The organism is Bacillus sp. EB106-04-04-XG123, assembly GCF_058791855.1.
In genome coordinates this window covers 858581-915792 of the sequence record NZ_JBYTDZ010000001.1, presented here as the reverse complement: position 1 = coordinate 915792, position 57212 = coordinate 858581, and the positions used below count along the sequence as shown (strand labels likewise).

Here is a 57212-nt window from a genome sequence, read left to right as displayed (position 1 = left end):
AAGAGATCACACAAGAAGAAGTGGAGCAAGCTCAAAAAACAGTTGCGCTTGTTCAGCAGCACGACAAAATCTCTCAGTTGATGGAAGCAGAACAACGTGTGAGTGTTCTTATCGGTGAATTAAATAAAATTATCATGAAGCCACTTGAAGAGCTTTATGGGAATCCAGAAGAAAACTAATGGAAAGGGCGATGTCATTCGCCCTTTTTTGTTTTATCTTTTCTCCTCAATATCTTTTAAAAAAAGGTTGTCGAAGCACATAAATTCTGCGATAATACTTATATTGAAAGTGCTTTCAAAAAGGCGCTCTCAAGGGACAATTGGGTGCGTTTCACTTGGGATTTAAGGCAGTGAGCCAAACGAGAGAGAAGCGCTTCTGGGAGAAACGCAAAGCATAAGGGGATCTGATATAAGCAATGCTTTGGTGTGTGAAAGATAAGGGGATCATGGGGAGCTTCATCACTCCATTGTAACGCATCCAAACCATACATAAAAAAAAGCCTAGGGGTAGGCTTTTTTTATTTATCCATCTATTCATAACCTGGGGCTCTTTCAACTGCATGTTCTAAAGCGCCAAGCTAGGGCATATCCTCATCGTAAGTACAGTCATCAAGAAGGGGGATGCCTCAGTGTCAAAAAAACTACTTGCACTCAATATAGATGGGACGTTACTTCGTTCCAATGGTAAAATCCATTCCGCTACAAAAGAAGCTGTGGAATATGTAAAGAAAAAAGGGGTTTACGTGACGATTGTCACCAACCGGCATTTTCGTTCCGCTCAAAAAATTGCCAAGGCGTTGAAGATTCCAACATCAACCCTTGTGACGCATAGTGGTGCATTTATCGCGGATAAACTCGATGAGCCGCTTCATGTGAAAAAATTAACGGAAGAAAAGACATTTAATCTTGTGCAAATCCTTGAAAGCTTCGATTGTAATGTCCGCTTGCTGCATGAAAAATTCTCGATCGGCAACCGGAAAAAAACGCAGTCTCAGCTGATGGGAAAGACGCTCATTCATCCGTCTGATCCAATTTTCTATCCCGTTCAGTTTGTTGAATCGTTAAGTGATATGCTGATGGATGAACCGGTCAGTACACCAGTGATTGAAGTATATTCGACAGCGGAGCTTCAGCCTGAGATTCACAGGACCATTCAACAAGCATTCCCATCTGTTGATCTTATTAGGATCAGTGATGAGAAAATGAATATTGTCTGCAAAGGGGTTTCGAAAGAAGCGGGACTTTCTCTCTTAACCTCTGCACTCGGTTTTACTTTAGAAGATACGGTCGTTATTGGACATGGAACAGATGACATTCCAATGCTTGAATTGGCTGGTTTAGGGGTTGCTATGGGGAATGCCTCCAATGATGTCAAGCGCAAAGCAGATTGGGTGACGCGCTCGCACGATGAACAGGGTGTGGCTTACATGATCAAGGAATACTTTAGAATGCAGCAAAGAGAAGGATTTTTACATCAATTTGATATTAAAAGATAATACAGTGAAGGCCCTGTCAATCAAGAAATGACAGGGCCTTCGTCTGTTCCCTTCATTGCTTTTCCTACATGAATTTTGTAAAATGAAACAAGTTTGAAGATAAAGGTGATATGATGCGAATTTTAATTAAAGGGCTGTCAGATGAACGATTTCATCGCCCGCTTGTCAATATAGCCAATTTATTTGAAGAAGATAGTGAAGTGATTTTTGAACCAAGTGAATTTGATGATGGTTTGGTCATGGAATTTAGTTGGAAGGAAGAAAATGGCATGGTGAAAGCGTCTGGCTATATCGATGGATCAGATATCACCAGTCGTTTTTCACGGGATCTCCCAAAGAACTTGAACGATAAGGAGCGCTGGAAGCAAATCAAAAACACAGTGCTGTCTGTTTATTTACACTTGCTTCAGGAGCACACAGGAATGACACAAAAGTGGGGGATTCTCACAGGAATACGTCCTACGAAATTGCTCCATAAGATGCTGAGAGAGGGCATGTCAAAGGAAGATGCACATGCGGCATTAAAGCGTGATTACTTGATTCATGATGAAAAAATCAATTTGATGCAGGAGATTGTCGACCGTCAGCTTAAAGCCATTCCAGATCTGTATGACCTTCAGCAGGAAGTGAGTATTTATATAGGCATTCCTTTCTGCCCCACAAAATGTGCTTATTGTACGTTCCCTGCTTACGCCATTAAAGGACAAGCTGGTAGAGTGGGAACGTTTTTGTTTGGTCTGCATTATGAAATGCAAAAAATGGGCGAATGGCTAAAAGAACATGGGATCAAAGTGACGACCGTTTACTTTGGCGGAGGCACGCCAACGAGCATCACAGCGGAAGAAATGGATTTGCTGTATGAAGAAATGTATCGCTCGTTCCCTGATGTGAAGCATATACGGGAAGTAACTGTCGAAGCAGGGCGTCCTGATACGATTTCGCCTGATAAGCTAGAGGTGCTAAACCGCTACAATATTGACCGGATTAGCATTAACCCGCAATCGTATGAGAATGAAACACTAAAGGCTATTGGCCGGCATCATAGTGTGGAAGAAACGATTGAAAAGTATCACTTATCAAGACAGTACGGCATGAATAATATCAATATGGACTTAATCATTGGACTGCCGGGAGAAGGGCTCAAAGAATTCCAGCACTCCTTGCAGCAGACTGAGGAACTCAAGCCTGAATCTTTAACTGTGCATACACTTTCCTTTAAAAGAGCATCTGAAATGACGCGCAATAAGGAGAAATACCAAGTAGCAGACCGAGAAGAAATCACACGTATGATGGATGAAGCGGTCACTTGGACGAAAGCGCATCATTATTACCCATATTATTTATATAGACAAAAAAATATTTTGGGAAATCTCGAAAATGTCGGATATTCATTAGATGGACAGGAAAGCTTGTATAATATCATCATCATGGAAGAAGTACAGACAATCATTGGCATTGGGTGCGGTGCAGCAAGTAAATTCATTGATCCACGGTCAGGGAAAATTACGCAGTATGCCAATCCAAAAGATCCAAAATCGTATAATGACCGCTATGAACATTATACAGAAGAGAAAATTCAATTCCTTGAATCATTATTTGTTTCTCACGTTTAAACACTGCGATGACGCAGTGTTTTTTTCATTTGTAAAAGGGTATATAAGTGATAAAAAGTTAAAGCAGGTGTACATATGATAGATGTGATCGGAATTGGGATTGGGCCCGCCAATTTAGGATTGGCCGCTTTGTTAGAGGAGTATGAGGATGTCTCATGCTGTTTTTTTGAACAGGAGTCTGAGTTTGCTTGGCATCCCGGTATGCTGATCAAAGGAACGGATTTACAAGTTTCCTTTTTAGCAGACCTTGTCACAATGGCGAATCCAAGGAGCAGGTATACATTTTTAAATTATTTACATGAATCAAATAGACTTCACCGCTTCTATACATTTGAACAGTTTGATATCCCGCGGAGAGAATTCAATGAGTATTTATCATGGGTTGCAGGAGAGTTAGATAGCTGTCAGTTTGGGATGAAGGTAGAAGAAGTGACGGACTGCCAAGAAGGCTACCTTGTGAAAGTCAGACGATTGAAAGATGGTTCACTATCTGAGTATCGTGCAAAGCATGTCGTGCTTGGAACAGGAAGCAAACCGATGATTCCGGTCGATGTGCCTGAAGCAGCATACCCATATGTGACCCATAGCAGCCGTTATTTAGAACAGCAGAAATCACTTCACGAAGCTGAGTCGGTGGCGGTGATCGGTTCAGGGCAGAGTGCAGCCGAAATTTTCTTAGACCTGCTACAGCATCAAAAGAAAGGCCAGCAGCTTTCGTGGTTTACGCGTTCTAGTGAATTTAGAGAGCTGGAGACGGCTGAGCTTGGCCAAGAGCTTTTTACACCAAAGTATGTCGAGTATTTTCATTCGCTTCCTTATGAAGAACGTATGAACACATTGCCTAGGCTGACAGGATTAAGAAATGGCATCGATGCATCGACGCTTTCGCGCATTTATCAGGAATTGTATCATCGCTCTGTTTCAGGTGAAGAGCCATCTGTGATCATTCAGCCAATGACCGAGCTTGAAGCGATTCAAATAGGAAAGCAGCAGCCCTTAGAGCTGCACCTCAGACAGTGGCAGCTGAAGAAAGAAAAAAGCATAACAGCAGAACATGCCGTATTAGCCACAGGGTACACACCGAATATCCCTGAATGGTTTGACGCATATGAACCTCTGATTGAATGGGAAAGTGATGCGCATTTTAAAGTGACAGACGACTTCAGTCTTGTGTTCAAAGACAAGCGCTCAAATCATTTCTTTACATTCACGAATCTTGATCATTCTCATGGAACAGCGGCGACCAATTTAAAACTATCGATTTACCGCAACCAGAAAGTGATTCAAACCATTCGCGGGGGCGAGGAAGCGCCAGTCAAGCAAGAAACTGCATTTCAGCAATTTGAATAAGACATAAAAAAGGGCCCAAGCATAGGGCCCCTTTTTTATTAGATCGTCGTTTCTTTTTTTACTTTTGGTTTTTCAGGTTTCCATTTGAAGATTTTGTTTAGGATTTGATAGATTTTCTTAGATTCTTTCGTTACGAGCGGTCCTAAAATCGCAAGGATTAAGACATACAATGCAGCAAAGGGCTTCAAAGTAGCGGCAAGTCCGCCCGCAATGCCAAGCTCGGCAACAATGATTGAAAACTCTCCTCTCGATACGATGGTTAATCCAATATTAGAAGAGGCTTTATGAGAAAATCCAGCTCTCCGTCCAGCAAACATTCCGGCAGTGAAGTTCCCAATTAAGGTAAGCATCACAGCGCCGATCGCAAGCCAGAAGGCATCACCCAATGTAAATGGATCAATACTGAGACCAAAGCTGAAAAAGAACATTGCTCCAAAGAAATCTCTAAACGGAACCACGAGGTGCTCGATGCGGTCAGAGTGCTCTGTTTCTGAGAAAACAAGACCAAGTAAGAGAGCCCCAATAGCCTCTGCTACATGAATCGTTTCTGAGAAACCAGCGACAAAGAACAAAGCCGCAAATATCACAATGATGAACACTTCGTTCGAACGGATATCAAACAACTTGTTTAATAGTTTTGGCAGCTTTCGCGCAATGATAAAGAAAAGCATCATATAACCAAAAGCGATTAAAATAGATAATAAGGCACCGCCAACAGTAGTGGCATCTCCTAGGACAAGACCTGATACGACGGATAAATAAACGGCAAGGAAAATATCCTCAAACATAATAATCCCTAGAATTAACTCTGTTTCAGGATTTGCCGTCCGTTTCAAATCGACAAGGACTTTGGCCACAATGGCGCTGGATGAAATGGTAATCACTCCTGCCATAATGAGAACCTCAAGGAATCCAAACCCTGTGATAAAACCGTAGAGCAGTCCTAAGCTGAAGTTGATCAAAATATAAATAGATCCGCCGACTGCAATGGATTTACCAGATTTAATGAGTTTTCCGACAGAGAACTCAAGTCCAAGATAGAAAAGCAGGAACAGGACGCCCATTCTGCCAAAAAACGAAATAATCTCGGTGCTTTCGATAAATTTTAAATCAATGATCCCGATAGTTGGAGCATGCGGCCCAACAATCATTCCGAGGACAATGAGAAAAGGGATGATAGAAAATTTAATTTTATTGGCGATTAAGCTGGCGATGGCGATAAGAATAAGCGCCGTCCCAACTTCAAAGACTAAATGATCCATTCATCACTCTCCCCCTCTAGAAAGAAAATCACGTATCAATCGCTTCAAGTGTTTTCTTTCGCCCGAAATGACCATCGTATCATTTGCTTGAATAATCGAATCGGCACCAGGGTTGAGTAATTTTTCATTTGTATGTTTAATGATCGCAATCACGGTGACTTCATAATTTTGTCTCACATCTAAATCACCGAGTGTATGTCCCACCGCTTTTGCACCTTTTTCGACCTTAAACCATTCAATGATCAGGTCATTGAAGGCCATTTCAATGGTTTCTAGTGCCTGCGGTTTATACACCATACCGCCGATAATAGCAGCGATTTGCCGGGATTCAGCATCATCGAGTGAAATGGTAGACAGCACTTCATCTGGATCATCATCGTCAAAACGATAAATTTCCCGTCTGCCATCATCATGAATCACAATCGTCATCTTTTCTCTATTTCTCGTTTCAATTTCAAATTTCTTTCCGATCCCAGGAAGATCATTTTCTTTAATGTTCATTTTATCCCTCCGAATTTGATAGGCTGTGTTTTTCGTATAGTAAATACGGATGAAATAAAATGAATCAGTAGAGGTAATTAGATTGATACATAACGGGGATCGCACACTTCATTTCCAAAAAACAAAGATCAATGGATAATGCAGATGATGGGGCAAGCTTTGACAGAAAAGTTTTGGCATCCGCCATTGATAATCTGTCCTTCAACAAAATAGATGAAGCATGTTTTTTTGAAAATGAAGGTGTCTTCACAGCATTGATTTCTTCATCATAGATGGATGGAGAAATCAGGCTAGGTGTGCTCGCTTCTGCTTGTGACGCAAAAACGACATTTGAAAAAGGAGAAAACATGACGATGAAGCTAACCAATATCATGATGGAACATCTGATCAATCATCCTCCTCCTTTCAAATTTATTTTCTTTCTTATTTTACTATATAAAAATATATTTCTTGTTTCAATGATTATGCTTATTTTAGTATCAATTGATCTTGAAATTTTTTGTTTAGAGAAAAAGGTTTTACTTGATGGAAATGGAAGTAAGTTATGAGCTTTTAAACAAAAAGGGGGATGGATGATGACATATATCAATTGTCAGTTAGACGGGGATGTTTTTGAAATCGCTTTCAATAGGCCTGAAGCTTATAATTCGTTTCATGTGGACATGTTTGCTGAATTCAAAGAAGCATGTGATGCAGCGGAGGAAAGCAGTGCTAAAGTCGTTGTCATCAAGGGAGAGGGAAAAGGATTTTCAGCAGGCGGAGATATTGGGATGATGCTTAAGCAGGAAAGTGAAGAAGATTTCCATCGTGTGATGGATTTGATCGAGGGAATTACACTTTCACTAGCTAGTATGAAAAAAGTGACGATTGCGCTTGTCCACGGGTCAGCAGCAGGCCTCGCTTTTAGCTTTGCCCTAAGCTGTGACTACTTGTTTATGCATCACGATGCAAAACTTGCCATGAATTTTAATGGGGTAGGATTAATTCCAGATGGCGGGGGGCATTTTTTCCTCACAAAAAGAGTCAGTGAGCAAACCGCCAAACAATTGATTTGGAGCGGACAAAAGCTGCCGGCTGAAGAAGCGTTAAAGGTGCGCCTTGCAGACGGGCTGTTCCAAGAAGAGGTCGATGCGTACCAAAAAGTGTGTGTGAAGTCGTTTATGAACATGCCGCTTCAAGCCTTTATCGAAACAAAGATGATCTATTTCCAGCAGTCAGAATCAAAGCTCTTAGCAGTTCTTCAAAAAGAGAGAGCAGCACAGGCAAGACTGAGAAAAAGTCATGATCATAAGGAAGGTATACAGGCCTTTTTAGAAAAAAGACGACCTGTCTTTCAAAAAGCATAGATGAACATAAGGCCGGCGAAAGCCGGCTCAGCGTGTAGACAAACCCTCGCATTCGGTGTCAGGTCTGCGCTCCGGTGCTCACGAATGTCAAATTCGTTCCGCTCCTGTGCTCGTCCTTCCTAGACTTCAAAGGTTTTCTATCACGCTGAAAAGAAGACAAAGGGCTAAAATCAAGATCATTTTAGCCCTTTGTCAACAATCTGGGCCGGCGAAAGCTGGCTTTTTAACGTTCAAATAAAAGCAGCTTGCCTGCTGGATCAACGAGTCGATGAGAATGCTTTGTGTATTGCTGTTCCATTAAGCGATGACGTCCTAATTCCTTTGCCTTCTCGTCACTATCCGCTGTGATTTTTTCATTTAATAAAGTCTCACCCGACCGGTCAAATACGGTTAAAAAGTATGTCTTCTCCATCCCTCATCTTCCTTTCCTCTGTTTTTAATGTAATTAAACATGGAATAAGACAAAACCTCTTTTTTAGCCCTTAAAAATGTGTTTTGTAGAATGAGAGTGATAGAACGTGCATTCGTAAAAATGGCATGATAAAATATGGACAATGACAGTATCGGACAAGGAGATAGACGTTTGACTAAGCTCACCTTTATTCATGCCGCAGATTTACATTTAGACAGTCCATTTGCAGGAATGTCGACTATACCTAATTCTATATTTAAGCGGCTCAAAGAAAGTACATTTCAAAGTGCTAAGAACATGTTTGATCTTGCCGTTGCGCGAGAAGTAGACTTTGTGCTGCTGAGCGGAGATTTATTTGATGAATCCAATCGCAGCCTGAAAGCACAGCTCTTTTTAAGAAACCAGTTTGTAAGACTGCAAACACATGGGATTGAAGTTTTTATTATTTATGGGAATCATGATCATTTAGGCGGTGAATGGACACCGATTGAGTGGCCTGAGAATGTACATGTCTTTTCGAGCAGTACACCAAGTGATCACTCCTATTATCGAGGGGATCAGCTTGTCGCGAGCATTTATGGGTTTAGCTATAAAGAGCGGGCTGTCTATGAAAATATGACATCTCATTATGTCAAAACGACAGATGCTGCCTATCACATTGCAATGCTTCACGGTACATTAGCCGGACAAGAAGGCCATGATGCCTACGCCCCATTTCAGCTTCAGCAGCTCCTTTCGCAAGATTTTGATTATTGGGCGCTCGGACATATACATAAAAGAGCCCTTCTGCATGAAGATCCATATATTATTTATCCTGGTAATGTGCAGGGCAGACATATAAAAGAAACGGGAGAAAAAGGCTGTTACTTGATTCACCTCTCTGAAGATTCTCACACAGCGGATTTTATCAGCTGTGCAGATATCATCTTTGAGACACTGGCAATAGACATCACAGAAACGGCTCATATGACGGACCTTGTCACACTTGTGGAAGGCAAAATCAATAAGCTGAAAGAGGAAGGCATTCCTCATTTTGTGAGAATTGAATTGATAGGTGATGCGCCTTCTTACTTTGAGCATACACAGCTTGAGGTCCTCGAAGAGCTGATGACTGTTTTTCATGAGCAGGAGGAAGATGAAGACGTGTTCGTTTGGGTGATGTCAATTGACTGCCGAACAAATGAGGATGTGATCTATCCAGAGGATTCTTTTTTGAAGGAACTCACTACAGAAATTGCACAGTTTGAGTCATATGAAGAGCTGCTTTCACCGATCAAGCGTCACCCAACCTACAGAAAGTCAGGAAAAGCGCTCACAAAAGAGGATGAAGTGGATATAAAAGAAGAAGCACAAAGGCTGCTGACGGAACAGCTGAAGCAATTATGAGAAAAGGAGAGGTATGATGAAAATACGTTCACTCCATATAGCGAATTTCGGGAAATTTTCAAATCGAACCTTTCACTTTTCTGCTGACGGTTTTCAGCTAGTTTACGGCCTGAATGAATCGGGGAAAACGACATTGAAGGCGTTTATTGAGTCGATGTTATTTGGTTTTTCAAAAAACAAGATGTACAAGTCGAAACAAGGTTCTTTCTATGGCGGCTCCCTCACTTGCTTAGATGAAGAGTTAGGTGTCATTCACATTGAGAGATCGTCCGATCGAGGCGGTGAAGCACAGGTGTTTTTACCGAATGGTGAAGTGAAAGACGAAGCATTCCTACGGACTCTTTTAAAGGGAACGGATCGCAGATTATTCCAATCAATCTACTCATTTGATGTGTTTGGACTGCAAAATGTCCAAGCCTTAAACGAAGATCAAATCGGTGAATTTCTGCTTTTCTCAAGTTTATTTGGCTCAGATGCGGCCTCCAAGATGGAGAGCAGGCTGCTTAAGCAGCAGGAGCAGCTGTTTAAACCAAATGGACGCAAGCCAGAATTAAACCAGCAACTTGATCGTTTAAAAGAGCTGACTGGCCAGCTGAAACAAGCTAGATTGGCAGAAGGCCGCTATACAGAAAAAAAACGGGAGCATTCTGAATTCATAGAGACGATCGCAACGCTTCAAAATGAAATGAAGCAGACAGAAGAACAGATTCAGCAGTTAACTGAATACATTCGACTTTATCCCATGATAGAGAAGAAGCTGGAGTTAAAAAAAGAATTAGCCCGTTATCCAGAACGAGTCAAACGCTTTAAAGCAGAAACAGAGCATGAATTGGATAAATTAGAATCACACCTTCACCCGAAAAAGGCTCAAATGACTGCACTAAAGCAAAAATTAGATCATTTGCAAACCTCCCTGGCCCAAGTTCAACCGCTTCATGACAAGGATACGTTACTGGAGATGAAGCGTGTCGTTGATGAATCATCTCATGCTAAACGTGTCAAAAATCGCTTAGCAGAATGTAAAGCAGAACGTGATTCATTGAAGCAAAAAATGGACGAAGCCGCAGCGAAGCTGAAGTGGCAGCGTTCAGTCAAGCTCGATCAGATCGACGACTCCCTTGAATTTGAGTGGGAATTAAAGGAGGCTGTCAGCCAATATGTTCGTTTAATGGACAGAAAGGCACAGCTGGATGACCGGTTTGATCATGCAAGACATGAGCTGGAAGAAGCGGAAACCGCTTTAAAAGGATTAAAGGAACAGCAGGCCAAATCGCACAGTACAGTGGAAACTGGGGAAACAAGAACAAAAGAGAAACAGGTTCATTCCCGGGCGTGGTTATTTCCTGTGATGGTGATGTTTGATGCTGCATTTCTGCTTGTCCTTTTCTTTTTAACAGAATGGTGGATTACTTTCTTATTTGCGGGATTTTCTGTTTTTGTTTTTTTTGCCATTTACCCATTTTTGAAAGCAATACAGGTGAAACAGGGAAGCGGCGTGGGAACATTCGATTCCTTCCAAGTGCAGGCAGCTTCAGCTGAAACGCTTGTGAGGCAGAAGGAGCTTTTGTACGAAAGGATCATCCGGCAATATGAAGACTGGGAGCTGGAGCTGGAACCTGTCCAGCAGCAAGTAGAGGAAAAGAAAAGACAGCTGGGCTTGTCCTCAGAGCTTTCTTTCCTTGTAGAAGCCTTCCTTATTCTGAAGCAATTAAAAACGGATACAGCGGGATATGAGGGGCTTAGCCGGGAAATAGACGAGCTTGCCGGCCAGCAATCCAATTATGAGCATAGGGTGGAAGCGTTAAGCAGTCTCCTTCAACGAAAGGAAGGCACCATTCAAGAGAATATCTTGGCCTTTCAAGAGATATTGAAAGATGAGGCGAAAAGAGAAAAAGAACGTCAGACATTGGATGTATCGATTCAACATGTGAAACAGCAGATCACGACGCTAGAAGGGGAAATTGACTATTACGAAAAACAAATGGACGCGCTTTTTCGTCAAGTAGAAGCAGAGTCCAAAAAAGATTACCAAATCCTTTCTCATTTATCGAAAGAATATCGGGAACGGCTTTCCCATTTGCAGCAGCTGAATCAAGAGCTGCATAGAAGCGGCTGCTTTGATGAGGAAGAATCGATTGTTCGCAAAGGATTGCGTCTTCTTGAAGAAGAGTGTGCAGAAGCGAAGCAGCACCTGAATAACGTACAGTCGAATGCGGCAAATATGGAAAAACGCCTGGCAGAACGAGCAGTGGAAATCCGGCAAATAGAAGCTTCTGGTACGGTGTCTGATTTGACTCATCAGCTTGCAGCTGAGCAGGAGCATGCAAAGCACCTTGCGAAAAAATGGGCGGCAATTCAGCTTGTCCGCTCCGTCATTCGAGAAAAATTGAATGAGCATAAAGAAACAAGGCTGCCAGCATTGCTGCAAACAGCTTCAAGCTTTATTCAGCCGTTAACGAATGATCGATATGAAGCCATTTTATTTTCACCCGAGGATGACCGGCTGATCGTGAAAAGGCTGGATGGACGAATATTCCGCCCAGAAGAGCTCTCACAGGCAACATGTGAACAAGTCTATCTTGCGATTCGTTTTGCACTCGCCTTGTCGCATCAGCAGGAATGTCAGCTTCCGTTTATGATGGATGACAGCTTCGTTCATTTTGATCATGTTCGTCTAGGAAGAGTGCTGGAGTTGATGAATGAACTCACGCGTTTTGAAACACAGCTGTTTTATTTTACCTGTCATCAGCATATGGCGCAGGCAGCAGAAGATGGACAGATTACAAGTTTAGCAGTTGAATGATTGACAAATAATGACTTATGTTATACTTATATGAGCAGAAACATGGAAGGAGCTTTTATTGAATGGCTAAAGGGATCATGACCTATGATGTCGGCGAACAAGTTGACCTGCATTTATTAATTAAATCATCTACTAAAGGGATTGCAAGTAATGGCAAACCATTTTTAACGCTCATTCTTCAAGATCAAAGTGGAGATATTGAGGCGAAACTATGGGATGCAAAGCAGAATGATGAAATCACCTATGGCCCGCAAACCATCGTGAAGGTAGTAGGCGACATTCATCATTATCGCGGGAGGAATCAGCTGAAGCTTAGGAATATACGCCCTGTTGCTGAAAACGAGCAAATTCGAATTGATGATTTTCTCGAAACAGCTCCTATTCCAAAACACGATATGATGGATACGATTATGCAATATATCTTTGATATGAAAAACCCTAATATTCAGCGTGTTACAAGGCATTTGCTGAAGAAATATGGACAGGAATTTGCTGATTATCCAGCAGCGACAAAAAATCATCACGAATTTGTCTCTGGACTCGCCTACCACGTCGTGTCCATGCTGCATTTAGCAAAATCCATTGTTGACCTATATCCATCACTAGATCGAGATCTTTTATATTCAGGCATCATTCTTCATGACTTAGGGAAAGTAAAAGAGCTTTCAGGTCCAGTCTCTACCACATATACAGTGGAAGGGAATTTAATTGGCCACATTTCCATCATGGTGACAGAAATTGCGAAAGCGGCGGAAGAGCTTAGCATTGATTCAGAAGAAATTCTCATTTTACAGCACTTAGTCCTAAGTCATCATGGAAAAGGAGAGTGGGGCAGCCCGAAACCACCAATGGTGAAAGAGGCTGAAATTCTCCACTATATTGATAATTTAGATGCGAAAATGAACATGATGGATCGTGCGCTTGAGCATGTGAAACCAGGAGAATATACAGAACGTATTTTTGCACTTGAGAATCGTTCGTTTTATAAACCAACCTTCCATCACGAATAATCATGTCAAAACGTCCGTTTATGCGGGCGTTTTTTTCATAACTTGTCTTCTTTTCGCATAAGCATGTAACACAAAGGAAGAGAGGAATGTCCTTAAGAAAAGGAGGCGATGAAAAAATGTTGTTTTTTCCGTGGTGGGTGTATGCCTGTATCATCGGCATTATTTTCTGTGCGTATAAATTAATGACAACAGCCAAAGAGGAGCAAGAAATTGATCAATCCTTTATTGAAAAGGAAGGAGAAATTTTTATCGAGCGAATGGAACAGGAAAGAGAGCGCAGACGTCAGGATCAGCAGGTGAAAAGATCACAGGATACTGCGGCACATGAAGATCATTCGATTGCTTAATCTAGTCATACAAAAACCCCTCTGCACGATGATGGCAGAGGGGTTTTTTGTGATTACTGTTGAGTCTGCTGATTTTGTGCAGGCTGTTCAGATTTTTCTTTGAACGTTTTTTCAAGCTCTTTATCTTTTACTTTCACATCAGCATCTTTTACTAATTTGTTTAAGATGTTTTGGATTTCATTTGTGTCTGCTTGTTTTTGGTCAAGCAGTTCTTTTTTCAAGTCCGCTTTCATGTCATCATATTTACCACGTTCTTCGGTCTTTTTAATGATATGGTAGCCGAATTGGGATTTTACTGGCTTACTGATTTCATTTACTTTTAGTTTGAAAGCAGCCTTACTGAAGTTCTCGTCCATTTGGCCTTCTTTTGCGAACCAGCCTACATCGCCGCCTTGTGCAGCTGAAGCAGTATCAGTTGAATATTCAGAGACAAGGGCATCCCATTTTTCACCTTTATCTAATTTCTTTTCCACTTCGTCAGCTGTTTTCTTATCAGCTACTAAAATATGGCTTGCGCGGATTTTCCCTTTAAGGTCATCGTAATACGCTTTGACTTCTTTATCAGTGATTTTGATGTTAGCTTTGGCAGCCTTTTGAGTCAGCAGCTCATATTTCACTTGATCTTTGATGTAATCTTTACCGAATTCATCTTGAAGCTGTTTTAAACGATCTTCACCAAGTGTCTTTTTATATTCTTCCAATTTCTTATCGATTTCTTTATCGGATACTTTGTATTTGTCAGCAAGAACCTTTTGTTGAACAAGTAGGTTTAGAGCATCTCCACCTGCTTGTTTCTTAAGAGTTGTATAAAGTTCTCCTTTTGTGACATCTCCTGATTTTGTTGTTGCGATTACATCTTTATCACCGCTACTGCATGCGCCAAGAGTTAAAACACTTACTGCTGTTACAGCTGCTAAAGCCATTTTTTTCATTCAAAAAACACTCCTAATCTTTCCAATTTATTTATCATTGCTTGTATCATAACATATTGTGACATGCTGTAAAAAGAAATGCAAATGGAAGGGCATTCGTCTAGTCAAAAAATTGCGCGCGACATACACATATAGTGATCACAAAAAGGAGGCTGAATTATATGGGAGCAGGATATTCTAATGGGTTTGCTTTATTGGTCGTGCTATTCATTTTGCTGATCATCGTTGGTGCAGCATATCTTTACTAATTAAATCGCTGTGACAGAAGGGAGCCGTCCTGCCGTGCGTGAGGGCGGTTCTTTTTTCAAACGATGACAGGTGCCTAAACGCTTTTTATTTTTCTGCATACACTGAGCTTAGAACAGAGGAAGAACTGGCAGGAGGTGTTTTTACATGGGAGGAGAAGTCTTTGCTGGCGGTTTTGCACTAGTCGTCGTATTATTCATCTTATTGATCATCATCGGTGCATCTTGGATTTGCTAATTAAAATATACACAAAAAGCTGCCCTCAAATTGGCAGCTTTTGCTTTGATCTTAAATGGAAATGGTAATTTCAACAAATGATGAGATAAGTAAGATCAGTATCGATACATTGATAAAGCGAAACACCTTATCTTGCCGTTCTTCAGGAATCTCTCTGACAAGGCATAATGTATTAGTAAGCCTGTTTATTGAATACACAATAAACGCGGCAAAGACGATGAAGTAAAATAAAACTATCGGAGATCCCCCCTCTCTATGCTATTCCCATACTACATTACCAAATTTTTTATGAAAAAGATAGAAGTTGGCTTTAAAAACCTCATGATGAGGAAGTTTGGTCAACTAAAATATCAAACTCGTCTTGAGCTTGATCGATGATGCAGGATTTAGGTGCTTTGAGTAGCTTCCATGCAAATAAAAAGTCAGGCAAACAATAGCCTGCATGTATACTTGCGATGATGATAAAATAGTGTGCGTACATAGGAAACGCCACGCCTAATACAAAGTAAACCGGTGAGATGACACAAAACGGGCTGAGAAGTGAAAAAAGCATCACTTTTTTAGGCACGCGCTGCCAGCAATTTCGTTTCATAAATAGCGTCATTTTTTTCTTGTTTTTCATCACTGGGATCAAGTGAACCACACGGTGGACAAGCAATGTCACAAGTAAGAGCACGGCAAAAAGCGGTGCGTTATGGCTGCTTAGCCTCGTTTCAGGATGAGTCAGTTGAAAACATAAAAATGCCATAATGAAAAAAAGGATAGCAAGACTTATGGCAGAAATCATCATTCTCGTATAACCATAATCCTTTTCAAGATTAATGGTCTTCCAACAATTCATTTTTCATCCTTCCAATCTAAAAATCGAATTGAATATCTCAAGATAATTTACTCTTCCTGAGGATAAAAATCAATGGTTTTGATGAAAAAAAATAAAATGCTGCCTTCAAATGGAATAAAGAGAGGAAACTTTGGATTTTTCAAGAAAAAAGAACAGAAGGGGGAGGTTCGTCTCTTTCGTCAATGAGTAATTTCGGCTAAAATAGAAGGACTAAGAGAAAGAGGGAACGTACATGAGTATTGAGGAACGAATGAGCCAGCTTGAATATTATATGGAACTTTTATTGACGGCAACCGATATGAGCCGTTATCCATATTACGCGTTATTGATCAGGCAGCGTGTATCGAAAGAAGAGGCAGAGGAAATTGAGCGTATTTGTGCTGAGCTTTCAGAGGAAATGGATAAGCAAAAAGCACAAGGCTACGTCATGTTTGACGATCTCCTTGCGCTATTTGCGGGACAGTTAATTGAAAAGCTGGATGTTCATGAGACGATATTTGCTTTGCATGATCAAGGGCTCTTTCAGCCGCTAATGAATGAATTTATAAAGATCATTAAACAATTTGATTTGTGTTAGCCGCTTTTTCTGCTGCCTCCGCTGAGTTTTCAAGTTCCTCAGTCTTTTTCTTGACTCTTCCTCGCTCATTCAAAAAGTCCTTCTCAATGTTTGAAAACGATTTCTCAAAAATCTCCATGAAATCCTCACCATAAATGTTTCGGATGATACACATCATTTCTAAAATCTCAGGGAACTTTCCGTAAATGTCATGAAGCGGCTGTGCGCCTTTGACAATACCAGTTCGAGCCGGGTCATAATCTTCGAGTAGTTTATGGAATGTCTCTTCGCCTTTTGGCGTTAGTTCAATATACGTATTGCGTTTATCGTTTAACTTTTTAGAAAATTTTAAAAATCCTCGTTCCTCCAGTTTCTTGGAGAAGTTAAACGCCGTTGATACATGCATGACGCCAAACTTTGCAATTTCTGATATTGAAGCTCCTTTTAATTGATACGCAATCCACAAAATATGATGTTCATTGATATTTAGGTTATACGGTTTGATCCACTGCTGCCAGTCCTTTTCAATGGATTTCCAAAGAGCTTTGCTCAATTGGGCCATTCTTTGACTGAATAAAAGTGCTTCTTTTACATCGAAAGGCTGTTCCGAATGATTCATCCATTTCACCTACTTCTCTTTTTCTTGTAATTCTATTATGCCAATAAAATAAAGATTAATAAAGCTGAAAATTCAAGAATTTTTAAAAGTCATGAAAAACATTGACAAAATAACCTTTTTTCAACAAAAAAAGTGCGGGATACGCACCCCGCACACTTTTGTAAACGAATATTTTTTTGTGAGTATATTAGTTTTGTAAGGTTTTCTCCAGTTGTTTAAGCTTTTCCTCAATTTCCTGAATTTCCTTTTGTAAGTCCTGCTGATGAGGTTTGATTTCTTCGCGCCATTGCTGAATCGATGTTTGCAATTCAGATCCGACTTCTTTAATCACCTCTGCGCTTTCTTTTGCTGTTTCCACAATTTGCTCTTTTAAAGCTTGTCCATCTCTTTTTAATTTTGTCAGCGTATCTTCGAATTTGTCATAGCCGTCTTTCACTTTTCCGCGCACATCTCTGCCAGAAGAGGGAGTCGTCAGGAGCACTGCCGCACCTCCGAGGAGACCGCCTACAAATAATCCTGTTAATAAAGAACGTCCACTAGCCATTCAAATCACCTCTAGTCAAATTTTACACATTCGCATGTTCTCTCTGAGCTGACGATCAGCTTCATTGAACTTCCATACATAGCTTGCTTTATTTTAGCATACTTTTGAAGAAAAGGGAGGGGAGAAGGTTGTCTGTCTTTCTGTTCGTTTTTATGTGTATCGTCATCGTTTTTACAGGTGGTTCTATTCATTATGCAAGACAGCTTGGGTATGCAGGGTCTTATCCGCCAAAACATGTCTTAAAGCAAAAAGCACTTGTGTGTGCGGCAGGTGCAGGGATTTCGCTCCTCATTTTGCTGCTGACCCTTTTTCTTTTATAAAAGCATGAAAAAACCTCTTCATCTATCATGAAGAGGTTCGGTTATTCGTTAAGCAACTTCTATCATTCTTGCACGTCTCAGAATAGACTGAGCAATTGGGAAGACAAATACCATAGCGATGGTATTAATCACGGCTGCTGGCAGGACGACGCCCACAAGAAGTGCCGGTAATGCAGCTGGCAGTCCAGTGATCAGTAAAGCGGCAGATAAGAAAATCACGCCGGATACGATGGTTCCAATCGCAGTTAACACAGCGGTCAGCACGACTTTGTTCTTTATCTTCGAGCAAGATAAGAAAAGGGCTAGGAAGATAAAGGCTGTCACTGGCTTATCAATCATATTCGGAATTTGTCCGCCTGGGAATCCCGTTGTTAATGCAGAAATGACACCAGTCACTAGCGCAATCACGACGACATGCTGAACCTTTGGGAAAAGGATGATGCTTAAAAACATCATGACCAGCATCATATCAGGTTTCATTCCGAAAAAGATGGGCGGGAAAATCGTATGCAAAACAGCTCCCATTGCTGCAAGCAATGACATAATCACTAATTCTTTTGTTTTCATTTCTATGCTCTCCTCTGCTAAGCTCTTATAGGACTCTCCAATAATATGGCTCATCATTTATTGCAAGAGTCATGACTTTATATTTCTCGTTATTATAACAAATTTATTTCCCTATAGAAAAGCCTTTTTATTCATTTTCTTGCTGGAACTTTTTCATAAAGTCCGCAAGCTTTTGGCAGTCTTCAATTGAGACCGCATTGTAAATAGATGCTCTGCATCCACCGACAGAACGGTGGCCGGCAAGTCCAACCATCTGCTCTTGCTTTGCTTTTTCCACAAAGGAAGAAGTAAGTGCATCATCACGAAGAGTAAAGGTGACATTCATATGCGAACGGCTGTCAGCACGCGCATGTCCTTGATAAAAACCGCCGCTTTGATCAATTGTATCGTAGAGAATGCCTGCTTTTTGTTCATTGCGTTTTTCCGCTGCTTCTACACCGCCAGCTTGTTTAACATGCTCAAGGACAAGCGACAGCATATAAATCGCAAAAGTCGGTGGTGTGTGATAAAGAGAGTTAGCTTTTGCGTGTGTTGAATATTTTAATATTTTTGGCGTGCTGCTTTTCTCTTTCTCTAATAAACGTTTGCGCGCAATCACAATCGTGATACCTGATGGACCTAGGTTTTTTTGTGCCCCGGCATAGATGAAATCAAATGAAGAAACGTCTATTTTTTTACTGAGAATATCACTGGACATATCCGCAATGAGCGGGAGTGACGTGTTCGGGAACGTTTTCCACTGAGTGCCGAAGATCGTATTGTTCGATGTGATGTGTAAGTAAGCACCATCTGTTAAACCGGAAGCATCTACTTCTGGAATATATGAGTAGTTGTCATCTTCACTTGAAGCAAAGACAGTTGTCTGACCAAACCCTTTTGCTTCTGACAATGCTTTTTCTGACCATGCGCCTGTTTGAATGAAATGAGCTGTTTCGCCTTCATGTAAGAAGTTCATAGGAATCATCGCAAATTGAAGACTAGCTCCGCCTTGTAAAAAGAGGACTTCATAATCTTCTGGAATGTCCATCAGTTCCACCAAAAGCGCTTTTGCTTTATTGTGGACTTCTTCATATTCACCGCTGCGATGAGAAAGCTCCATCACAGACATCCCAGTTTGTTTAAAATCAACAAGTTCTTCCTGTGCTTTTTGAAGCACTTCTAGCGGCAGTGCCGCCGGACCAGCATTAAAATTTGTCGTTCGCTTCATCACAATCTCTCCCTATTTCTCGCGTTAATGGATCAAAAGATAAAACCATCCTATCACAAATTTGAAGCATTTGGACAAAAAATTTGAATCGTTCAAAATATCTTACTATTAAGAGGTGAAAGCGATGAAAAGGGGCAAAAATAAGAAAAACCTCATCTGTTAAGATGAGGTAAGCCGCGTGTGGATGGCAGAAGAAATGTCTTTTAAATCCTCTGACGTGTATTGATCTTGATGTGATTTCCATACGGCACCAAAGCCATCGCCTTTGCCGTAGCGCGGAATGATATGCATATGGTAATGGAACACCGATTGTCCGGCTTTTTCACCGTTGTTGTTCAGGAGGTTTAACCCAATTGGTTCAAATTCCTGTTTGATCGCCCTTGCAATTTTCGGAATCGCTTGGAAGTAGTGATTAGACACTTCTGGTGTCATCTCATAGATATTTTCTTTATGTATTTTCGGGATTACAAGGGTATGTCCTTTTGTTACTTGGCTGATATCAAGAAAAGCCAATACATGCTCGTCTTCATATACTTTTGCACATGGAATGTCTCCATCAATGATCTTGCAAAAAATGCAGTCGCTCACGCCATGTCACTCCTCATTATTTTTCCTTTATCGTATCACAAAAAGAAGCAAAAAAGAAAACAGGACAAGCGAACTCCTTTGGTCGCTCATCCTGCTCCTGCAGAAGAAATGCTGATGCTTTCATTCGATATGCCTTTTGAATTCTCTATTTACTGAAATAAAGAATTCATATGCCTGCTATTTCTGCCGTAAACACCTCATTTGACGTTTTGGTTTGTCGTATACATATTGTATAGGACACAAAAATCAAGAATCAGTGAAGCAAAACAGAAGCTAAGGTTTTTAGATGAAAAACCAACTTGTCATGCGGTTCTTTGCCTTTAACAAACACCTCATTTACTTATTGGTCATCAAGTTCATTTCTTCTACATACATTATGATGACCATAGCGCCTATTTTTTATTCATGACTCGTCTATAGGTAAACATTTCAAATTATCATTCGTTTTTGTTACTATAAAGGAAAAAAGAAAGAAAGGAACGAATTCATGTCCCTTCTCACTGTAAAAGATGTAACGGGTGGATATACGAAGAATCCCGTTCTAAAAAATATTTCATTTGAATTAGAAAGAAATCAAATCGTTGGTCTCATTGGTTTAAACGGGGCGGGAAAAAGTACAACCATCCGCCATATTATCGGGCTTATGAAACCGCATAAAGGTGTCATTGAATTGAATGGACGAACCCTTCAAGACGACCAAGAGGCGTATCGTTCACAATTTACATTTATTCCTGAGACACCTGTTTTATATGAAGAATTAACGTTAAAAGAGCATTTAGAGCTGACAGCGATGGCTTACGGTCTATCGAAGGAACAATTAGACGAACGGCTGCCGTCGTTGCTGAAAGAATTTCGGATGGAGAAACGGCTGAAATGGTTCCCTGCTCATTTTTCAAAAGGAATGAAGCAGAAGGTCATGATTATGTGTGCATTCCTTGTGGAACCAGAGCTGTATATCATCGATGAACCGTTTTTAGGGCTTGATCCTCTTGCGATCAATGCACTGCTTGAACGGATGAATGCTGCGAAGAAAAGCGGCGCTAGTGTCCTGATGTCAACGCATATTTTAGCGACAGCTGAGCGCTATTGTGATTCCTTTATTATTTTGCACGAAGGGGAAATCAGAGCGAAAGGAACACTGGCAGAGCTGAGAGAACAGTTCAATATGAGAGATGCGACACTCGATGATCTTTATTTGGAATTAACAAAGGAAGAAAACTATGAGTAAAACAACGCTTACTATTTGGAAATCAAGATTAGAGGAACACATACAAGAAACAAGAAAATACTTAAAATACATGTTCAACGATCATCTTGTCATTGTGCTCATTTTTTTCCTTGCAGGCGGAGCAAGCTGGTACAGCAGCTGGCTCAAACAGATTCCGGCTCACTTCCCATCCTACTGGGTGATGGCAGTTGTTTTCTCGTTAGTACTTACAAGCTCATACGTACGTACGTTAATTAAAGAAGCCGATCTTGTGTTTTTGCTTCCTTTAGAAGGGAAGATGGAGCCTTACTTAAAACAAGCTTTTAACTTTAGCTTCATTTCTCAGCTGTTTCCTCTCATTGCTGTATCCATTGTCGCACTTCCGCTTTATTCGGCAGTGTCTTCAGGAGGCATCACGGGGTATGTGCTGATACTGGCGCAAATGATTTTGATAAAGGGTTTGAATACAGCCATTCAATGGAGAATGACTTATTTTCAAGGAAAACATGTGAGATGGCTCGATGCAGCCCTTCGTTTTCTATTAAATATGATGTTGATCTACACCGTCTTACAGGCAGCCTATGTGATTGCAATCGTTTTTTATCTTATCTACGGTGTCTATCTCGTCTACTTAACAAATGCAGTGAAAAAACAGCCTTTTCAATGGGAACTGCATATTTCTGATGAATTAAAACGGAAGCAGCGTTTTTATCGTTTGGCAAACTTATTCACCGATGTGCCTCACTTAAAGAAACAGGTGAAAAGAAGAGCATACATGGACTGGATGTTGAAGTTTGTTCCTTACGATCAGCGTAAAACTTTTTCTTATATGTATGTGAGGGCGTTTGTACGCTCAAATGACTATTTTGGTCTGGTGTTTAGATTAACGGCCGTATTTGTCCTGATTATTTTGTATACAGGTGCAGCAGGCTGGGTAGGTGCGTTGCTTGTCTTGTTCACAGTATTTATCACAGGTGTACAGCTTGTGCCTTTAACGAAGCACTTTGCTCATCTTTCATTACAGGCACTTTATCCAGTTTCTCAAAAAGAAAAGGATCGAAGCTTTTTTGTTCTCGTCCGTAATGTGCTCATCATCCAATCGATATTGCTGAGCTGTGCAGTACTTCCAGTAGGAGGCTGGCAGGGAAGCGGACTTGCCCTTCTCATTTCTGTAGCGTTTGTGCTTGTCCTCTTTAAGCCTTACGTACAAAGTAGGTTAAAAAAGATGAGATAAGTGGAGATATGTTTTTTACAACGCGCGTATGATGACATCTAGGAGGGGACCGGATGAATGCAGCTGAACGGGAGTTGTATGAAGAAGCCATTCTTTTTCAAACACGTTTTTTAAGAAAACCTTCAAAGATCGAACGGTTTTCAAAAGGAGTTCAGCAGCAGGTGAACCGCCGAATTCCTGCCAGGTTTCATCAAGTCATCACAAGTGCAGTCAAAACAATGGTTGAATCCACCGTATCAGGATCACACTTCACTTCATTTTCAGTGATTGAACAATTATCTCTTGTAGAACGAAATGAACTGGCAAAGTATAAAGTGAAGTATTACCAAAAGGCGGCTGCCGTCGAAGGGATTGGAACAGGTGCAGGCGGTTTATTCCTTGGAATGGCAGACTTTCCGCTGCTGCTGAGCATAAAGATGAAATGCCTTTATGAGCTGGCGTGTATTTACGGCTTTGATTTATCTCAAAGGGAAGAAAGACTCTTTTTGCTCTGTATATTTCAACTCGCTTTTTCCAGCAGTGCACATCGTCAAAAAATGATGAAGATCATAGATGATTGGGAAACGAGCCGAGAGGAAATGGATTGGTACAGCTTTCAGCAGGAGTATCGAGATTACATTGATCTTGTGAAGCTGTTTCAATTAATGCCGGTCGTCGGAGCCGCTGTTGGCGGCGTGGCAAATCATCAGCTGACAGGACAGCTCGGAGAGGTCGCACGCCATGTATTTCACTTGCGAATATTGAAAGATATGAATTAGAAAAGCCGCTGAGGACAGCGGCTTTTTTTATTCATTGTAGGAAAGAACGGCGTTAGCGAGTACCTTTGCTGCGACAGGCATTGCTTTTTCGTTGATATCGAACTTTGGATGATGATGTGGATACACGTCCTGGCTGTTTTCCGGCATGGCGCCTGTGTAGAAGAAGGTGCCAGGGACATGCTGAAGGTAGTAAGCAAAGTCTTCTCCGCCCATTTGGGTTTCCGCTTCTTTTACTTCTGTTACACCTTCCGTCTGTTTTGCGACGTCCGCAATATATTCAGTCGGCTTCGGGTGGTTTTTGACAGCTGGATATCCTCTCACATATTCATATGTGTAGGAAGCATCATGCATCTGGCAGACCCCTTTTACCACCTGTTCAATTTCCTGTTCGATAATATGGCGTGCACTTTCTTCAAAGGAACGTGCAGTACCAGTTAAAACAGCTGAATCTGCAATGACGTTAAAGGCATTCTCTGCGACAAAACCTCCAACAGACACTACAGCAGAATCAATCGGATTGACTTTACGGGCAACGACTTGCTGCAGGTTTGCGACGATTTGTGAACCGATGAGTACGGCATCTTTTGTTAAATGAGGCTGGGCACCGTGTCCGCCTTTCCCTTGGACTTGAATAGAGAAACGATCGGCAGCTGCCATAAAGTTCCCGCTTTTATAAAGAATCGTGCCACAAGGCTCTGAAGACCAAAGGTGCGTACCAAATATCACATCGACACCGTCTAAACAGCCGTCTTCAATCATTGGTTTTGCGCCGCCGGGAGCATATTCTTCCGCATGCTGATGAATGAGGACGATCTTTCCTTTTAATTGGTCACGATGTGTATGCAAAACTTTTGCTAATACAAGAAGTGTCGCAGTATGCCCATCGTGACCGCACGCATGCATCACTCCAGGTTTTGTTGATTTGTAAGGTACATCTTTTTCATCGTGGATGGGAAGTGCATCAAAATCAGCTCTGAGGGCAATGGTTGGCCCCGGAGAAGCTCCTTCGATAAAAGCGAGTACGCCATGACCGCCCACCTGAGTACGCGTAGGGATTTGTAATGTATCATAGTAGCTGGCGATGAAAGCGGCTGTTTCTTCTTCCTGAAAAGAAAGTTCAGGATTCATATGGAGATGGCGTCTAATTTCAACCATTTCCTCATAATGTTCATCAAGACGTTCATTGATGCTTTTCTGTAAAGTGGATATTGTCATTGAATCGAAAACCTCCTTCATGCTCTTTTACTGATTGTATGGTAATTGTTAGAATCTTTCAACAGAAGAGGATTTCGTGGTCAGTATCAAAAGGTCATTTTACATAAAAGTCGAAGTTGATATGAAGCAGGGAAAGGGAGGAGTAGCGTTGGGAAGCTGTCCAAATTGTTCAAAAACATTTTCTTTCGTCGAAAAATTCCATTTATCACATACGAAAATGATGATGTGTCCAAGCTGCCGGCATCAAATCAAAGAAACGTTTGTCTCAAAAATGAGTTTTTTCATGATCTGTTTGATTCCGCTATTGGTGCTGCTCGTTCAATTGAAAGGTGCTTCACCTATGTTGAAGTGGCCGGTCTTATTAGGTTGGATATTGCTGAATTTCTATGTGCTTCAGCCGATCATTCATCGGTACGAGCTGAAATCAAGCTCATAAAATGAAGAGCCCAGGCGACTGGGCTTTTTTTCATGAAAAAAAGAAGTGCTGAGAGCAGCACTTCCTTAATTGTCTGTGACGGCATGGTAGGATGTGAGATAAGCCGGACGAGAGAAAATGGAGCCTGTATCCTCGTGTGGCTGAAAGAATGCTTCTGATTCTTGAAAGTCTTGAAATAAGTCCTCTGATTCCCAAAGTGTCAAAATCAAATAAACTTCTTCATCTTTTTGAGGTCTTAAAACGCGAATAGCCTGGAAGCCGCGCTGATGTTCTGAGATGTTCGTCTTTTTCTGAAAGGTGGATTCAAAGAGTGCCCTGCTTTCAAGCTTAACAGGGATATGATTCAAGGTGATGAAACCAGATTGGACAAGCTCGCCTTTCGCATAAATCACATCATAGGCATGAGGGGCTTTAAATACAGTCTCACCCTCCGTTTCATGAAAAAGAGCTGCTTGTTCTTTCCCGACCATATAAAGCAGATTTTCCAGATGGTGTTTTTTTGCGATTTTATGCAAAAAATCTGCTGTTCCATATGTAATATAGAAATTCATCTAAACCGCCTCCTGCTTGATAGTATAACAAAAGAATGATATATAATTCTTTGGCAGTCAATCCATAAAACATATTATGAAGCAATACATCCCATACTATCCGTATAAAGGAATGAGGTGACCTAATTTGAAGAAAAAGAAGATAATCATTCCATTAGTCATTGCAGGAAGTACAATCGTACTCTCATTTATTGGCTATCTGACGATTTTATTTTTAGGACATTATGTCATAGATGAAAAGAAGCTTGTTTTTCACGCTTCCTCCAAAATCATTGACCAGAATGGAAAAGAACTCACAAGCATGTATTCAGAAAATCGGGACCCTGTGTCGTTAAAAGAGGTGCCCGATAAAGTAGCAAAAGCCTTTGTGGCTGTCGAGGACAAGCGTTTTTATGAGCATCACGGAATTGATGCACAGTCTATTTCAAGGGCGGTTTATCGAGATATATTAGCAGGAGGAAAGGTAGAGGGCGGCAGTACAATTACTCAGCAGCTCGCAAAAAATATTTTTCTCACAAATGACAAAACCTTTCTTCGAAAAACGAAAGAAGTCATTATTGCCATTAATTTAGAAAGAGATTATTCCAAGGATAAGCTGCTTGAGATGTATTTGAATCAGCTTTACTTCGGCCATGGTGTTTATGGTATTCAGGCAGCAGCCAATTATTACTTTAGTAAGGATGTCAAAGATTTAACGGTCAGCGAAGGTGCTACTCTCGCTGCGATGCCAAAGGCACCATCTACTTATTCGCCTGTTCTACACCCTGATAAAAATAAACAAAGGCGGGACACCATCCTGAATTTAATGAACGAACAAGGATATTTGTCTTCAACAGAAACGGTAGAAGCAAAAGGGAGAACACTAGGCATTCATTTAAAAAAGAAATCAGAAACACCTTGGGTGGACAGCTATGTTGATCTCATCATTAAAGAAGCAGAATCAGAGTATGCCATTTCACATGAACAATTGCTTCAAGGCGGCTATACCATAAAAGTACCGATTGATATGAATCTGCAAAAAACTGCATATGATGCGATGAAGAACAACCGTTATTTCCCGGGAAAAAGCGGTTCTCCGGAAGGCAGCGCCGTATTTATTGATAACGAGTCTGGTGGAGTGAAAGCAGCCATTGGAGGACGAGAATATCAGGCGAGAGGCTATAACAGGGTGACAGCTGTTAGGCAGCCGGGATCTGTTTTTAAGCCGATCGCGGTGTACGGTCCGGCAATGCAGGAGAAAAAATTCAGACCTTATTCGCTGCTTGAAGACAAAGAAAAAAGCTATGACGGCTACTCACCTAAGAATTACGATGGGCAGTATGAGGGCCGGGTCACAATGATGGAAGCCCTCATGAAAAGTAAAAATACCGCTGCTGTGTGGACGTTAAGTCAGCTGGGCATTGATACGTCGAAATCATATCTCGAGAGGATGGGGATAGATGTCTCGGATAAAGGCTTAGCTATTGCTCTTGGCGGTTTAGAAAAAGGAGTTTCTCCATTACAGATCGCTGGAGCCTTCCATACATTTGCCAATGAAGGCGTATATAAAAAGCCTTTCTTTATTCAAAAGATCTCCAATGATGAAGGAGAAACTGTAGAAAAGAATCGTGGTAAGCAAGAACGAGTGTTTAGCGTGCAGAATGCATGGAACATGACAAGAATGCTTCAGCAAGTTGTCAAAGGCGGGACAGCCCAGAGCGGTTCATACGCTGGAGATTTAGCTGGTAAAACAGGGACGACCACATATTCGGGTGTGAAAGGTGCAACAAAGGATGCTTGGTTTGCCGGTTATACGCCTAGTACAACGGGTGCGATTTGGATGGGGTATGACAAAACCGATAACAGCCACTATTTAACTGGGGGCAGTCAATACCCAGTGCAGCTGTTTAAAGATATTTTAACAGCAGCTCAAATCACCAATGAAACGTTTGAAAAACCAGAGGGAATAAAAGAGCTTCAATCTCCTATCCATTTAGAGGGAGTATCAGGATTTGAAGCCCGCTATGCGTTTAAAATCAAAGGATTATTTACATTAGAGCTGTCTTGGGACAAGCAGGAGGATAAACGCGTTGAATACCGCATCTATGAAAAGAGAAATGGAAGCGAGACGCTGATCGACACAGTGACAGGCGTGGGCAGTTATACAATGCCGTATGCCAATGTATTTTCAAACGCAGAGTATAAAGTTGTTCCATATAATACCCAAACACAAGAAGAAGGCGAAGGCAGTGCGTATGTCAAGCCAGAGTCTTTTGGACGTTAATATTCGGCGATTTTTTGAACATTGAGCCGCTTTAGTATACCGTGCCTTGAAAACGCGGTATAGTAAAAGCAGTGTTTGAGCCTTATGCAAAGAGAGTGTAAGGCGAAAGGTGGAATGAAAGGTAATGGGAAAAACGAAGGTTTTTAATGACACGTTCTTAAAGGCGTGTAAAGGGGAAAAAACAGACCATGTACCAGTTTGGTATATGAGACAGGCAGGACGCTCACAGCCTGAATATCGTGCCCTTAAAGAAAAATACGGGCTATTTGAAATTACGCATCAGCCAGAGTTATGTGCTTATGTAACAAGACTTCCTGTAGAACAATATGGTGTAGATGCCGCTATTTTATATAAAGATATTATGACCCCGCTTCCAGCTATTGGAGTGGACGTAGAAATTAAAAATGGAATTGGACCTGTGATTGATGCACCGATTCGATCTAAAGCAGATATCGAACGTCTTGGGGAACTTCATCCTGAAGAAGACCTGCCATATGTGCTTGATACCATTCAGCTTTTAACGAAGGAGCAGCTGAATGTTCCACTTATCGGTTTTGCTGGCGCACCATTTACGATGGCAAGCTATATGATTGAAGGCGGTCCATCTAAAAATTATCATAAAACAAAGGCGCTGATGTACAGTGATCCTGAGGCGTGGATGCTGCTCATGAACAAGTTAGCTGATATGACGATCACGTACATACGCGCGCAGGTAAAATCCGGGGTCAGTGCATTTCAAATTTTCGACTCATGGGTTGGCGCTTTAAATGCAGCAGATTACCGGACATTCATTAAGCCTGTTATGCAGCGAATTTTCACAGAGCTGAAGTCTGAAAACGTCCCAATGATCATGTATGGAGTTGGTGCAAGCCATCTAGCGAAAGACTGGCACGATCTGCCGCTTGATGTGGTTGGACTGGATTGGCGTATGAGTGTAGACGAAGCGAGAAAAGAAGGGCTCACAAAAACGTTACAGGGGAACCTTGATCCAACCATCTTACTTGCTCCTTGGGAAGTCATTGAAGAAAGAGCAAAAGATATTTTAGATCAAGGAATGAAATCAGATCACTTTATCTTTAACTTAGGTCATGGGGTATTTCCTGATGTTTCACCAGATACGTTAAAGAAGCTGACAGATTTTATTCACGATTATTCAGCGAAACATAAAAAATCATCCATCTAAACTATTTCAAATGATCTGAAGGAGTGTTGGTTGTGGAGAAAAAGAAAATGGGACTTCTTGTCATGGCATATGGCACCCCATATAAAGAAGAAGATATTGAACGTTATTATACACATATCCGCAGAGGCAGAAAGCCGGAGCCAGAGATGCTGCAAGATTTGAAGGACCGATACAAGGCAATCGGCGGTATATCTCCTTTATCAAAAATTACAGAACAGCAGGCAAATGGTTTGTGTGATCATTTGAACGACATCCAAGACGACATTGAATTTCATGTCTACATTGGCTTAAAGCATATTGAACCATTCATTGAGGATGCAGTTGCAGAGATGCACAAAGACGGCATCACAGAAGCAGTGAGTATTGTTCTTGCGCCGCATTTTTCAACCTTTAGCGTGAAATCGTATAACAAGCGTGCACAAGATGAGGCAGACAAGCTTGGCAATCTGAAGATTACATCTGTGGAAAGCTGGTACGATGAGCCGAAGTTTGTGGACTATTGGGTGAAACAAGTGAAGGATACGTATGCATCGATGAGTGAAGAGGAAAGAGAATCAGCCGTACTCATTGTGTCTGCACACAGCCTTCCTGAAAAAATTATTGCAGCAGGAGATCCATATCCTGATCAGCTCGCACAGTCTGCTAAAATGATTGCAGAAGGTGCAGGAATTGAACATTATGAAATTGGCTGGCAAAGTGAAGGCAACACGCCTGATCCATGGCTTGGACCAGACGTTCAAGACTTAACACGGGACCTATTTGAACAAAAAGGCTATAAAACGTTCGTATATGTGCCTGTTGGGTTTGTCGCTGACCATCTAGAAGTGTTATACGACAACGATTATGAATGTAAAGTCGTGACAGATGAAATTGGTGCAGCCTACTATCGTCCAGAAATGCCAAATGCGAAACCAGCATTTATTGATGCTCTCGCAACTGTCGTATTAAAGAAGCTTGACGAAAGCAAGTAATTATATAAAAGAAGGCGATCCTATGCATGACAATCAAAAACACCTTGTCATCATTGGCGGTGGCATCACTGGTTTAGCCGCCGCCTTCTATTTGGAAAAGGAAGTCGAAGAAAAAGGTCTTCCCATTCAAATATCTCTTATTGAAGCGAGCCCTAGGCTAGGTGGAAAAATACAAACATTATATAAAGACGGGTACATCATTGAACGTGGACCTGATTCATTTTTAGAAAGAAAGGTCAGTGGACCGCAGCTGGCGAAGGATGTTGGTCTCGCGGATCAGCTCGTCAATAATGAAACAGGGCAAGCATATGTACTAGTCAATGAAACCCTTCACCCGATGCCAAAAGGCGCTGTCATGGGTATTCCAACTCAAATCAGCCCATTCATCACAACCGGTCTTTTTTCAGTTGCAGGAAAAGCGAGAGCCGCAATGGATTTCGTACTGCCAAAAAGCAAGCAGACAGAAGATCAGTCGCTCGGTGAATTTTTTAGAAGACGTGTCGGTGATGAAGTAGTTGAGAATTTAATCGAACCTCTACTATCAGGTATTTATGCTGGTGACATTGACCGCCTCAGCTTAATGTCCACCTTCCCGCAGTTTTATCAAACAGAACAGAAGCATCGCAGTTTGATTCTTGGGATGAAAAAATCACAGCAGCATGCGAAAGCGCAGCAAGTGACAGCGAAAAAACAAGGGCAGTTCCAAACGATCAATCAAGGACTGCAAGCACTTGTTGAAGCAGTAGAAAGCAAGCTCAAGCTGACAACGGTTTATAAAGGGACAAAAGTGAAGCAGATTGAAAAAACCGATGGGGGCTACGGAGTGCAATTAGACAGCGGTCAAACGCTTTTTGCCGATTCAGCCATTGTGACAACTCCGCATCAATCGATCTATTCCATGTTTCCAAAAGAAGCCGGACTTGAGTACTTGCATGATATGACATCTACTTCTGTTGCAACAGTTGCACTCGGTTTTAAAGAAGAGGATGTTCATAATGAATATGACGGCACTGGTTTTGTCATCTCAAGAAACAGTGATTTCTCTATTACAGCCTGTACGTGGACGAACAAAAAATGGCCGCATACAGCTCCTAAAGGAAAAACGCTATTGCGTGCTTATGTAGGGAAGGCTGGCGACGAATCAATTGTCGAACAGTCAGACCATCAAATCGTCAGCATTGTGCTGGAGGATTTGAAGAAAATCATGGATATTAAAGCAGATCCAGAACTGACGACAGTGACTCGCTGGAAGACCAGCATGCCGCAATATCACGTCGGTCATCAGAAAGCCATTTCGAATATGCGAGAAACGTTTAAGCAATCATATCCTGGTGTTTATATCACAGGTGCTGCTTTTGAAGGTGTCGGAATCCCTGATTGTATTGATCAAGGAAAAGCGGCCATTTCAGAGGCTGTATCTTATCTATTTTCATAAAACAAACTCCCTTTTCTACCAAGGAAAGGGAGTTTTTCGTGTTCTCATCATTCAAAAAGAGTTGTGAATCATAAAAGTGAACAAAGTTGTTGCATCCGGAGAAAAGGATATGGTATATTACTTTCTGTACTTAATGACCAAAACGTTCAAATAGTCATTTTGGGAGTGAGATCATGAGTGTTGATAGGAGACAAATGATTTTAGACGGGGCTACGAAGGCATTTACTCAATTTGGGTATAAAGCCACCACAATGGACCTTGTGGCGAAGCTTGCCAACGTCGGAAAAGGAACCATTTATACCTTTTTCAAAAACAAAGAAGAGCTGTTCGATGAAATTTTCACATCCCTTTTAATAGAGATGAGGAAAATTGCAGATGAAGCAATGGATGAGGAGAAAAGTTTCTCTGAAAACCTTCATTTAGCACTCTTTGCAATATTGGAATTTCGAAAAAACCACCAGCTCACAATCAAAATCTTTCAGGAAAATGCGGAGCTTGGCACATCAGCGGTCAAGGAAATGATTGAAAAGATGGAGCAAATGATCATTCGCTATGTTAAAACGAAAGTAAAAGAAGCGATTGATAAAGGCGATATTAAGCCATGTGATCCTGAATTGACTGCATTTGTGATGGTGAAACTATATATTGCACTTATTTTTGATTGGGAAAAGCGATACGAGCCTTTAACAAAAGAAGAGGTGGCCGAGTCGCTGGAGCTTTATGTACTCAAAGGACTTTTAGCCGCAACATAATTTTTTTTAAGTTCAAATGACCAAATTCTAAATTTAGTCATTCATCTATGGGAGGAAAACAGCAATGAATTTAATTCGGAATCAATGGAAAGACATTGTGACGAGCAAAAAACTACTGATCCCGATTTTCGCTGTGTTATTTATTCCGCTGATTTACAGTGGCGTATTTTTAAAAGCGTACTGGGATCCATATGGTACAGTCGATCAATTGCCTGTAGCAGTGGTCAACTTGGACGAAGGCAGTCATTATGACGGGAAAACACTGCATGTCGGCGATGATTTAGTGAAGGAATTAAAGAAAAACGATAATTTCAAATGGAATTTTGTCGATAGTGAAGAAAAGGCAGTGAAGGGATTAAATAACGAGGATTATTATCTCGTCGTGGAAATACCAAAGGATTTCTCGAAAAATGCAAGTACAGTCCTGGATAAACATCCAAAAAAATCGAATCTGAAATATTATACGAATCCAGGCGCCAACTATGCGGCGTCACAAATTGCGAATAATGCCATTATCAAATTAAAAGATTCGGTTTCAAAGGAAGTCACGAAAAATTACGCAGAGGTCATTTTTGATAACTTCAAAACGATTGCAAAAGGCTTAGATCAAGCAAGCGATGGTGCGAAGAAAATTGATGACGGAACAAAAAATGCAAAAGATGGCAGTAACAAGTTAAAAGACAATCTAGCAAAATTGGCTGAAGGAACGTTAACCTATAGCGAAGGTGTTCATCAGTTTGCTGGTAAAATGGGTGAACTGAACACAGGGATACAATCTCTTGACAGTGGACTTGGCCAGCTCTTAACTGGCTATCAAACCATCGATCAGAAATTTGGAGAGCTTGGTACAGGGATTGATACATTGACTGAAGGGTTAAACACAAGCCGCGAAGGTCATCAGCAGCTCGCTTCTAAAATGCCGCAATTCACAGCTGGCATTGAGCAGCTAAATAACAAAGCACAATCTTTTTCAGAAAAAATTGAAGCAGTAGAAAAAGTCTTGTCGTCACCAGAATTAGCGAATCTTGAGAAGATGGCGCCTAAACTCGATCAGGTGAAAAAAGACGCAAAAACGTTTAGTACAAAACTTGCTTCATTAAAAGAAGCGCTAGCGAATCGAGATGCTAAAGTAAAAAGCATCATCCAAAACAGTTCAATGACAGATGAAGAGAAAAAGGCGGCAATGGATCAGCTTGACAGTCTGCCTAAAATCGAACTGCCTGATCTGTCTGGACTTGAACAAAGCTTAGCGGCCTTGCAGGAACTGCCTGATGCAAGTGAGGTTCAATCTGCGGTTGCTTCTGCAAAAGCTCAGCTGCAGCAAGTCAAACAGCTGCCAAAGAAAACAGAACAGCTGTACACATCTACAGTCGCAATACAAAATGCGATAGATCAAATGACATCTGGTACGAATAAATTGTATCAAGGTGCACTGAAGCTCCAAACAGGTCAAGGTCAATTACAAGATGGTCTGCAGACAGCAAATGGAAAGCTTGATACAGCGAAAAGCGGTGCGGATAAGCTTGCGAATGGTTCAAGCCAGCTAAGCGCAGCGTTAAATAAGCTGGAAAGTGGTTCAACAAATATTCAAAGCAACACATCTAAGCTTGCTGAAGGCTCAAAATCACTTGATAAAGGATTGGGCGATTTAAAGAGCGGTACAGGTAAGCTGTCCGATAAATTAAAAAGCGCCGCTGATGAAACAGGAGAAATTGATGCGGGCCAAGACAATTACAATATGATTGCGAGTCCCGTGAAAACAGAAAATGATACAGCGAAAAAGATCGATAATTATGGTACAGGGCTCACACCTTATATTTTATCGATGGGACTCTTTGTAGGGGCTCTCATGCTCACCGTTGTATTCCCAATGAAAGACCCTGCTGGACGCCCTAGAAATGCGTTTGAATGGTTTGTCAGCAAATATAGTGTGCTCCTCATTGTCGGCATTCTTCAAGCAGTCATTGCAAGCTCCTTGCTCATCTTTGGGCTTGGTCTTGAGGTGGAAAGCCTCTGGCGCTTCTATCTCTTTGCGATTATCGTCAGTCTGACATTCTTAGCGATCATTCAGCTGCTGGCGACAACAATGGGTAACCCAGGACGTTTCATTGCTGTTATTATCTTGGTTCTTCAGCTCGCAGCAAGTGCTGGTACATTCCCGCTTGAGCTTGTGCCGAAATTCTTCCAAGTCATTCACAGTCTGCTTCCAATGACGTATACAATCAACGGATTTAGAACGATCATTGCAAGCGGTGATGACAGCTATTTATGGCACCAAGCAGCGATCCTTGGAACAGTTGCGATCATCATGATGGCTGCAACAACAGCATACTTTGCTTGGAACGTAAGAAAAATGAAACAGGACGAAGCTTAATCTATGAATCCTTTCTCTTTTTAGAGGAAGGATTTTTCATTTGAAATTAGACATCTCGAACCTGAAGCGATATATTTTAAGAAGAGATGCTGAAAAAGGCATACATGGAAGGAATTGCTTTCAGACAAAGGAGGAAATGCCGAATGACAACTGAAGTAAATGAAACCGTTCAGCTGATTCAAAAGCTCGTATCAATCCCAAGTCCATCAGGAAATACAGGAAAAGTGATCGGCTTTGTTGAACGCTTTTTACAAGATTTGAATATTGAGACAAAACGAAATCGAAAAGGCGGATTAATAGCCACGATTAAAGGAACAGATGACAAGGAACACCGCATGCTGACAGCGCATGTCGATACGCTCGGTGCGATGGTTAAGGAAATTAAATCAAATGGACGGCTTCGTCTTGCACTCATTGGAGGCTTTCAGTATAACTCAATTGAAGGCGAATATTGTGAAATTGAAACAGCATCAGGCCATACATACACAGGAACCATTCTTATGCATCAAACATCCGTTCACGTCTATGCGGATGCTGGAAAAGCGAAACGGAACCAAGAAAATATGGAGATTCGTCTTGATGAAAAGGTGAAAAATGCAGACGATGTCAAAGCGCTTGGCATTCAAGTAGGGGACTTTATCTCATTTGATCCGAGAGTGGAAGTGACATCTTCAGGTTTTATTAAATCAAGACATCTTGATGATAAGGCAAGTGTGGCGCTGCTTTTGCGGCTCATCCACCGGATTCAAAAGGAAAAGATCACATTGCCGCATACGACGCATTTCTTAATTTCCAATAATGAAGAAATTGGCTACGGTGGAAACTCGAATATTCCAGAAGAAACGGTGGAATATCTCGCTGTAGATATGGGCGCGATCGGCGACGGTCAATCAACAGATGAATACAGTGTATCGATTTGTGTAAAGGATTCAAGCGGTCCTTATCACTATGGGCTACGCAAACATTTAGCTGCATTAGCAGAAGAGAACAACATTGATTACCGCCTTGATATTTACCCTTATTATGGCTCTGATGCATCAGCAGCCATTAGAGCAGGGCATGATATCATTCATGGACTGATTGGTCCTGGTATAGATTCCTCTCATGCTTTTGAAAGAACACATGAGGATTCACTTGTCCATACAGCGGATCTCCTTTACCACTATGTCCAATCAACATTAATCACAGCATAAAAAAAGAACCCCGATAGAAGGGGTTCTTTTTGTTAGCTTGAAAGCTGTGTTGGTTCAGGAGCCTCTTGTCCAGTCATCACACGATGTCCTTTTTCAGGGTCATATTGCCCTTCCCATTTAGACATGACAACAGCTGCAAGTGCATTTCCTGTTAAATTCACAACTGTCCGCGCCATATCCATGATACGGTCCACACCTGCAATAAATGCAAGACCTTCAGCAGGTACACCGATTGTTCCTAATGTCGCGAGTAATACAACAAATGAAGTACCAGGAACGGCAGCCATTCCTTTAGATGTTACCATCAGCACAAGAACAAGTGTAAGCTGCTGGACGATCGTGAGGTCAATGCCATATACCTGTGCAAGGAAAAGCGCTGCAATGGCTTGATACAAGACGGAGCCGTCCAGGTTAAACGTATAACCGATTGGGATAACGAACGAAACAATCCCTTTTGGACATCCGATGCGCTCCATTTTATCCATGACTCTTGGTAAAACTGTTTCAGAGCTGGATGTACTAAAGGCAAGAAGCATTTCGTCTTTCATGTAAGCAAGAAATCTGAAAATATTGACGCCAATCATCTTTCCGATAATTCCGAATACAACGATAAGGAAGAGAGCGAGCGCAAAATAAACAAGACCTACAAGCTTACCTAATGAAATAAGAGATTCAAGACCAAATTTTGATACGGTTACACCAATGAGTGCGAATACACCAAATGGCGCAGCTTTCATCACAACATTGACGACATGGAACATGGCATGTGATACACCCTCGAAGAAGGCAAACACTGGTTTACCGCGTTCCCCAATCGCTGAAACACCAAGTGCAAATAGCACTGTGAAGAAAATAATCGCAAGCAAATCACCTTCCGCCAATGATTGGAAGAAGTTCGTTGGAACGATATGAAGGAACGTATCAGCAACTGATTTGCTGCTTTGCTCTTTTTCCGTTTCAACATACTGGCTAATATCTTGTTTTTCCGTATTTCCAAAGTCAACGCCTGCACCAGGTTGTACAAAGTTTGCAAGCACAAGACCAAGGACAATCGCAAATGTTGTGATAATTTCAAAATAAAGAATGGTTCTAAAACCAAGTTTCCCTACTTTTTTACCATCACCCGCACCTGCAACACCTAAAATTAAGCTGGATACGACAATTGGGATGACAATCATCTTGATGAGTCTTAAGAAGAAGTCTCCAATTGGTTTTAAGTATGTCTCGACACCTGGGTTACCGAAAAAGATCGCCCCAACAACGACACCGAGAATAAGACCGATTAGGATTTGAGTAGCCAATCCAAATTTTAATTTTTTCATAGATTTCCTCCCTAGCATATTCATTAAAGGAATATTCCCATCATATTAAGTTTTAATATATGAATTAAAGTATAACTAAAATTAAAGAGGTTCGTCCACGATAAAATTATATTAAGAAAATACAAAATTGTTAGAAAAAATAGACATTTAGAACCCCCTCCATTGTTTTTAGTCAATAAAAAGTGTCTTCAGAACTAAAACTCATCATATGAAAATACTAAAAAACCCTTTTGTGACAGGGGTTTTACCTTTTTACCTATTTTTCAGAAAAAATAAAAAGCACTTTTGACTCCAACTGACGACGTAGGAAAAAAGTGCTTTTTTATTCAATTTATTTCCTTATTTAAGATAACTTACTTGTGAGCATTCCTCACATTCATTACCATAACACTCGTGCTGTTCCATTAAATCATTTCCACATTTGGTGCATTTTTTTGAGGGCAAATTTCTAAAAAACTCTGTGATTTTTCCTAGCATTTGTCATCCTCCAATACGTTTTGTTGTTATCATTGTATTATAACAGATTAATAATTGTCAATCTGTTTTGTAACAACAGGCAAGAAGAATGCTTTTTCCATGAAAAATGGGTATATTGTAAGGAGGGGAATTTTAGAAAAGGAGGGAAAAATGACGATGAAATTAACCGTGATTGGATGCTATGGAGGGTTTCCGGCAGCAGGTGAAGCGACATCAGGCTATCTTTTTGAATCAGATGGCTTTCGTCTTCTTGTAGACTGCGGAAGCGGTGTTCTTTCAAAGCTTCAGCAATACATTGATATAGAAGAACTAGATGCTGTTCTCCTTTCTCATTATCACCACGATCATATTGCAGATATCGGACCACTCCAATATGCGAAGCTAGTGGGATATCATTTAGGAAAAAGCAGCGGCCCGCTTCCGATTTATGGACATACGGGTGATCAAGAAGCATTTGGACGGCTATCTGATGATGTACATACAAAGGCAAAGCCCTATCACCCGGAAGAAGGAATTCAACTAGGACCATTTCAAATTGATTTTTTGAAAACGGTTCATCCGGCAGAATGCTATGCTATGAGAATTCAGGCAGAGGATGCTGTGGTCGTGTATACAGCAGACTCAAGCTATCAGGACGCATTTATTCCATTTAGCAAGGGGGCAGATCTGCTCATTGCCGAAAGCAATTTTTACGCTGGACAGGACGGATCAGGTGCTGGACATATGAACAGTACGGAAGTAGGGAAGATGGCAAAGGAAGCAAATGTTGGGGAACTCATCATCACCCATCTGCCCCATTTTGGTCGTCATAAAGACCTAGTCAATGAAGCACAGGCGTTATATACTGGCAGTATACAGCTTGCCCATTCAGGGCTTAGATGGAACAAGGAAGGAAGATAGAGATGCTGTTTATCGATAACGAACAACATTATGATCCAATGATTAATTTGGCAATTGAAGAATATTGCTTAAAATATTTAGATCCAGAAGAAACATATTTACTGTTTTACATCAATCAGCCGTCGATTATTATTGGAAAGAACCAAAATACAATAGAAGAAATCAACACGAAGTATGTGGAAGACAACGGAATTAAAGTTGTGCGCCGCTTATCCGGCGGTGGTGCAGTTTACCATGACAAAGGAAACTTAAACTTCAGCTTTATTACAAAAGATGATGGGGATAGCTTCCATAACTTTAAAAAGTTCACGGAGCCAGTCATCAAAGCGCTTGAAAAGCTAGGCGTTAAAGCTGAATTGAGCGGCAGAAATGACATCATGGCAGATGGACGTAAAATTTCTGGAAATGCCCAGTTTGCAACAAGAGGACGTATTTTCAGCCATGGCACACTGCTATTTGATTCAGAAATTGAACATGTCGTTTCGGCTTTAAATGTGAAAAAAGAAAAGATTGAATCAAAAGGCATCAAATCGATTAGAAGCAGGGTCGCCAATATTAGTGAACTGATGGATCAAAAAATGACAACTGAAGAATTTAGAAAAATTCTTTTAAGCTACATTTTTGATACAAATGGGGATGTGCCTCAATATCGCCTGACTGAAAAGGATTGGGAAAAGATTCACGAAATTTCCCGAGATCGCTATCAAAAATGGGAATGGAACTACGGCCGTTCACCGAAATTTAATTTGCAGCATTCTAAGAGATTCCCTGCAGGCTCCATTGATTTGCGATTAGAAGTGAAAAAAGGGATGATTCAGGATTGTAAAATCTTTGGTGATTTCTTTGGCGTAGGGGATATTGCCGATATTGAAAAGAGACTCATTGGACAGCAATATGATCGTAAAACAATTAGCGACGTATTAGAAGATATGGACATGCGTCACTATTTCGGCAACGTATCAAAAGAGGATTTTCTTGATTTGATTTATTAATCGCGGGAAGGCACGGCTAGAGATAGCGGTGCTTTTTTGATTGAAGGAAATGAAAGCGATTTACATTTGATCTTGTGGATTTTTTCGATTGTCTATTATAATAGAAAGGAGGAATGTTTGGCCATAAAATGAATGGTTATTCATTCATTGATGACACGTAAGGGGTGGGAGAATGGATTTGATCAAAAATCTTCAGCAGACGGTGATGACGAAGGGAGAAAGTATCGCACTGATCTTTGAAGGAAAGAAGTGGACCTATCGAGAGCTGATGACAAGTATCGAGCGTTTTGCAGATGGATTAGTCAACGAAGGGTTTCAAGCTGGGGATCATATTGCGCTTATTTTAGGAAATTCACCGCATTTTGTCATTTCTTTTTTTGGCGCATTAAAGGCAGGGGTAGTCGTTGTACCTATTAATCCAACATACACACCTAGTGAAATTGGATATATGCTCGTCACAGGTGATGTAAAAGGCATTGTGGCACCTGAACAGCTTCTGCCAGTGTACGAGCAGGTGTATGAACAGCTTCCGTCCATTGAAAAAGTCATTATTTGTGCAGAAAATGAATCGGCGTGCAGATCAAGCTTCAAGGAAGTATCTGATCGGCTTGTTTTCTTTGGAAAACTTGTGTCAGGTGCTGCGAATGAAAACGTACATCCTTCCATTCAGCCAGATGATACCGCAGTTATTTTATTTACATCTGGCACGACAGGAAAACCAAAAGGCGCCATGCTCACTCATCTCAACCTTTATTCAAATGCCAGAGATACCGCTGAGTATTTATCGATTGACGAAAAGGACAAGGTCATTGCCGCTTTGCCAATGTTCCATGTTTTTTGTTTAACAGTCTGTATGAATGCACCGTTAATGCATGGCGCGACGATTTATGTCTTGCCGCATTTCAGCCCATCAGAGCTTTTGCACATGATGGAAAAAGAGAAGCCAACGCTATTTGTTGGTGTTCCAACCATGTATAACTATTTGTACCGTCAGGAGGGGCATAATGAAGCGATGTCATCTGTGAGGATCTGTATATCAGGCGGTGCCTCAATGCCCGTTGCCTTACTCCATGGATTTGAGAAAAAGTTCGGAGTGACGGTCCTTGAGGGCTATGGGTTATCAGAGGCATCTCCAGTGACTGCATTCAATCCTCTTGATGGAAAAAGAAAGCCGGGTTCTGTCGGGACGGACATTATGAATGTGAAGAATAAAATTGTGAATGAACTTGGAGAAGAAGTTGGTCCTAATGAAGTTGGAGAGCTGATAGCAAAAGGGCCAAACATCATGAAAGGCTATTATCAAATGCCAGAAGATACGGAAGCTGCACTAAGAGACGGCTGGCTGTATACTGGTGATTTGGCGAGAAGAGACGAAGAAGGATATATTTATATTGTCGATCGGAAAAAGGATATGATTCTTGTTGGCGGTTATAATGTTTATCCAAGAGAAGTAGAAGAAGTACTTTATCAACATGAAGCTGTAGCAGAAGCCGTCGTCATCGGTGTGCCAGACCCAAACACAGGAGAGGCAGTCGTCTGTTACATTTCCCCTAAGAAACATGCTCACATTAATCAAGAAGACATCATCACACATTGTTCACGCTATTTAGCGAAATATAAGCAGCCCCAAACGATCCATTTCATAGATGATATTCCAAAAAACACAACAGGTAAAATTTTAAGAAGAGCGCTAAAGGAGAAGTATCAAGCAGAAGAAAGTAAATAAAAAAGGGAGTCTCTGATGAGGAGGCTCCCTTAGCATGTAGACAAATCCTCGCATGCAAGGCGTTCTATTACGCTGAAAGAAGTTTAGCTCTTTTGAATGGCTTCTTTTAACTGTCTTTGAAAAGATTTCGAGTGTTTTTCATTCAGTTCATAAAACGTCCCATCGACTAAAAAAACGATCTGTGATCGCTTGGTCCAAAGCTGAAAGGTGGTACCATTTGTTCGTCCGAACATCACCTTGGCGATATAATCGGGCTTTTTTAAATTTTTCTTGAGATGATTGCTCGTTTGTTTGCCTTTATTTAATTCTTCAATTAAATCTTCTGCTGTGTCCTTATCATCTATTTCATAAGAGATGGATTCATTCGCTGGCGAGAGCAGCAATTTTTCTACTCGATTCTCATCAAAGATTTCGCTCGTCCGGCTGAACACATAAAAGAAGGTGATTAATAAAAGTCCAAAAATCACAACTCCTGCAAGGATTTTCTTCATTTTGATCCTCCAACTCACTGTTTTACATGTAGCTTCTCCGATTTTTGAGTCGCATAATCATTTTTTTCGCGAAAGCTTTTTCAGATGGGGCATGCTATGATGGAGCCACATGAGACAGGTTCTAAACGAAAAAATGTGTGATTAGAATAGAGAGAGGAATGGAAAGGAGGCTGACCTGTGCGAGTACGTAAATGGGTAGCTCTTGCAACGTTAGCATACATATTGTACGGTCTTTTTATTTATTCATATCTGTTTCTAATGGGGGATTCATCAGTACCTGAAAGTGTAAAAGGGACAAGTGCAGATCCGCATACCTTTATGACAAGTCATGAGCTTGTGATCAGCGAGAATTTCTCGAACATACGAAATCTGCTGTATTTCATAACCATCCCATTAGATTGGTATGTCTTTTTCCTTTTGCTCATTTCAGGGTTTTCACGGAAAATAGCAGACTGGAGCCTAGCAGCAGCTCGCTTCACGTTTTTAAGTAAACTTGTGTATGTGTTTGTGCTGTCGCTTCTAACAATGCTCATTTCATTGCCAATTAAGTGGATTGGCTATCAGCTGTCCTTGCACTACGGAGTATCTGCACAAAGTACGGCAAGCTGGTTGAAAGATCAAACACTGGATTTTTGGATTCAATATCCGCTCCTTGCCCTTTGTGCTATCGTATTTTTTTGGCTGATTCAAAAAAGAAGAAAGCGCTGGTGGCTGTATGCGTGGTGTTTGACAGTCCCAGTCACGCTGTTTCTCTTCTTTATACAGCCAGTCGTCATTGATCCGTTATATAACAATTTTTATCCACTAAAGGATCAAGCTCTTGAGAAGAAGATATTAACGCTGGCAGACAAAGCGCATATTCCGGCAGATCATGTATATGAGGTCAATATGTCTGAGAAAACGAACACGATGAACGCTTATGTCACAGGAATTGGTGAAAATAAGCGCATTGTCTTATGGGACACAACACTGCAAAAGCTGAAAGACCGCGAAATTTTATTTATCATGGCACATGAAATGGGACATTACGTCATGAAACATGTCTATATTGGGTTAGCAGGATATTTAGTGCTGTCACTGGCCGGATTTTTTGCCATCGACCGTCTTTATTTTTATCTTTATGAAAAAGGAGCCGCCTCATTTCGACTCAAGGTGTCACACGACATCGCTGCTCTTCCGCTTCTTTTAATCATCGTATCGATGCTGTCATTTGCTGCTTCACCTTTTACAAATGCCGTGTCAAGGCATCAAGAACGGGCAGCCGACGAATATGCGGTGAACATGACAAAAGATGGGGAGGCAGGCGTAACGTCTTTTCAAAAGCTTGCAAAATCAGGGCTGTCCCAGGTAAATCCACCATTTTTAGTGAAGATTTTCCGCTATGGACACCCGACCATGATGGAGAGAATCATGGATATGGAAAAAGCGGCGGAAAAAGAAAAAACGCCGAAAAAGCAGTAATAAAAAAATCCGGCTGGATCAGCCGGATTTAGATTGTTGACAAAGGGCTAAAATGATTTTTATTTTAGTTCTTTGTCTTCTTTTCAGCGTGATAGAAAACCTTTGAAGTCTAGGAAGGACGAGTACCGGAGCGGAGCGAATTGAGCATTCGTGAGCACCGGCACGCAGGACTGACACCGAATGCGAGGGTTTGTCTACACGCTGAATCCGGCTGGATCAGCCGGATTTTTTTATTACACTTGGTTAGTTAGAAGCCGCTTGAACGTTGATTAACCCTTTTCCATAATAGAATGAGTCACCAAGCGGTGTCGCTGTATTTTCTAAGCGCTGGCGAACCTGTGAATTTGTTAGGTTCGGGTTTTTAGAAAGAATAAGCGCTGCTGCTCCTGCTACATGAGGAGACGCCATAGATGTTCCAGTATAAGAAGTGTATCCACTGCTTGGTACTGTACTTAAAATAGAAGTACCAGGTGCAGAAACATCTAATTCAGGACCTGCGCTAGAAGATGAATTTCTGACATTGTTACTGTTTACATTGGCAACGGCAATTGTAGAATCATATTTTGCTGGATAGCCAACTGTACTGCTAGAGCCGCTAGAGCCAGAATTACCTGCGGCGGCAACAACAACGACTCCACGGTTATTCGCTGTATCAACAGCGTTTTTAAGTGCTGTTGAACCGCTTGGACCGCCTAAGCTCATGTTGATGACATCCATGTTATTGGCTACAGCCCATTCAATACCGCTAATAATCCAGCTGTATTGTCCGTCGCCATAACGGTCTAATACTTTTACAGCATATAGGGAAGCACTTGGAGCGACCCCGAGAACACCAATTGTGTTATCAAGGGCAGCAATGGTTCCAGCTACGTGAGTTCCGTGTGATTGAAAGTCTTGGGTGGCATTTGGCTCTGAAGGGACGAAGCTCGCACCGCCTGCAACATTTAAGTCAGGGTGTGCTGCGTGGATTCCAGTATCAAGGACAGCTACTTTGACATTAGCACCTTTATAACCTTGAGCGTGTACAGCTGGAGCTTTGATTTGAGGGATTCCATAAGGGACGGTTTGTGCATATGCTTCTGCTTTATGGTCTTCTTCTACGTAAGCAATGCTAGGGTCATGTTCAAGTTTTTTGGCGGCTTGTTCGGACATTTTCACTTGTGCAGCATTAATGAGGCGGTATTGTTTTTCTAGTTTTCCACCATTTTGAATGACAGCTTGTTTCTTAGAGCTGTTTGTGGTGGCAGAGGCTTTAAAACCAACAATATAGCTTTTTTCACTATCTGTTTTGGAGACCGTCTCGGCATTTGCCATGGATCCTCCAAACCCTGCTGAAAACAGAAGAGGGACAGCCAATAAAACACTTGTCATCACATTTTTCTTTTTCACGCACATTCCACATCCCTTTTTTCTTATTTCAGAATAATCATCCGTAGTCTATAAGAATGACCCGTTTGATTATTCTGTATATTCAGTTTAAGGGAAGTAGGCAAATAAGAGTAGACCCGAATTTTTGTGAAAGTCCTAGCGAAAATTGGGGAATTAAGTCACTTGGAACTGGTGGTAAAATATGTTTATTCTATCATTTCAGCGATGATCTATTAAAAAGGGAGTGTGCTTTTTTTCTCATGATCCATTTCCGGTTAAATATTCGATACCCGAAATGCCATAAAATAGGTAGAATCGTCTAGCATCTATTTCGAATTTCGATATAAAAAAATATTATTTTATCATTGTTTTTGTCATGAAAAAAAGAACCTGCTAAGATACAGGCTCTTTAAGAAGGGGCGGATTGAGTTAAATGGCTGACCACGTTGTAATCACGGACCTTCCATTTACCATCTGTCCATTCCACATAATTTAAGCAAGCATTGACAAGTCTCGTGTTCTGTAGACCCATATGTTCATCAGCCAAAGTGGTGAGTAAAGCATGGATAGCAGCACCGTGAGCCACGATCAGGACATGTTGATCTGGATAGGCTGCTCTGACTTTCTCAATTCCTTCTAACATGCGGTTTTGAATCGTCTCTAGTGGTTCCATATTTGGATACTGTTTATCTGGAAACAGCTTTTGCCGCTCCTCAAACGACATGCCTTCAGCGTCACCGTAATCTCGTTCAATGAAATCATCCATGATGACAAGTGGGGCATGAACATGATTTAAAATCAAGTTTGCTGTTTCTTTTGCCCTTATGAGTGGACTGGAAATGACAACATCCCAATGGACATCCTTTAAGTAAAGTCCAGTTTGTTCAGCCTGCCATTTACCTGTGTCGTTTAAAGGGATGTCTGTTCGCCCTTGAATTCGTTTCGCCGCATTCCAATCTGTTTCCCCGTGTCTGACTAGGCAAATTGTTGTCAATCAAATCCCGCCTTTTCTATCTTTTCTTCTATTATACTAAAGCATAAGAAAAAAGACTGTATTAGCGATTTGTCAGGCTTGTTAAGGATTCGACGGAGCTTGCAACTTGAGACACCGTTTGTTTGACTTCCTTCAATTCGTTAAGGAAGGTCTGAAGATCAATTTCAATTTTACCGTTTTGGTTTTTGCTTAAGTTCATGCTGCTGACGATATCATCGAAGAGTGAATTGATTTGTGTCATTTTTTCTTTACTGTCTGTTACAAGTAAATTCACGTCTGCAATGTGCTGAGACACGATGGCGATTTGTGAATTGGTATTGTTGACGAGTTCAGATACAGTTGAAACCGTTTTCTTCGTGTCCTCTGATAATTTGCGCACTTCGTTTGCAACGACAGCAAAGCCTTTTCCATGTTCACCTGCTCGTGCAGATTCGATTGAGGCATTTAAAGATAACAAGTTCGTCTGCTCTGCAATGCCTGTGACAATCCCAAAGATTTGTTCAATTTGTTTGGCGATTTCTTCAAGGCGCTTAATTTCTGTTTCAATCTTCGTCATGCTGCCATCAATTTGATTCATTTGTGTTTGCTGAATTTCTAATTCTTTTTTACCGCCGATTGATTTTTCTTCGACCTGTGCTGAAATTTGTGTTCCAGCTTGTGACATGTCCGCCATCTCATCCGATTTTGAGACAAGCTTGTCGACTGCACTTGTTGTGTTTGAGAAGAGCGAAGCAAGCGAATTTGAAGTCTCCGTGATTTTTGTATGAAGCTCCTGCTGCTGCTCTTCTGCTTCATCACGAATTTTAGAATATTCATTTTGGAATGTGTCTAGGACAAGCTGCTGCTCTAAATTTAAAATTTTCGTCGTCGCTTTGACTGCTGTCTGATATTCTTTGAAATCTTGGATATGATGAGCGAATAAATCCATAATTGATAGCAGAAGGTCTTGGAATGCTGCCATGTACCATTTAGGCTGGAGTCCAATTCGTAAATGAACTTGCGCAATTTTTATGCGTTTTGCCACATAGGCTTCGTCAATCACACCTGCAAACATTTCGCTAATATGAATGCGGAGTGTTTTTTTCAAACGATCGACAGAACTATTGTCTTGAATGATATGCATCAAGGAAGACTCGACTTCTAAATTTTTATAAAACTTATCAACAATAAGTGCAATATCATCCTGAACAATTGGATTGAGCTGCTTTAATATCAATAGGTCATGCTGCGTCAGGTCGATCATTTTGATTTGTTTGGCGATGTCCGTATTGTTCGAGAAGTTGATTCGTTTTATCCCATCATCCTGCTGTGTGAAAAAAGCAGTGTTTTTTCTTTTCGGCTCTTTTTTAAATAACAATGTGTTAGTCCCCCCATAATCATCACAAATATCAGACTTTATGTTTTTTATCGGATAATATTGGATTTTTTAAAGGGGAACGAGTGAAATTTTACTGTTCTGTATATGACCTTTTTAGTGGTTTCTTAGCAGGGCCTTCTACTACTTCTCCAGTAATAGAAAAACGTGAACCGTGACACGGACAATCCCAAGTGCGGTCACTATTATTCCAAGCGACCTCACAGCCTAAGTGAGTACACGTTGTATCGACAAGAAAGACATTCCCATCCTCTGATTTAAAGGCGCCGCACTTTTTATGTTTATACGAGATAATGCCGCCCTCGCCTGGTTTTAAATCATCGATCGTTTGGTCAGTTCGTTTGAATTTACCACTGATCAGCTTGGCAGCGACATTGGTATTTTCTTTAACGAAATCTTTGACGAAAGAGTCAGAAACAGGTCTTGATGGCGTAAAGATTGATTCGTATGGATTCGGTTTTCCTTCAATTAAATCACCGATAAGAGTAGCTGCCACGTGGCTTGTGGTCATGCCCCATTTTCTAAAGCCAGTCGCTACAAAGATATTCTGGTGGTGTTTGGTTAGGCGGCCAATGTAAGGGATTTGATCCATTGTGACCATATCGTGTGTCGACCAGCGATACAGCACTTCTTCTATTCCAAGAGTGGCGTCTCCAAACGTTTCTAGTCCTTCATAGTGAGCGGATTCATCTCCGCCTTGTCCGGTTTTATGGCCTTCTCCTCCGATGAGGACTACTTCTTCACCGTGCCATTCTGCCGTTCTTAAAGAGTGAGCAGGCTGGTCAATTCCTAAGTACATTCCGTCTGGGAGCGGTTTGGTTGTTTTAGCTGCTACGACATAAGACTGCTCTGGATGAATTCTGGTGAAATAAAGTCCTTTCCCATCATAAAAAGGAAAGTGTGAGCATGAAATGACATAGCGCCCTGTCAGATGATGTCCGCTTTTTGTGACGACAGCAGGCCGGTTCCCTTCTTTTACATCAACAGCGGTTGTTTGTTCAAAGATACGTACACCTCGCTCTAGGAGCTTGTCGATTAGCGCATTGAGATAATGAAGGGGATGAAACTGTGCCTGCTTGGTCATCGCAAGAGCTGCTTTGATGTCAGCGTCAAAAGGAAGCTTTGTTTTCCATTCCCGGTCAATACCAAGCTGTTTGTAGGCATCTAATTCCTTCTTTAACTTTTTTACACCGCTTTCTTCCTTTGTATAAAGGTAAGCATCTTTTATCTCTAACTGACAATCGATGTCGTGCTCTTTGACACGAGCTTGAATGAGGTCTTTTGCTTTCTCATTTGCTTCTACATACAAACGTGCTTTTGGCATCCCAATTTGTTGAATCAGTTCATGGTAGTATACATCATGCTGTGAGGTGATTTTAGCTGTCGTGTGTCCGGTCGTGCCTTGCAGCAATTGATCGGCATCAATGATGATTACATCTAGCCCTCGCTCTGTCATTTCAAACGCCGCAGCGATCCCGGTAATACCGCCGCCGACAATGATCACATCTGCTGTGAGATCCTCACTCACAGCAGGAAAAGAATGTTTCTGACTGCCTGCCAGCCATAACGATTTTGCCTGTTCCATTCCTTTATGCTCTTGTTCCATGTTGTCGCCTCCACTTGACTTGTTGTGTATAATTTTTCCACAATGCTGAAAATCATACATCTAAAAGGAAACAGGGCGCCATACATAAAAAAGCCGTCAGCACATAAAAATAAACAAGATAAAAGGAAGGAGTGGACTAACTTGTCAACAAAGCAGCCGAAGAAAACATTGCCGCCTCAGCACCAAAATGAACGTCCTGGTCTTGAATATAAAATGAACCCCAGACCTGTCTTTGATCGTGAGGTGCAGGACAAAAAGTTAGCAGGAAAAACAGCCATTGTGACCGGAGGAGACAGCGGGATCGGAAGAGCAGTCTCTGTCTTATTTGCGAAGGAAGGTGCCAATGTCGCCATTGTTTACTTAAGTGAACATCGCGATGCCGAGGAGACGAAAGACTATATTGAGAAAGCGGGAGGCCGTGTCATCTTAATTGCAGGTGATTTAGGGGATGAGGCTTTTTCAAATGAGGTCGTCAAAAAAACAAAAGATGCCTTTGGTTCCATTGATATTTTGGTGAATAACGCCGGGGAACAGCATCCGCAAAAAAGCATTGAGCAAATTACCTCGCATCAGCTTCTTCGGACGTTTCAAACGAATATTTTTGCCATGTTTTATTTAACAAAAGCTGTTCTTCCTCATTTAAAAAAAGGAAGCAGTATCATTAATACAGCATCTGTCACCGCCTATAAAGGGCATGAAACATTGATCGATTATTCATCCACAAAAGGGGCGGTCGTAACCTTTACGAGATCATTATCCTTATCTCTCATTAAACAAGGGATTAGAGTGAATGGGGTAGCTCCCGGCCCTATTTGGACACCGCTGATTCCATCAACCTTTACGGAAAAAGAAGTCTCTGAATTTGGCGGAGATGTCCCAATGGAACGTCCTGGTGAGCCAGTAGAGCTTGCGCCAAGTTATTTATTTTTAGCGAGCGAAGACTCATCTTATATGAATGGACAAATGCTGCATGTGAATGGCGGGACCATTTTAAATGGATAAACAAAAAACTTGCGGTAAAGAGACGAGTTGCTGTCTCTCTGCCGCAAGTAAAATCATCATGATTGATGTAAGCAGTGTTCTGCATATTGAGCTGACAGGTCATTGAATCGCTTTTCATCACGCTGATCCAGTGCCTTATCAATCTCTTCTCTTAGGAAGGTTAGGCGCTGTTTATAAAGCGCTTCATCTAAAACCATTTGAATATAGATGTCTAAAATGGTGACGCCGTTTTCTTCGGTTTTTTGGGTGTTGCGGGACTTCATGAGCTCAGCATACGTTTTTTTCTCTTTCATAAAGAATCCCCCCGATGCCTTTTTTATAGTATATGGATTGGCGGAGAAAAAATCAACAAGAATTTATAATTTTTAGACAATTTATTTTTGAGCAGAATCGACACCTCTTGTCCAATCGACAGGATGTGATATATTTTTAAAAATGGCTTTTCGATAGATCGAATGGACTAAAAAATTTGATAAAAAGATGAATTTTAATAAATTTTGAAAAAATCCTGTCGTTTCTTATATGTTGGTGATAGATTAATAGTATCTTAAATAACCAAATATTAACACAGGAGGAAATGAAGTGTCAGGAATTAGTGAAACACCTTTAGATTCATACGTCATTAATCAAACAACAATGGCGGTCCTTCCAGTTGAAGAAGGAAAAAGAGTATATTCAAAAGTCATAGAAAGAGAGACAAGCTTTTACGTTGAATTAAAACCCCTGCAAATTATTGAACGCAGCTGCAGATTCTTCGGCTCAAGCTATGCAGGCAGAAAGGCGGGAACATACGAAGTAACAGGAATATCCCATAAGCCTCCAATTGTGATTGACTCATCCAATCATCTGTATTTCTTCCCAACTTATTCATCCAACCGTCCTCAGTGCGGCTGGATCTCCCACAAATACATTCATACCTTCCAAGAATCATCCCTCGGAGACACGGTGGTCACCTTTACAAATGAGCAAACCGTCAAACTTGATGTCTCATATAAATCATTTGAGAGTCAGGTGCACCGAACAGCATATCTCCGAACGAAATTTCAAGATCGTCTGGATGGAGGTCTTCCTAAGAAACAAGAATTTATGCTGTATCCAAAGGAACAGCAGCTCAATCTCGTATACGATTTTATATTAAGGGAGCTACGTAATAGATATTAGTTTAAAGCCAGCGGCAGAGCAGCCGCTGGACCTCTTATCAGCATGAATGCAATGCAAAAAGGCGGCCATACATCATCAAGATGAATTCTTTGAAACCAAATACGTATGTCTCGCCGTCTATTGGTTGTGTTGGGAAATGACAGGGAAATGTGAATCCTTAGACGTATTTTCATCCATTTACTCATAAATCACAGAAGTGACACGAGCTTGTCTGTTACAATAAAAGAAATCATTTCTTGCAAAGAATTCTTATGTGGTAAAGGATGCTCATATTTGACCGATATGAACGAATGGGATAAAGAAATGGAGGCTCTGTATGAAAAAACAATCACATTTGGTGCTGCTATTTATCCTAACAGTGACATTACTAGCAGCCTGTCAGCAAGCAGGTCAATCGCCTTCAAAGCAAGACGCAAAAGAAGCTGCTTATGAACAATGGGTTCAGTCTTATATGGATGAGTTAAATGAAGCATATGATAAGATGACCGATCAGTTTATCTCAGATGGACATGGAAAGATCCAAACAAATAAAAAATTGACAGAAGCAACGAAAGCATTTGATCGTGTGATTCAAAAAGGGCTTGATCATCAAGAAGTTCCAGCCGCTTATCAAAAGGCCGATCAACAATTAAAGACAGGTCTTGCTTCCTTTGAAAAAGGGATCAGTAAGGTGGAAAAGCTCTTGAAGCACCCCGATCAAGAGAAGCTGTTTATTTCCGCTACCCATCATTTTCAGGATGGCTTGCAGCAGACAGCCGCATTTATTGAAGAAGTAGGTCAGATTCAGCAATCATCCTAAAAAAGCCCGGAAGGTTTACTTCCAGGCTTTTTTAGATGTGAAGTATTTTCTTTAAACGGCGAACGCCCTCTTGAATCATGCTTTCGTCGGTACAGGCGAATCCTAGCAGTAATCCCTTTCGATTGCTTTCAAAACAATAAGGACTTAATGGATAAATGCCAACGCCAGCTGCTTTTGCTGCCTCAATGCTCCCTTTTTCATCAAAGTCTTGTGCTCCTTCTAAAAAGACATGAAGACCCGTATCGGTTCCATAGATACGGAAGTGTTTGTCAAAGTGATGTGTCAAAAGGGCTTCCATCATGGCTGCCTGTCTTTTTTTATACAGCTGTCTCATTCGTCTGACATACCGCGTGAATTCTCCTTCTTTGAAAAAAGAAGCGAGTGTGATTTGTTCCATAATGGGCAGCTGTCTTTGAATGAGTGATTGCAGTGCGGCAATTTCTTTCATAACGGCTTTGGAGCCGATAATGGCAGCAAGGCGGATGCCAGGTGCCAGCACTTTTGAGAAGCTTAAGATGTAAATCACATGCTCGGGTGCTTCTGAAAATAGGGAAGGGAGCGGCCCGCCATGGTAACGATAATCTCCATCAAAATCGTCCTCTAATATATAAGACTGATGGCTGACAGCAAACTTCAGCAGCTGCTGCCTTCTGTTTACACTCATACATACACCAGTTGGACGCTGATGGGAAGGCGTCACAGCAATCAGTTTTGTTCGCCGGGGCAATGTATTCACCACCATTCCTTCTTCATCAACTGGTGCGGGGTGAATGTTCATTTCCCGATTCATAAACGACAGCCTTGCCCCAGGGAAACCTGGATCTTCAACAGCCACTGTATCACCTTTTTTAAGCAATACCTGTGAAATTAAATCAATGGCTTGCTGCGTGCCACCCGTTAACACCATTTGACCTTCTTCTACATCGATCCCGCGTTCAACAGATAAGTATTGGCGTATTTCTGAACGCACTTCCCATAATCCATGCGGAGAGGAATAGCCCCAATCCTTCATATCTAATCGCTGTAATGCTTTCATGAGCGAGCGTTTCCATATGTTTTGAAAGTGGGCGTCGATGGCTGGCTCTTGATGACGAAAATCAATATCAAGCTTCTCATGATATTGATTGGCTGACAGCCAATGATCCATTTGTTTTTCGGCCTCTTCAAAGTGAGGTCTGATCGGAGGTGAGAAAGGCGGTTCACTTTGATAGGGAGGAGAAGCTGTATATTGATCACTTGAAATAATCTTTGTACCACCTCTTCTAGATGTGCTGACGTAGCCTCTTGCCAGCAGCTCATCGTAGGCAAGCTGTACGGTGGATCTTGATACATTAAGCTCCTGAGCTAACACTCTTGTCGGTGTTAACTGATCGTCGGGATGCAGTTTTTTTGAATGAATTTTTTGAATGATCTCAGTTACGATTTGCTGCCAGAGCGGGGTAGCGCTTGAACGGTCTAAATGAATATACATCGTGCACCTTCTCTCGTTTTCACATCATAAGTTGATGATGACACGGAATTATGGACTGGTCAATAGTGTCATTTTTGGATGTGGGAAGTAAGCCAAATGGTGTGTACACTGTTCTCATATGCAATGACAAAGAGGAGAGAGTCAAATGATCCCAGCATCCAAAGAAGAAACGGCACACCTATCCATCATCCCGTTTATTTTCGTTTTACTTGGTCTTTTTATGATTACGATTGCTGTGAATCTGCAAGTGCCCCTTTATACGGCGTATGCAGAACAAGCAGGGTACGGAAAGGCGGCAACAGCACTTGTATTTGCCGCGTATGTCTTCGGACTCATTCCAGTTTTGCTTTTTCTTGGCGGCATTTCAGATCGGGCTGGTCGCAAGCCGATTTTATTGGTCGCCCTTAGTTTTTCGTTATGTGCCACCTTGTTGATGATTGTGCACCCTTCCATACAAATGCTCTTTGCTGCCAGGCTGCTGCAAGGAGTCGGACTTGGTCTTAGTGTTGGAACATGCACCGCATATTTGATTGCTTTATATCCAGAGAAATCAGGCTGGATTCCAACTTTTATTGCATTATGCAGTTCGGTTGGATTTGGGGGCGGTGCTCTTTTTACGGCACTTCTATCTTTTCAGCGTGTGTCGCTCACGCCGCCTAGCTATTGGATTGTGCTGGTCTTTTTGATCTTAACCATTACAGGTGTCTTCTTTTTCGTGCCGCCTGTACAAGGAGATTCAGGTAAACAGGTGATGAACATGCCAAGGTTTCCAAAAGGAACAATGCCGGCGAATGCAGCCATTGCTATCGCATGGTCGGTGTGCGGTCTGGTCATTTCGATTTTGCCAGCACAGCTTAAATTAAATGGTTATGAATTGTGGGTAGGACCGGCACTCTTTTTAATTAATATGGCAGGTGTCCTGATGCAGCCCTTTGTGCGCAAGATGAATAGCAGTACAGCGCTCCTTGCGGGGTTTATCTGTCTTCCATGCGGATATGGCCTCTTGCTATACGGTGCAAGCAGCGGGTCTATCTTCCTTGTGCTTGCCGGAACGATGCTGGCGGGTACTGCCTGCTATGGATTTACTTATTTAGGTGGACTTCAGCTCATTGTTGAGCGAGGGAAAAAGGAGGCGGCTAGAGCCGTTGCAGGGTATTACTTGTTTGCTTATTTAGGACTTGGTATTCCGAGTGTTTTTGTTGGATTATTTGCTGATGTATACGGTACTCAGCTCGTATTAACCCTCTTTTTCTTGCTCGTTTTGGCTGCCTGCCTCATTCTATTGATCTCAGGTGTCAGGCAGAAACAAAAGTAAGATGTCCATCTTTCTCTTTCTCCTCCAATTCGTTTAAAATATAGAGAGGAGAGGGGAAGATGAACATGAAAAAAGTGCAGCTTGATGGCGCAGCGTGCAGGTCGCAAGAAGAGCTTCATGACCAGCTAAAAACAGTTTTACACCTTCCTGACTATTACGGAAAAAATCTTGATGCCCTTTGGGACTGTTTGACAGGAGAGGTGGCTCTTCCAGTAGAACTGACATGGGTGAATTTTCAAACGAGCAAAGACGCTCTTGGTGATTATGCTGAGAACTTGCGTCAGTTATTTCAAGAAGCAGAAGAAGAACTGAATGGACAATTTCAATTTGATATTCAATCATGATGAAAAAAGCAGCCGCTGCCGCAGGCTGTTTTTTGAGTTTCCTTTTCTTAAATGTTGTAAATAGGTGAGCCCTCTGCTGATTTTTTATTGTGGATTCATAAAAATATGTTGCGTGAAGGAAACTTTCTTCAAAATATGTTATAGTGGAACCTACATTGATAGACTAAGGTAGAGTGAGGGTTCGGAAAGGATGAAGGAAAAAACAAGATCAAAGAGAAGACTGAGGCCTTGGGTCAAAGCCGTGCTGTTTATCATGGCATTTGTCATGGTGATGGCAGTGTCTGTGACTGGATACGCATACTATAAAATTTCAAAAGCGTCGAATAAGGCGCAAGTATCATTAGAAAGAGGAGACACCTCGCAAAAGCGTGTGAAAGCTTTTGATCCAGGAAAGGACAGCTTTTCGGTGCTGCTGCTTGGAATTGACAGCCGTCCAGGTGAAACGGTAGACGAAGCAAGGAGTGATGCGGTCTTACTGGCGGCGGTGAACCGAACAGACAAAACCATTAAGCTTCTCAGTATTCCTCGTGATGCTTATGTGGATATACCGGGAAGAGGATATGATAAAATTGCTCACGCTCATGCGTTTGGGAGTGCAGATTTGTCAGTCAAAACGGTCGAAAACCTATTGAACATTCCTGTAGACTATGTGATTTCAGGGAACTTTAAGGCGTTTCAAGACATTGTGGATGAGCTAAATGGAATTGACGTAACGATTAAAGATGAAGGTATCGCAAAACAAATGGAAAAGGATTCAAAAGGGAAAGTTCATGTGCAAACAGGAACACATACGTTAAATGGCGAAGAAGCTTTAGCCTTTGTGAGAACGAGAAAAGCAGACAGTGACCTCATGCGCGGAAAGCGCCAAATGGAGGCACTTCAAGCCATCTTTGAAAAATCTAAATCGATTTCTTCGATCCCGTCATACGACAACATCATTGATACGCTTGGTGATAATGTCTCAACCAATCTTTCCATGAAACAGTTCATCGGTCTTTTTCCATTACTGAGCTCATTGAAATCAGTAGATACCATTCAGCTAAAGGGCCATGATTATCAGCCTGGGAATGTGTATTACTTTGAGTTAGATGGACCAGGATTAGAAGAAGTCAGAACAGAGCTGAGAAACCAGCTTGAATTATCATAAATAAGAAGGAGCCTGCCGCCGCGGCAGGCTTTTTTCTTTGAAATGGGTACCACGGCGCATTTCAGCAAGAAGTTAATTTGCTTGATGCAGAAAATATCCAGTCAGCAGTTCCTCTACTCGATGACGTATACGCGGATTAAAGTATTTATGCTTTTCTTCATAGCCATTTATGATAAATAGATACGTTGTAAATCCTTCATCGTGTTCAATTTGCTGTACCTTCATATTTTCTTTACGTAAATGCTGCTTCAGTTCGTAAAGTGCCTTCTGTGCTTCCTTTAACACGGAGGTCACAAGCTGAATGTATGGTTCATTTAATTTAAATGTTTGATGTTGTTTTAAGTGTGTCAGATCACGATTGAGGATGGAGATGACCATTGGGAGAAAGATGGCCTGTTCCATCATTTGAAGCTGTATTCTTGATAGTCTCGTCATGTCCAAGCCTGCTTTCTTTAAATATAGAACAAATGTTCTTGTTTATTATATCGAATGAGTCAAACAATCTCAAGGGGGCGAGTGGGATTCATTTGTATATTTTTATGTTTTCCATGTAAAATGAAATGTAGACAAACATTGAAGGAGTCAAACAAGTTGACATCATTTCTTTCTCTATTTACTCATGAAAATATCACATCATTTTTTGAAAGCTACAAGGCCTTTGGACCAATTGTTGCTATATTGCTTCCTCTGATTGAAGCATTTCTTCCGTTTTTACCACTCGTGGCGTTTGCGGTGGCAAATGCAAATGCATTCGGCCTTTGGGAAGGCTTTTTATTAACCTGGATCGGTGCAAGTGCAGGGTCTATTCTTGTCTTTTTACTGATCAGAAAATTTGGACAGATGAGAATGCTGAACTTTATCAGCAGACACCCTTCCATTAAGAAATTGATGCTTTGGGTGGAGAAGCGGGGATTTGGTCCGTTATTTATTTTACTCTGCTTTCCTTTTACACCTTCTGCTGCCGTCAATGTAGTAGCAGGTTTATCAAGAATTAGCATGTGGCAATTTGCACTAGCTGCTTTAGCTGGTAAGTGTGTCATGCTCTTTATCATTAGTTTTATCGGTTATGATCTTTCTGCTTTAGTAAAGAATCCGTTAAGAAGTGTTTTTGCGGTTCTAGTTATCGTTTTATTATGGTATGTTGGAAAGAGAGTAGAAAATAGGTTGAACATTCGAATGAGCAAGCGTGAGGACAAAGGAGGCTCTTAATGAAAAAGAAGCCATTGCTATGGTTGATGATTATTACATGCATCGTCTTATTGTTCCAGGTAAAGAATTTCATGTTTGTGAAGTATAAAGTAGAAGGGGTTAGTATGGACCCCACATTTACAAATGGAACAGAATTATTAATCAACAAGTTCTCGCCAAAACTCACGAAAATTAGCCGGTTTGATTATGTGTTATTTCACGGACCCAAAAATCAAATTTTGATTAAACGGGTCATTGGGCTCCCAGGAGAATCAATCAAATATGTAGATGATCAGTTATTTGTCGATGGTGCAAAATG

At 41.3% G+C, this 57212-nt stretch carries 59 protein-coding genes and 1 pseudogene (2 of these 60 running past the window's edge); 36 read left to right on the top strand and 24 right to left on the bottom strand.

The features are described from left to right. The 4 genes from AC3WTB_RS04800 to AC3WTB_RS04785 form a co-directional block, all read left to right on the top strand. Window positions 1-179 carry the 3' portion of a YlbF/YmcA family competence regulator gene (locus AC3WTB_RS04800; protein ID WP_024425750.1) on the top strand. 178 nt of this gene lie to the left of the window's left edge, so 179 of the gene's 357 nt are visible here — the last part of the coding sequence; the start codon falls outside the window, past its left edge; it ends in the stop codon at window positions 177-179. Window positions 180-628: 449 nt separating this feature from the next. Next, complete coding sequence (locus AC3WTB_RS04795; protein WP_024426575.1) at window positions 629-1495, top strand: Cof-type HAD-IIB family hydrolase; 867 nt, start codon at window positions 629-631, stop codon at window positions 1493-1495. 113 nt (window positions 1496-1608) lie between these two features. Then, on the top strand, window positions 1609-3108 hold the full coding sequence (locus AC3WTB_RS04790; RefSeq protein ID WP_144495327.1) for a coproporphyrinogen III oxidase: 1500 nt from the start codon (window positions 1609-1611) through the stop codon (window positions 3106-3108). A 75-nt stretch (window positions 3109-3183) separates the two neighbouring features. Further along, complete coding sequence (locus AC3WTB_RS04785; RefSeq protein WP_492333407.1) at window positions 3184-4458, top strand: lysine N(6)-hydroxylase/L-ornithine N(5)-oxygenase family protein; 1275 nt, start codon at window positions 3184-3186, stop codon at window positions 4456-4458. 38 nt (window positions 4459-4496) lie between these two features. Here AC3WTB_RS04785 and AC3WTB_RS04780 read toward each other — a convergent pair whose 3' ends face one another. From AC3WTB_RS04780 to AC3WTB_RS04770, 3 genes are all read right to left on the bottom strand, one after another. Further along, complete coding sequence (locus tag AC3WTB_RS04780) at window positions 4497-5720, bottom strand: cation:proton antiporter (RefSeq protein WP_039177552.1); 1224 nt, start codon at window positions 5718-5720, stop codon at window positions 4497-4499. 3 nt (window positions 5721-5723) lie between these two features. After that, a complete protein-coding gene (locus tag AC3WTB_RS04775) occupies window positions 5724-6221 on the bottom strand; it encodes a cation:proton antiporter regulatory subunit (RefSeq protein WP_048238384.1) in 498 nt (165 codons plus the stop codon). Window positions 6222-6285: 64 nt separating this feature from the next. Next, window positions 6286-6612, bottom strand: coding sequence for a potassium:proton antiporter (locus tag AC3WTB_RS04770; RefSeq protein ID WP_458207999.1), 327 nt, complete (start codon window positions 6610-6612; stop codon window positions 6286-6288). A 181-nt stretch (window positions 6613-6793) separates the two neighbouring features. On the opposite strand from AC3WTB_RS04770, the gene AC3WTB_RS04765 reads away from it, so the two are divergent. Next, window positions 6794-7567, top strand: a complete 774-nt coding sequence (locus tag AC3WTB_RS04765) for an enoyl-CoA hydratase (protein WP_492333406.1) — start codon at window positions 6794-6796, stop codon at window positions 7565-7567. 223 nt (window positions 7568-7790) lie between these two features. Here the strand turns inward: AC3WTB_RS04765 and AC3WTB_RS04760 are convergent, their stop codons facing one another. Beyond that, on the bottom strand, window positions 7791-7979 hold the full coding sequence (locus tag AC3WTB_RS04760; protein ID WP_039177563.1) for a YhzD family protein: 189 nt from the start codon (window positions 7977-7979) through the stop codon (window positions 7791-7793). Between the two features lie 171 nt (window positions 7980-8150). On the opposite strand from AC3WTB_RS04760, the gene AC3WTB_RS04755 reads away from it, so the two are divergent. The 4 genes from AC3WTB_RS04755 (at window position 8151) to AC3WTB_RS04740 (ending at window position 13525) form a co-directional block, all read left to right on the top strand. Then, window positions 8151-9365 (top strand): metallophosphoesterase family protein, encoded by a 1215-nt coding sequence (locus AC3WTB_RS04755; RefSeq protein ID WP_492333405.1) that lies wholly within the window; start codon window positions 8151-8153, stop codon window positions 9363-9365. A 16-nt stretch (window positions 9366-9381) separates the two neighbouring features. Next, entirely contained in the window at window positions 9382-12168 is a 2787-nt protein-coding gene (locus tag AC3WTB_RS04750) for an ATP-binding protein (protein WP_492333404.1), read from the top strand. Between the two features lie 62 nt (window positions 12169-12230). Then, a complete protein-coding gene (gene yhaM, locus AC3WTB_RS04745; protein WP_024425447.1) occupies window positions 12231-13178 on the top strand; it encodes a 3'-5' exoribonuclease YhaM in 948 nt (315 codons plus the stop codon). Window positions 13179-13294: 116 nt separating this feature from the next. Further along, entirely contained in the window at window positions 13295-13525 is a 231-nt protein-coding gene (locus AC3WTB_RS04740) for a sporulation YhaL family protein (protein WP_041089925.1), read from the top strand. Window positions 13526-13578: 53 nt separating this feature from the next. Here AC3WTB_RS04740 and AC3WTB_RS04735 read toward each other — a convergent pair whose 3' ends face one another. After that, window positions 13579-14457 (bottom strand): peptidylprolyl isomerase, encoded by an 879-nt coding sequence (locus AC3WTB_RS04735; protein WP_039177572.1) that lies wholly within the window; start codon window positions 14455-14457, stop codon window positions 13579-13581. A 161-nt stretch (window positions 14458-14618) separates the two neighbouring features. On the opposite strand from AC3WTB_RS04735, the gene AC3WTB_RS04730 reads away from it, so the two are divergent. After that, window positions 14619-14705 (top strand): YjcZ family sporulation protein, encoded by an 87-nt coding sequence (locus AC3WTB_RS04730; protein WP_008361129.1) that lies wholly within the window; start codon window positions 14619-14621, stop codon window positions 14703-14705. A 145-nt stretch (window positions 14706-14850) separates the two neighbouring features. Next, complete coding sequence (locus tag AC3WTB_RS04725) at window positions 14851-14940, top strand: YjcZ family sporulation protein (protein ID WP_017360317.1); 90 nt, start codon at window positions 14851-14853, stop codon at window positions 14938-14940. A 51-nt stretch (window positions 14941-14991) separates the two neighbouring features. Here AC3WTB_RS04725 and AC3WTB_RS04720 read toward each other — a convergent pair whose 3' ends face one another. Both AC3WTB_RS04720 and AC3WTB_RS04715 read right to left on the bottom strand, forming a co-directional pair. Continuing rightward, a complete protein-coding gene (locus AC3WTB_RS04720; protein WP_072368131.1) occupies window positions 14992-15177 on the bottom strand; it encodes a hypothetical protein in 186 nt (61 codons plus the stop codon). Between the two features lie 82 nt (window positions 15178-15259). Next, window positions 15260-15781: a DUF3267 domain-containing protein gene (locus AC3WTB_RS04715; RefSeq protein ID WP_039177576.1), complete on the bottom strand. Its 522-nt coding sequence runs from the start codon at window positions 15779-15781 to the stop codon at window positions 15260-15262. A 232-nt stretch (window positions 15782-16013) separates the two neighbouring features. Between AC3WTB_RS04715 and AC3WTB_RS04710 the strand changes: the two genes are divergently transcribed. Beyond that, window positions 16014-16358 (top strand): YhaI family protein, encoded by a 345-nt coding sequence (locus tag AC3WTB_RS04710; RefSeq protein WP_058838794.1) that lies wholly within the window; start codon window positions 16014-16016, stop codon window positions 16356-16358. Here the strand turns inward: AC3WTB_RS04710 and AC3WTB_RS04705 are convergent. Then, window positions 16336-16956, bottom strand: a complete 621-nt coding sequence (locus AC3WTB_RS04705) for an HTH-type transcriptional regulator Hpr (RefSeq protein ID WP_058838795.1) — start codon at window positions 16954-16956, stop codon at window positions 16336-16338. The two genes, AC3WTB_RS04710 and AC3WTB_RS04705, sit on opposite strands and share 23 nt — an antisense overlap. A gap of 187 nt (window positions 16957-17143) precedes the next feature. Next, window positions 17144-17500, bottom strand: a complete 357-nt coding sequence (locus tag AC3WTB_RS04700; RefSeq protein WP_024425453.1) for a YtxH domain-containing protein — start codon at window positions 17498-17500, stop codon at window positions 17144-17146. 128 nt (window positions 17501-17628) lie between these two features. Here AC3WTB_RS04700 and yhzF point away from each other — a divergent pair, with 128 nt between their 5' ends. After that, entirely contained in the window at window positions 17629-17820 is a 192-nt protein-coding gene (gene yhzF / locus AC3WTB_RS04695) for a membrane protein YhzF (protein ID WP_024425454.1), read from the top strand. 48 nt (window positions 17821-17868) lie between these two features. Here the strand turns inward: yhzF and AC3WTB_RS04690 are convergent, their stop codons facing one another. The 3 genes from AC3WTB_RS04690 to AC3WTB_RS04680 form a co-directional block, all read right to left on the bottom strand. Beyond that, window positions 17869-18387 carry a tryptophan transporter gene (locus AC3WTB_RS04690; RefSeq protein WP_039177586.1) on the bottom strand — a complete coding sequence of 173 codons (519 nt, stop codon included), beginning with the start codon at window positions 18385-18387 and terminating at the stop codon, window positions 17869-17871. Window positions 18388-18514: 127 nt separating this feature from the next. Further along, the gene (gene serC, locus AC3WTB_RS04685; protein ID WP_492333403.1) at window positions 18515-19594 is read right to left on the bottom strand and encodes a 3-phosphoserine/phosphohydroxythreonine transaminase; all 1080 of its coding nucleotides are present in this window, start codon (window positions 19592-19594) and stop codon (window positions 18515-18517) included. 159 nt (window positions 19595-19753) lie between these two features. Beyond that, window positions 19754-20182 (bottom strand): HIT family protein, encoded by a 429-nt coding sequence (locus AC3WTB_RS04680; RefSeq protein WP_024425457.1) that lies wholly within the window; start codon window positions 20180-20182, stop codon window positions 19754-19756. A 487-nt stretch (window positions 20183-20669) separates the two neighbouring features. Between AC3WTB_RS04680 and AC3WTB_RS04675 the strand changes: the two genes are divergently transcribed. From AC3WTB_RS04675 to AC3WTB_RS04665, 3 genes are read left to right on the top strand one after another with little or no spacing between them, the layout of a single operon-like run. Continuing rightward, a complete protein-coding gene (locus tag AC3WTB_RS04675) occupies window positions 20670-21410 on the top strand; it encodes an ABC transporter ATP-binding protein (protein ID WP_047202605.1) in 741 nt (246 codons plus the stop codon). Beyond that, window positions 21403-22623, top strand: coding sequence for an ABC transporter permease (locus AC3WTB_RS04670; protein ID WP_492333402.1), 1221 nt, complete (start codon window positions 21403-21405; stop codon window positions 22621-22623). Before AC3WTB_RS04675 ends, AC3WTB_RS04670 begins: the two co-directional genes overlap by 8 nt. A 53-nt stretch (window positions 22624-22676) precedes the next feature. After that, on the top strand, window positions 22677-23381 hold the full coding sequence (locus tag AC3WTB_RS04665; RefSeq protein ID WP_492333401.1) for an EcsC family protein: 705 nt from the start codon (window positions 22677-22679) through the stop codon (window positions 23379-23381). A 27-nt stretch (window positions 23382-23408) separates the two neighbouring features. Here AC3WTB_RS04665 and AC3WTB_RS04660 read toward each other — a convergent pair whose 3' ends face one another. After that, entirely contained in the window at window positions 23409-24596 is a 1188-nt protein-coding gene (locus AC3WTB_RS04660) for a M20 family metallopeptidase (protein ID WP_492333400.1), read from the bottom strand. A 283-nt stretch (window positions 24597-24879) separates the two neighbouring features. Between AC3WTB_RS04660 and AC3WTB_RS04655 the strand changes: the two genes are divergently transcribed. Continuing rightward, entirely contained in the window at window positions 24880-25032 is a 153-nt protein-coding gene (locus AC3WTB_RS04655) for a hypothetical protein (protein ID WP_228285951.1), read from the top strand. Between the two features lie 65 nt (window positions 25033-25097). Here the strand turns inward: AC3WTB_RS04655 and AC3WTB_RS04650 are convergent, their stop codons facing one another. Further along, window positions 25098-25583, bottom strand: a complete 486-nt coding sequence (locus AC3WTB_RS04650) for an antibiotic biosynthesis monooxygenase family protein (RefSeq protein WP_492333399.1) — start codon at window positions 25581-25583, stop codon at window positions 25098-25100. A gap of 127 nt (window positions 25584-25710) precedes the next feature. Between AC3WTB_RS04650 and AC3WTB_RS04645 the strand changes: the two genes are divergently transcribed. From AC3WTB_RS04645 to AC3WTB_RS04615, 7 genes are all read left to right on the top strand, one after another. Next, window positions 25711-27846 (top strand): transglycosylase domain-containing protein, encoded by a 2136-nt coding sequence (locus AC3WTB_RS04645; protein WP_492333398.1) that lies wholly within the window; start codon window positions 25711-25713, stop codon window positions 27844-27846. Between the two features lie 124 nt (window positions 27847-27970). After that, window positions 27971-29029, top strand: coding sequence for a uroporphyrinogen decarboxylase (gene hemE, locus AC3WTB_RS04640; RefSeq protein ID WP_492333397.1), 1059 nt, complete (start codon window positions 27971-27973; stop codon window positions 29027-29029). Window positions 29030-29061: 32 nt separating this feature from the next. Next, on the top strand, window positions 29062-30000 hold the full coding sequence (gene hemH, locus AC3WTB_RS04635) for a ferrochelatase (RefSeq protein WP_024426557.1): 939 nt from the start codon (window positions 29062-29064) through the stop codon (window positions 29998-30000). 22 nt (window positions 30001-30022) lie between these two features. Then, window positions 30023-31435 carry a protoporphyrinogen oxidase gene (hemY, locus tag AC3WTB_RS04630; RefSeq protein ID WP_039177605.1) on the top strand — a complete coding sequence of 471 codons (1413 nt, stop codon included), beginning with the start codon at window positions 30023-30025 and terminating at the stop codon, window positions 31433-31435. A 173-nt stretch (window positions 31436-31608) separates the two neighbouring features. Continuing rightward, window positions 31609-32187: a TetR/AcrR family transcriptional regulator gene (locus AC3WTB_RS04625; protein ID WP_047202367.1), complete on the top strand. Its 579-nt coding sequence runs from the start codon at window positions 31609-31611 to the stop codon at window positions 32185-32187. Window positions 32188-32251: 64 nt separating this feature from the next. Beyond that, entirely contained in the window at window positions 32252-34561 is a 2310-nt protein-coding gene (locus AC3WTB_RS04620; RefSeq protein WP_492333396.1) for a YhgE/Pip family protein, read from the top strand. Window positions 34562-34704: 143 nt separating this feature from the next. Further along, window positions 34705-35754, top strand: coding sequence for a M42 family metallopeptidase (locus AC3WTB_RS04615; RefSeq protein ID WP_492333395.1), 1050 nt, complete (start codon window positions 34705-34707; stop codon window positions 35752-35754). Between the two features lie 32 nt (window positions 35755-35786). Here AC3WTB_RS04615 and gltT read toward each other — a convergent pair whose 3' ends face one another. Both gltT and yhfH read right to left on the bottom strand, forming a co-directional pair. Then, entirely contained in the window at window positions 35787-37076 is a 1290-nt protein-coding gene (gltT, locus tag AC3WTB_RS04610; protein ID WP_492333394.1) for a glutamate/proton symporter GltT, read from the bottom strand. Window positions 37077-37415: 339 nt separating this feature from the next. Continuing rightward, the gene (yhfH, locus tag AC3WTB_RS04605; RefSeq protein WP_008359029.1) at window positions 37416-37553 is read right to left on the bottom strand and encodes a protein YhfH; all 138 of its coding nucleotides are present in this window, start codon (window positions 37551-37553) and stop codon (window positions 37416-37418) included. 156 nt (window positions 37554-37709) lie between these two features. Here yhfH and AC3WTB_RS04600 point away from each other — a divergent pair, with 156 nt between their 5' ends. The 3 genes from AC3WTB_RS04600 to AC3WTB_RS04590 all read left to right on the top strand — a co-directional run bounded on the left by AC3WTB_RS04600 (window position 37710) and on the right by AC3WTB_RS04590 (window position 41171). Continuing rightward, window positions 37710-38453, top strand: coding sequence for an MBL fold metallo-hydrolase (locus tag AC3WTB_RS04600; protein WP_268429516.1), 744 nt, complete (start codon window positions 37710-37712; stop codon window positions 38451-38453). 2 nt (window positions 38454-38455) lie between these two features. Beyond that, window positions 38456-39445, top strand: a complete 990-nt coding sequence (gene lplA, locus AC3WTB_RS04595; protein ID WP_024425472.1) for a lipoate--protein ligase — start codon at window positions 38456-38458, stop codon at window positions 39443-39445. A gap of 172 nt (window positions 39446-39617) precedes the next feature. Next, window positions 39618-41171 carry a fatty acid--CoA ligase family protein gene (locus AC3WTB_RS04590; protein ID WP_492333393.1) on the top strand — a complete coding sequence of 518 codons (1554 nt, stop codon included), beginning with the start codon at window positions 39618-39620 and terminating at the stop codon, window positions 41169-41171. Window positions 41172-41254: 83 nt separating this feature from the next. Here the strand turns inward: AC3WTB_RS04590 and AC3WTB_RS04585 are convergent, their stop codons facing one another. Further along, on the bottom strand, window positions 41255-41662 hold the full coding sequence (locus AC3WTB_RS04585; protein WP_492333392.1) for a YhfM domain-containing protein: 408 nt from the start codon (window positions 41660-41662) through the stop codon (window positions 41255-41257). A gap of 177 nt (window positions 41663-41839) precedes the next feature. Here AC3WTB_RS04585 and AC3WTB_RS04580 point away from each other — a divergent pair, with 177 nt between their 5' ends. Beyond that, complete coding sequence (locus AC3WTB_RS04580) at window positions 41840-43123, top strand: M48 family metallopeptidase (protein ID WP_492333391.1); 1284 nt, start codon at window positions 41840-41842, stop codon at window positions 43121-43123. A gap of 243 nt (window positions 43124-43366) precedes the next feature. Here AC3WTB_RS04580 and AC3WTB_RS04575 read toward each other — a convergent pair whose 3' ends face one another. From AC3WTB_RS04575 to AC3WTB_RS04560, 4 genes and pseudogenes are all read right to left on the bottom strand, one after another. Further along, on the bottom strand, window positions 43367-44512 hold the full coding sequence (locus AC3WTB_RS04575; protein WP_047202379.1) for a serine alkaline protease SapB: 1146 nt from the start codon (window positions 44510-44512) through the stop codon (window positions 43367-43369). A gap of 388 nt (window positions 44513-44900) precedes the next feature. Then, the gene (locus AC3WTB_RS04570; protein WP_492333390.1) at window positions 44901-45485 is read right to left on the bottom strand and encodes a histidine phosphatase family protein; all 585 of its coding nucleotides are present in this window, start codon (window positions 45483-45485) and stop codon (window positions 44901-44903) included. 61 nt (window positions 45486-45546) lie between these two features. Further along, window positions 45547-46854 (bottom strand): annotated as a pseudogene (locus tag AC3WTB_RS04565) (globin-coupled sensor protein); the annotation flags it as partial. A 79-nt stretch (window positions 46855-46933) separates the two neighbouring features. Next, complete coding sequence (locus tag AC3WTB_RS04560) at window positions 46934-48466, bottom strand: FAD-dependent oxidoreductase (protein ID WP_492333389.1); 1533 nt, start codon at window positions 48464-48466, stop codon at window positions 46934-46936. Between the two features lie 141 nt (window positions 48467-48607). On the opposite strand from AC3WTB_RS04560, the gene AC3WTB_RS04555 reads away from it, so the two are divergent. Continuing rightward, window positions 48608-49468, top strand: a complete 861-nt coding sequence (locus tag AC3WTB_RS04555) for an SDR family oxidoreductase (protein WP_024425480.1) — start codon at window positions 48608-48610, stop codon at window positions 49466-49468. A gap of 56 nt (window positions 49469-49524) precedes the next feature. On the opposite strand, the gene AC3WTB_RS04550 is transcribed toward AC3WTB_RS04555, so the two are convergent. Then, a complete protein-coding gene (locus tag AC3WTB_RS04550) occupies window positions 49525-49761 on the bottom strand; it encodes an IDEAL domain-containing protein (RefSeq protein WP_008348804.1) in 237 nt (78 codons plus the stop codon). Window positions 49762-50050: 289 nt separating this feature from the next. Here AC3WTB_RS04550 and AC3WTB_RS04545 point away from each other — a divergent pair, with 289 nt between their 5' ends. Further along, window positions 50051-50629 (top strand): competence protein ComK, encoded by a 579-nt coding sequence (locus tag AC3WTB_RS04545; RefSeq protein ID WP_024425481.1) that lies wholly within the window; start codon window positions 50051-50053, stop codon window positions 50627-50629. Window positions 50630-50945: 316 nt separating this feature from the next. Beyond that, complete coding sequence (locus tag AC3WTB_RS04540) at window positions 50946-51428, top strand: hypothetical protein (RefSeq protein ID WP_252057798.1); 483 nt, start codon at window positions 50946-50948, stop codon at window positions 51426-51428. A 31-nt stretch (window positions 51429-51459) separates the two neighbouring features. Here AC3WTB_RS04540 and pdxR read toward each other — a convergent pair whose 3' ends face one another. Further along, on the bottom strand, window positions 51460-52899 hold the full coding sequence (gene pdxR, locus AC3WTB_RS04535) for a MocR-like pyridoxine biosynthesis transcription factor PdxR (protein WP_492333388.1): 1440 nt from the start codon (window positions 52897-52899) through the stop codon (window positions 51460-51462). 145 nt (window positions 52900-53044) lie between these two features. Between pdxR and AC3WTB_RS04530 the strand changes: the two genes are divergently transcribed. From AC3WTB_RS04530 to AC3WTB_RS04520, 3 genes are all read left to right on the top strand, one after another. Beyond that, window positions 53045-54214 (top strand): MFS transporter, encoded by a 1170-nt coding sequence (locus tag AC3WTB_RS04530; protein ID WP_492333387.1) that lies wholly within the window; start codon window positions 53045-53047, stop codon window positions 54212-54214. Window positions 54215-54279: 65 nt separating this feature from the next. Then, window positions 54280-54558 carry a barstar family protein gene (locus AC3WTB_RS04525; RefSeq protein WP_024425485.1) on the top strand — a complete coding sequence of 93 codons (279 nt, stop codon included), beginning with the start codon at window positions 54280-54282 and terminating at the stop codon, window positions 54556-54558. Between the two features lie 190 nt (window positions 54559-54748). Further along, window positions 54749-55705 carry an LCP family protein gene (locus AC3WTB_RS04520; protein WP_492333386.1) on the top strand — a complete coding sequence of 319 codons (957 nt, stop codon included), beginning with the start codon at window positions 54749-54751 and terminating at the stop codon, window positions 55703-55705. 72 nt (window positions 55706-55777) lie between these two features. Here AC3WTB_RS04520 and AC3WTB_RS04515 read toward each other — a convergent pair whose 3' ends face one another. After that, complete coding sequence (locus tag AC3WTB_RS04515; RefSeq protein WP_024425491.1) at window positions 55778-56140, bottom strand: YhjD family protein; 363 nt, start codon at window positions 56138-56140, stop codon at window positions 55778-55780. A gap of 156 nt (window positions 56141-56296) precedes the next feature. Between AC3WTB_RS04515 and AC3WTB_RS04510 the strand changes: the two genes are divergently transcribed. After that, window positions 56297-56914, top strand: coding sequence for a TVP38/TMEM64 family protein (locus AC3WTB_RS04510; protein WP_095408145.1), 618 nt, complete (start codon window positions 56297-56299; stop codon window positions 56912-56914). Next, window positions 56914-57212, top strand: the 5' portion of a protein-coding gene (lepB, locus tag AC3WTB_RS04505) for a signal peptidase I (protein ID WP_492333385.1). 214 nt of this gene lie beyond the right edge of the window; 299 of the gene's 513 nt are visible here — the first part of the coding sequence; the start codon lies at window positions 56914-56916; its stop codon lies off the right edge, out of view. The genes AC3WTB_RS04510 and lepB overlap by 1 nt, the downstream gene beginning before the upstream one ends.

Coding starts and splice junctions, on each gene's coding strand:
- AC3WTB_RS04790 (WP_144495327.1), top strand. CDS start 1,609: ATGCGAATTTTAATTAAAGGGCTGTCAGATGAACGATTTCATCGCCCG.
- AC3WTB_RS04785 (WP_492333407.1), top strand. CDS start 3,184: ATGATAGATGTGATCGGAATTGGGATTGGGCCCGCCAATTTAGGATTG.
- AC3WTB_RS04780 (WP_039177552.1), bottom strand. CDS start 5,720: ATGGATCATTTAGTCTTTGAAGTTGGGACGGCGCTTATTCTTATCGCC.
- AC3WTB_RS04775 (WP_048238384.1), bottom strand. CDS start 6,221: ATGAACATTAAAGAAAATGATCTTCCTGGGATCGGAAAGAAATTTGAA.
- AC3WTB_RS04765 (WP_492333406.1), top strand. CDS start 6,794: ATGATGACATATATCAATTGTCAGTTAGACGGGGATGTTTTTGAAATC.
- AC3WTB_RS04760 (WP_039177563.1), bottom strand. CDS start 7,979: ATGGAGAAGACATACTTTTTAACCGTATTTGACCGGTCGGGTGAGACT.
- AC3WTB_RS04750 (WP_492333404.1), top strand. CDS start 9,382: ATGAAAATACGTTCACTCCATATAGCGAATTTCGGGAAATTTTCAAAT.
- yhaM (WP_024425447.1), top strand. CDS start 12,231: ATGGCTAAAGGGATCATGACCTATGATGTCGGCGAACAAGTTGACCTG.
- AC3WTB_RS04740 (WP_041089925.1), top strand. CDS start 13,295: ATGTTGTTTTTTCCGTGGTGGGTGTATGCCTGTATCATCGGCATTATT.
- AC3WTB_RS04735 (WP_039177572.1), bottom strand. CDS start 14,457: ATGAAAAAAATGGCTTTAGCAGCTGTAACAGCAGTAAGTGTTTTAACT.
- AC3WTB_RS04730 (WP_008361129.1), top strand. CDS start 14,619: ATGGGAGCAGGATATTCTAATGGGTTTGCTTTATTGGTCGTGCTATTC.
- AC3WTB_RS04725 (WP_017360317.1), top strand. CDS start 14,851: ATGGGAGGAGAAGTCTTTGCTGGCGGTTTTGCACTAGTCGTCGTATTA.
- AC3WTB_RS04715 (WP_039177576.1), bottom strand. CDS start 15,781: ATGAATTGTTGGAAGACCATTAATCTTGAAAAGGATTATGGTTATACG.
- AC3WTB_RS04710 (WP_058838794.1), top strand. CDS start 16,014: ATGAGTATTGAGGAACGAATGAGCCAGCTTGAATATTATATGGAACTT.
- AC3WTB_RS04705 (WP_058838795.1), bottom strand. CDS start 16,956: ATGAATCATTCGGAACAGCCTTTCGATGTAAAAGAAGCACTTTTATTC.
- AC3WTB_RS04700 (WP_024425453.1), bottom strand. CDS start 17,500: ATGGCTAGTGGACGTTCTTTATTAACAGGATTATTTGTAGGCGGTCTC.
- AC3WTB_RS04690 (WP_039177586.1), bottom strand. CDS start 18,387: ATGAAAACAAAAGAATTAGTGATTATGTCATTGCTTGCAGCAATGGGA.
- serC (WP_492333403.1), bottom strand. CDS start 19,594: ATGAAGCGAACGACAAATTTTAATGCTGGTCCGGCGGCACTGCCGCTA.
- AC3WTB_RS04675 (WP_047202605.1), top strand. CDS start 20,670: ATGTCCCTTCTCACTGTAAAAGATGTAACGGGTGGATATACGAAGAAT.
- AC3WTB_RS04670 (WP_492333402.1), top strand. CDS start 21,403: ATGAGTAAAACAACGCTTACTATTTGGAAATCAAGATTAGAGGAACAC.
- AC3WTB_RS04665 (WP_492333401.1), top strand. CDS start 22,677: ATGAATGCAGCTGAACGGGAGTTGTATGAAGAAGCCATTCTTTTTCAA.
- AC3WTB_RS04660 (WP_492333400.1), bottom strand. CDS start 24,596: ATGACAATATCCACTTTACAGAAAAGCATCAATGAACGTCTTGATGAA.
- AC3WTB_RS04655 (WP_228285951.1), top strand. CDS start 24,880: ATGATCTGTTTGATTCCGCTATTGGTGCTGCTCGTTCAATTGAAAGGT.
- AC3WTB_RS04650 (WP_492333399.1), bottom strand. CDS start 25,583: ATGAATTTCTATATTACATATGGAACAGCAGATTTTTTGCATAAAATC.
- hemE (WP_492333397.1), top strand. CDS start 27,971: ATGGGAAAAACGAAGGTTTTTAATGACACGTTCTTAAAGGCGTGTAAA.
- hemY (WP_039177605.1), top strand. CDS start 30,023: ATGCATGACAATCAAAAACACCTTGTCATCATTGGCGGTGGCATCACT.
- AC3WTB_RS04625 (WP_047202367.1), top strand. CDS start 31,609: ATGAGTGTTGATAGGAGACAAATGATTTTAGACGGGGCTACGAAGGCA.
- AC3WTB_RS04620 (WP_492333396.1), top strand. CDS start 32,252: ATGAATTTAATTCGGAATCAATGGAAAGACATTGTGACGAGCAAAAAA.
- AC3WTB_RS04615 (WP_492333395.1), top strand. CDS start 34,705: ATGACAACTGAAGTAAATGAAACCGTTCAGCTGATTCAAAAGCTCGTA.
- gltT (WP_492333394.1), bottom strand. CDS start 37,076: ATGAAAAAATTAAAATTTGGATTGGCTACTCAAATCCTAATCGGTCTT.
- yhfH (WP_008359029.1), bottom strand. CDS start 37,553: ATGCTAGGAAAAATCACAGAGTTTTTTAGAAATTTGCCCTCAAAAAAA.
- AC3WTB_RS04600 (WP_268429516.1), top strand. CDS start 37,710: ATGAAATTAACCGTGATTGGATGCTATGGAGGGTTTCCGGCAGCAGGT.
- lplA (WP_024425472.1), top strand. CDS start 38,456: ATGCTGTTTATCGATAACGAACAACATTATGATCCAATGATTAATTTG.
- AC3WTB_RS04590 (WP_492333393.1), top strand. CDS start 39,618: ATGGATTTGATCAAAAATCTTCAGCAGACGGTGATGACGAAGGGAGAA.
- AC3WTB_RS04585 (WP_492333392.1), bottom strand. CDS start 41,662: ATGAAGAAAATCCTTGCAGGAGTTGTGATTTTTGGACTTTTATTAATC.
- AC3WTB_RS04560 (WP_492333389.1), bottom strand. CDS start 48,466: ATGGAACAAGAGCATAAAGGAATGGAACAGGCAAAATCGTTATGGCTG.
- AC3WTB_RS04550 (WP_008348804.1), bottom strand. CDS start 49,761: ATGAAAGAGAAAAAAACGTATGCTGAGCTCATGAAGTCCCGCAACACC.
- AC3WTB_RS04540 (WP_252057798.1), top strand. CDS start 50,946: ATGAAAAAACAATCACATTTGGTGCTGCTATTTATCCTAACAGTGACA.
- pdxR (WP_492333388.1), bottom strand. CDS start 52,899: ATGTATATTCATTTAGACCGTTCAAGCGCTACCCCGCTCTGGCAGCAA.
- AC3WTB_RS04530 (WP_492333387.1), top strand. CDS start 53,045: ATGATCCCAGCATCCAAAGAAGAAACGGCACACCTATCCATCATCCCG.
- AC3WTB_RS04525 (WP_024425485.1), top strand. CDS start 54,280: ATGAAAAAAGTGCAGCTTGATGGCGCAGCGTGCAGGTCGCAAGAAGAG.
- AC3WTB_RS04520 (WP_492333386.1), top strand. CDS start 54,749: ATGAAGGAAAAAACAAGATCAAAGAGAAGACTGAGGCCTTGGGTCAAA.
- AC3WTB_RS04515 (WP_024425491.1), bottom strand. CDS start 56,140: ATGACGAGACTATCAAGAATACAGCTTCAAATGATGGAACAGGCCATC.